This window comes from Embleya sp. NPDC056575, from assembly GCF_042793325.1.
GTDB lineage: Bacteria > Actinomycetota > Actinomycetes > Streptomycetales > Streptomycetaceae > Embleya.
On record NZ_JBHTVA010000034.1, the window covers coordinates 57672 to 115342 of the forward strand.

A 57671-nucleotide genomic window follows, 5' to 3' on the forward strand; every position below is an offset into this window, starting at 1 on the left:
TCGACGAGGGCGTGCACGCCATTGAAGTGGTCGGGGTGTGCGTGGGTGACGAAGACGCCCAGGAGCGGCTTGCCGAGTGCGTCGACCTTGGCGACGAGTGCGGCGATCTCGGAGTTGAGGAGGTTGGTGTCGACGACCACGACGCCTTCGTCGGTCTCCACCAGGTAGGAGTTGACGAGCAGGCCGGCTTCCGAGGCCGTATGCGTGTGGATGGTCAGGCCGTGGGTGTCACGGGACATGGTGGATCTCCAGAGGACGACGCGTCGGGACGAAGGGCGTTTCGCAGCGCGGCCGTCGCGCGAGCCTCCGGGCGTGCCGGTGTGTTCCGCGTTCGCCGCTCGGACAGGACGTCGACGGGGATCGAGATCACGTTCCCCGGCTGCGCAACGAACCTAACTCCCCACGGACCGGGCATCCTTGGACCCGATGCGCCGCCCGGCGGACGGAACACGCCAACCGATCGGGGGAGTCGCGACCCGGTGCCGCTCACTCGCCGGTGACCACGCGGGCCACCTCCTTCGCGCGGTCCTTGACGAAGTAGTGGCCCGCGCCGTCGATCACGTGCAGGGTCACGTCGTGGGCGTAGCGCTCCCAGGCGCGGTAACGCGTCGCGTAGCCGTCGGTGAGCGGGTCGTCGGTGCCCATCACCGCCCGGACCGGAGTGCGCAGCCGCTCTCGGTCGGTGGCGCCCTCGCGATGGAACCGCATGGCCTCGGCCATGTCGTGGCGTACGACGGTCAGGACACGGTGACGATCCGTGTCGTCCAGGGCTCCGGAGAAGCCGCCCAGCGCGTGCAGTGTGCCGTAGAGCCGCTCGTCCGCCACGTCCGCCGGCAGGTCGTCGGCCGCGTCGCCCGGTGGGATCGCGGCTCCCAGGACGATCGCCGAGGGGGCGGCGCCGCGGTCCTCGAGGTGGCGGGCCACGCGGACCGCGAGGAGCGTGCCCGCGCAGTGCCCGTAGAGCGTGTACGGGCCGTGCACCGTCCGCACGATCTCCTTCGCCAGCAGCTCGGCGGTCTCGGCCCAGGGCCGCAGTGGCTCGTCGGGGCACACGGGGTCGTGTCCGGGCAGTTCGACGGCCCACAGATCGGCGCTTTCGGGAAGCTCCCGGGCGAGGGCCCGATAGGCGGTGGCGTTGCCGCCGCCGTACGGGACGCAGACGACGGTGTGCTCGGGGACCGTCCCGTCCTCACGCTCGGGGGTCAGGCGGTGCAACAGCCCGGACGCGCCCGTCGTCGAGACCAGGCGTGCGGCCAGTCGACGGGGGGTGGGGTTCTTGAAGACCTCGACCACGGGCAGCCCCCGGCCGATCGCACGGGCCAGCGCGACCGCCTTGAACGAGTCTCCCCCGGCGTCGAAGAAGTCGTCGTCGATGCCCACGCCGTCCTGGTCGAGGTCCAGGACGCGGCTCCACGCCCGGACGACGTGCAGTTCCAGCGCCCCGGAGGGCCCGGCGGCGGCGGGGCCCGACAGGACGCGCGTGGGCTCGGGCAGGGCCGCGTGGTCGAGTTTGCCGTTGCCGGTCAGCGGGATGCGGTCCAGCGACACGAAGGCGGCGGGGACCATGTGGTCGGGCAATGCCCCGCGCAACTCGGCGCGCAGCACGGCCGGTTCGGGCAGGGCCTCGGAGCCGGCCCGCACCACGTACGCGATCAGCGCCTTGTCCCCCGCCGCGTCGACGCGCACGGCGACCCGTGCGTCGGCCACGTCGGCACGCGCGAGGAGCGCCGCCTCGACCTCGCCGGGTTCGATCCGGAACCCGCGCAGCTTGATCTGGTCGTCGGAGCGCCCGACGTACTCCAGCCGTCCCGACCGCGTCCAGCGGGCCAGGTCGCCGGAGCGGTAGAGGCGGCTGCCGCGCGGCCCGTACGGGTCGGCGACGAACCGCGCCGCCGTCAGCCCCGGACGGTTCACATAGCCGCGGGAGAGCTGGTCTCCGCCGATGTACAGCTCCCCCACGACCCCGGCGGGGACGGCACGCAGTGTCCCGTCGAGCAGGCGCACGTCCAGTCCGGGCAGACCGGTGCCGATCACGCTGCCCGCGCCGCCGTGCGCGGGCGCGGGGTCGAGCGGGCCGTGGGTGACGTGCACGGTGGTCTCCGTGATGCCGTACATGTTCACCAACCGTGGGGCGTCGGCGGGGTGCCGCTCGTACCATTCGACCAGCCGCGCCGGATCCAATGCCTCGCCACCGAACACCACCGTGCGCAGGGCCGATCGGCGACCGGGCTCGGGATTCTCCCGGTCCGCGCGGATGAGCTGATAAAACGCCGACGGCGTCTGATTGAGCACCGTCACCCCCTCGCGCACGAGCAGCGCGAGGAAGTCGTCCGGCGACCGGACGATGTCCTCCGGGACCGTCACGAGGCGCCCGCCGTGGAGCAGCGGCCCCCACAGTTCCCATACCGAGAAGTCGAAGGCGGGCGAGTGGAACATCGTCCACACGTCGTCGGCGCCGAAGTCGAACAGGTCCCGGGTGCGGGTCATCAGGGCAAGGACGTTGCGGTGGGTGACCAGGACGCCCTTGGGGCGGCCCGTGGAGCCCGAGGTGTAAATGACGTAGGCCGCGTCGTCGGGCCGGTGGGTGCCGCGCTCGTCCGCGTCGAGGTCGTGGCCCGGCAACGCGGCGAGCGCCGCGTCGGGGCCGGGTCCGCCGATGACCACGCGGGGCGGCCCGGACGGCAATCGCTCGGCGAACGAGGCGTCGGTGACGACGAGTTCGGGGCCCGCGTCGGTGAGGGTGTACACGCTGCGGTCGACGGGGTGGCCCGGGTCGATCGGCAGGTAGGCGGCGCCGGTCTTCAGGACCGCGACCAGCGCGACGATCAGTTCGGCCGAGCGGGGCAGCGCCACGGCCACCAGTCGGCCGGGCCCCGCGCCGCGTCCGCGCAGCAGGCGGGCCAGGCGGTTGGCGGCGGTGTTCAGCTCCGCGTAGTCGAGCGTTCGTGCTCCCCCGGTGACCGCGGGCCGCCGCGGGTGCGCCGCCGCCGTCGCCTCGAAGGCCCGCGCGAGGGTCAGGTCGGGAACGGGGTCGCCGGGGCCGCCCGCCCGCGACCAGGCGCTCAGGCGCAGTCGCTCCCGTGGTTCCAGTACGTCCACCGCGCCGACGCGCCGCGTGGGATCGGCCACGAGTTGTTCCACGACCCGCACGAAACGCTCGGCGAGGCGTTCGGCGGTGTCCCGGTCGAACAGGTCCGTGGCGTATTCGAGGTGGCCGACGATGCCCTGGCCGGCCGCGTCGGCGAAAAGGTTGAAGCACAGGTCGAATTTGGCGACGCGGCTGCGCAGCGGCTCCAGGCCCACCCGCAGCCCGGGCAGGACGAGGTTCTCCCGAGTGAAGTTCTGCCAGGCCAGCATCACTTGCACCAGGGGCGAATAGGACGTCGAGCGCTCGGGGTTGAGGACGTCCACCAGGCGTTCGAAGGGCAGGTCCTGATGGTCGTAGGCGTCCAGCGACTTGCCGCGCACCTGATCGAGCAGGTCCAGGAAGGCGGGGTTGCCCCCCAACCGGGCACGCAGGACCCAGGTGTTGACGAAGAAGCCGATCAGGTCGGCGAGGTTGTCGTCGGTGCGGTTGGCGATCGGGGAGCCGATGGCGATGTCGTCACCGGAGCCCAGCGCGTGCAGCAGGACGGCGAGCGCGGATTGGCACACCATGGACACGGTGGCCCCGCGGCCGCGGGCCAGTTCCTCGACGGCGGCGGCCGTGCGCGGGTCGATGGCGAACTCCACGACGTCGCCCCGGTGGCTCGCGACGAGCGGGCGCGGGCGGTCGGTGGGCAGTTGCAGCGGCTGCGGCAGGCCCGCGAGTTCCGCCTTCCAGTAGTCGATCTGTGTGGTCAGGAGGCTGTCGGGGTCGTCGGCAGAGCCGAGCAGTTCGCGCTGCCACAGCGTGTAGTCGACGTACTGTACGGGCAGTTCGCGTTGGCGCGGTGCCTCGCCGCGCAGGCGGGCGGTGTAGGCGGCGGACAGGTCCCGGGCCAACGGCGCGAGGGACTCTCCGTCGGCGGCGATGTGATGAATCATCAGCAGGAGGACGTGCTCCTCGGCGGCGAGGCGCACGAGCGTGGCGTGCATCGGGATCCGCGTGGCCAAGTCGACGGGGCGTGACGCCGCCGAGGCCGACACCTCGTCCAGGTCCCGAGGCGCGACGTCGACGACGGGCAGGTCGATGGTCGCCTCCCCGGCGTCCAGGACGTACTGGTGCGGCTCGCCCGCGGCGTCCTCGGGGAACAGGGTGCGCAGGCTCTCGTGGCGCCGCACCACGTCGCGAAGTGCCTCGGCGAGCGCGGTCGCGTCGAGCCGGCCGGTCAGGCGCAGCGGGAACGGTGTGTGGTAGGTGCCCGATCCGCCCTCGAACTTGTCCAGGAACCACAGGCGGCGCTGCGCGAAGGAGAGCGGAACCGGCTTGGGGCGCGGTGCGCCGGGCCGCAGCGGGGCACGCCTGCGGGGGTCGTGCGGCAGGTGTTCCACGAGTTCGACGACCTTGGGGGCCGCGAACAGCACGCGCAGCGACAACTCGATGCCGAGCACGGAGCGCACCCTGCCGGCCAGGCGTGTGGCCAGCAGGGAGTGGCCGCCCAGGTCGAAGAAGTCGTCGTCGATGCCGACCCGGTCCAGGCCGAGCACCTCGGCGAACAGTCCGCACAACAACTCCTCCAGCGGGGTGCGCGGGGCCCGTCCGGTGGCTGTCGGCGCGAAGTCGGGGACGGGCAGGGCTCGCCGGTCCAGCTTTCCGTGGGGTGTCAGGGGCAGTGCGGCGACGGCGATCACGGCGGCGGGGATCAGGTGGGCGGGCAGTCGCTCGCCGAGCCGGCCGCGGAGCGAGCCGACGAGAGCGCCGACGCGGGACGCGGCGGACGGGTCGGTGGCCAGTTCCCGATCGGGGCGGGCGGTGGACGCGGGGCACAGGGCGACGGGCCCGTGGTCGCGCGGGAGGAGTACGACGTCGAAGCGTTCGGCGCCTGTCGCGGACCCGGTGAGCCGCGCGGTCGGGATGCGCTCGGCCGCCCAGGCGAGCACGTCGTGCGGGTCCAGGGCTTCGCCGGTGGCGTCCGGGTGCCCGGCGACGGGGCCGGGCGGGCTCCCGGCCGTGGGACCGGTCAGGCCCAGCTCCGCCGCCAGTGCCGCCTCGCCGCCGAGCCGGGCGTTGGGGATGCCCGTGACGACCAGCGCACCCTCGCCTTCGCGCGTGCGCCACAGCCGGTCCAGGTCGTTCAGGTCCACCGCCCCCGGGCCCCACGGCACGCGCGGAACGTCGTCGAGAGCGACGGCGTCGGCGGGCGGATCCGGGCGCAGGACGACGTCGTAGCGGTGTCGGGTGAGTTCGTTGTGGACCCGGCCGGGCTTGAGCGCGACGTCCACGCTCGCGACACCGTGCCGTCGGGCCCAGCGGGTGAACCACTCGGGGTCCAGGGCCAGTTCCGGTTCCAGCAGGATCGCGCGCCGGATCGCGGTGCGGGCCGACGCCGGGGAGTCGTCCGGACGCCGGGCGCGCTGCGTACCGGCGCGGAACAGCCACAGCGTGGCCGCGTCGCGCACGTCGCCGACGAAGAGCCGTCCGCCGGGCGCGAGCAGCGGCAGGGCCTGGGTGAGCACTCGGTCCAGGTAGTCGGCGTCGGGGAAGTACTGCGCGACGGAGTTGAGTACGACGACGTCGAAGCGGCCGTGCGGCAGGCCCGTCACGTCGTCGGCCGCCTGGTGGCGCAGCGTGCACCGGTCGGCGTACCCGGCCTGTTCGACCTCGCCGGCGAGCCGTTCGATGGCCTCGGCGGACAGGTCGGTGCCCCAGTACTCGTCGACGCGCCCGACGATCGCCGACATCAACAGGCCGGAACCCACCCCGAGTTCGAGCACGCGGCGCGGTTCGTCCCCGGTGATGCGGTCCACCGTCGCGGCCCGCCACTCCCGCATGTCGGACGGCGGGATCGGCCGGCCGGTGTAGCTGGACTCCCAGCCGGAGAAGTCCTCCCCCCACGGGGCGCGCGCCTTGGCGTAGACCCGGTCGTAGATCTGCTCCCAGCCGTGGATCCGCTGTGCCCGGTCGATGGCGGGGGGAAGGTCGGCGCCGGGTACCACGTACCCGACCAGGCGACGCTCGCCGGTGCGGTCCGCGACGATCGTCACGGCGGACTGCGCGACGCCGGGGTGGGCGCTCAGCGCGGCCTCGACCTCCCCCGGTTCGACGCGGAAGCCGTTGATCTTCACCTGGGAGTCGGCGCGGCCGCGGAAGTCGAGCCGCCCGTCGGGGGTACGCACGACGATGTCGCCGGTACGGTACATGCGCTCCCCTGGGGGCCCGAACGGGCAGGCCACGAAGGACCGGGCGGACCGGGCGGCGCGCCCGAGGTAGCCGCGGGCCAGGCCGGCGCCCGCGAGATACAGCTCGCCGGGGACCGAGTGCGGGACGGGCCGCAGGGCCGTGTCCAGGACGTAGGCGCGGGTGTTGCTTCGCGGCCGGCCGATGGGCAGCCGGTCGGGCACATCTGCGGCGGCGGGGATGGGGTGGTAGATGGAGAAGCTGGTGGTCTCGGTGGGTCCGTACGCGTTGAAGATCCGGATGCCGGGGCAGGCGGCGGCGACCCGGGCCACGGCGGTCGGTGACACCACGTCGCCGCCGACCAGGATCTCGCGCAGGCCCGCGAAGCTCTCCGGCTCGCTTTCGGCCACGACCTTGAACAGCCCGGCGGTGAAGCACGCGAGCGTCACTTCCCGCGCGGCGACGAGAGCGGCGAGCGTGGTGGTGTCCAGGGGGCCCGGCGGGGCGAGGACGAGGGTGCCGCCGCGCAGCAGCGGGGTCCACAGCTCGTAGGTCGAGGCGTCGAAGGCTTGCGCGCAGTGCATGAGGATCCGCTCGTGCGCGCCGTTCGCGAAGCGGCGGTCCAGGGCGAGGCTCGCCACGGCGCGGTGCGTGACGGCGACGCCTTTCGGGGTGCCGGTGGAGCCGGATGTGTACATCACGTACGCCAGTTGGTCGGGGTGGTGCCGCCGCCGCGGGGCACGATCGGCGGAGCGCGCGATCTCCTGTTCGACGGCGGGCTCGTCGATGATCAGGAACGGGCTGATGTCCGACGGGAGTTCCGCGGCGAGCCGGGTGTCGGTGAGGACGAGGGCGGGGGCGGCGTCGCGCAGCATGAACGTGAGCCGTTCGGCCGGGTAGTCCGGGTCGAGGGGCACATAGGCGCCCCCGGCCTTCAGGATCGCGAGCGTGGCGACGATCAGGTCGGCCGAACGCGGCAGCGCCAGCCCGACCGGCGTGTCCCGGTCCACCCCTCGTGCGGCGACGACCCGGGCGAGCCGGTTGGCGCGGGTCTGCAACTCCGCGTAGGTGAGCTGTCGTTCGCCGTCGACGACGGCGACCGCGTCCGGGGTCTCGGCGGCGCGTTCGGCGAACAGCTCGTCGAGGGAGGTCTCCGGCAGTGCCGTCGCGGTGTCGTTCCAGTCGGTCAGGAGTCGGTCGCGGACGGCGTCGGTGACGATGTCGATCGTGCCGACCGGCGTGTCGAGGTCTTCGGTGAGACGGTGCAGGATCCTCGCGTACGCGGCGACGATGTCGGCCGCGCGCTCGCGGTCGAAGAGGTGCTTTTGGTATTGGACGGCCACTTGCAGGTGCGGTTCGGCGAGGGCGACGACCGCCATCGGGTAGTGGACGCCGCTGAGCGGGCTCAGGCCGGTGATCCGCATCCCGGCGGCCGATGTCGCCTCGCTGATGGCCGCGCTGTCGACGGGGAAGGACTCCAGGACGACCATCGTGTCGAACAGGGTGCTCAGGCCGAGGTCCTGCTGGATGTCGAGGAGCCCGTGGTGCTGGTGGTCCAGCAGGGCGCCCTGTCGGCGGTGCAGTCCGGTCAGGATGTCGCGCGGCGTGCGGCCGGGGGCGCAGTCGACGCGCACCGGAAGCGTGTTGATGAACAGGCCCACCATCGAGTCGATCTCGGGAAGCTCGGGCGGCCTTCCGGAGACGGAGGTGCCGAAGACCACGTCCTGACGCCCGGTCAGCCCGGCCAGGAGTACCGCCCAGGCGCCATGGAGCAGCGTGCCGGCCGTGACCCCCAGTTCGGCCGCCGTCCGGGCGAGGTCACGCGCGGCCTGCGGCGACAGGGGCACCTCGATCAGCCCGATCCCCGCGCTGTGCCCGTCCGCGGGCGCGTCGGGGACCAGCAGGGTCGGTTCCTCGATCCCGGCCAGTTCCGCGGCCCAGGCGTCGGCCGCCGCCCGCCGGTCCTGCCGCGCGAGCCAGGACAGGAAGTCGCGGTAGCCGCGCACCGGGGGCGGCGCCGTACCGTCGCCCGCTGCCGCGTACAGCCGCGGCAGTTCCTTCATCAGGAGTGGCACGGACCAGCCGTCGAACAGTATGTGATGGGCCGTCAGGACCAGTTCCCAGCGGTCCGCCGCCAGCTCGACCAGGGAGAGGCGCAGCAGCGGTGGCGTCGCCGGATCGAAGTACGTGCCGTGGTCGGCGGCCAGGAACCGCTTCAGCTCCTCGTCCCGGCGTGGCGTGTCCAATGTGCTCAAGTCCAGGTGATGCCAGGGCAGTTCCACCCGTCGCGGCACCACTTGGCGCCACTGCCCCGACCTGTTCGCGGCGTACGCCGCGCCGAGGTTGGGATACCGGTCGAGCAGGGCCTGCCCGGCCGCGCGCATGCGTTCCGGGTCCACCTCGCCGGACAGGTGGAAGGTGAGTTGCATGTGGTACGCGTCGAAGGAGGCGCTGCCGGTGAGCATGGTGTGGAACAGCAGACCGGACTGCATCGGAGTCAACGGCCAGACGTCGATCAGCCTTCCGTATCGCGCCTGCAAGGCGTCCAGTTCGCCCTGGTCGATGTCCACGAGCGGGGTGTCGGACGGGGTCGACCCGCCCGCGTCGGGGCGGCTGCCGTGGTCGGCGAGTGCTTCCAGCGCCGTGCGCCACAGGTCCGTGACGTCCTGTACATCACGGTGGGACAGCAGTGTCTCGGGGTAGCCGATCCCGGCCTTGAGGCACGGACCCTCGGGTGATGCGTCGACGTACGCGGTGATGTCCAACGAGGCGAGCGCGGGCATGTCCGGGTCGGGCCCGGGGGTGAGGTCCGTGGTGCCCGCGCTCGGCGTGAAGCCGAGGCCGTCGGAGGTGTTCCCGGCCACGGCGGGCGAGTTCACGTAGGTGAAGGCGATCTGCCCGGTGGGGTGTCGGCGCAGGGCTTCGCCGGTCTCGGGGTTGAGGTGACGCAGCAGGCCGTATCCGATGCCGTTGTCCGGGATGCCCGCGAGTTGTTCCTTGACGGCCTTGACGGCGGCTCCGGCGGCCGGCCCGCCCGCGAGCGCTTCGTCCACGTCGATCCCGTGCACGTCGAGGCGGACGGGGAACACGCTGGTGAGCCGGCCCACGGTGCGGGACGGATCGGCGCCCGGCACGGTCGACTCCTCCCGGCCGTGGCCCGCGACCCGCAGCAGGAGCGAGGTCTCGGCGATGCCTCGCCGCTTGCGCCACCGAGCCAGTGCCAGCGCGAGCGCGGTGAGCAGGCCGACGTCGACACCGCTGCGGAACGCGGTGGGCAGGGTGGTGAGCAGCGCCCGCGTGCGGGGTGCGGACAGTTCCAGGTGTATGTGGCGGACTGTGGACCTCACGTCGAGGGCCGGGTCGAAGGGGCGCGGGCCCAGGTCGGGGTCGGGTCCCGTGACCACGCTTCGCCACAGGGCGAGTTCGCGGGTGCGCCGGGGCGAAGCCGCCTCCTCGGTGAGGGCGTGCGCCCAGCGGCGTACCGAGGTGGCGACCTCGGCGAGGCGCGGCGTGCGGCCGTCGCGGACCTGCTGCCAGGCGGCGGCCAGGTCCGGGAGCAGGATGCGCCAGGAGGCGTCGTCGACGACGAGGTGGTGCAGGACGACGCTCAGCCGGCCGGCGATCGACGGGCCCGCGTCGAACCACACGAACCGGGCCATCACCCCGGCCGCCGGGGCCAACCGGTCGGCGGCTTCGTCCAGTTCCGTGCGCGCCCGGTCGGACCAGTCCTCACCCCAAGCGCCGTCGACAAGGACCCGGCGGATGAGCCCCGCCGCATCGACCGCGCCGGGCGGGGCCACGTCGAGCCCCGGCCCCGCTTCGCCGTTCACCAGGGTCGAGCGCAGCACGTCGTGCCGGTCGACGATGGCGGCCAGCGTCGCGACCAGACCGGCCTGGTCGATCCCGACGGGCAGATCGACGGTCGTCGTCGTGGCGAACCGGCCGTGCGCACCACCCGCTTGCAGCATGTGGTGGGCCACCGGGAGAAGCGGCGCGAAGCCGACACCTCCACCCGCCGACTCGGCGAGTACCGGCGTGTGCCGCACGTCGTCGGCCGCCCGGGCGAGTTCGGCCACGGTGCGGCATTCGAAGATCTGCCTGGGTGTGACTTCGACGCCCTGTGCCCTGGCTCGTGAAACGACCTGGATCGAGCGGATGCTGTCGCCGCCGACGGCGAAGAAGTCGTCCTCGACGCCGACCCGTTCCAGGCCGAGTACGTCCGCGTACACCCCGGCGAGCACTTTCTCCGCGGGAGTACCCGGGGCTCGGTAGGCGCCGACGGTGAACTCCGGCTCGGGCAGGGCCCTGTGGTCCAGCTTGCCGTTCGGGGTCAGCGGGACCCGGTCGATCAGCACGAACACCGACGGCACCATGAACTCGGGCAGTCTGGCCGCCACGAATCGGCGCAGCTCCCGCGGCGACACCGTCCCCACCAGGTCCAGGTCCAACTCGCCGAGGCCGGCCGCGGCGCCGAGGCCGGACGAGCCGACGCCGTCACCGACGGGCACCGCGTAGCCCACCAACTGCGGCTCGCCGGTGCGGTTGGCACCGACGACGACCACGGCCTGTGCGACACCCGGGTGTGCGGTCAGGGCGGCCTCGACCTCGCCGGGCTCGACCCGGATGCCGCGGATCTTGACCTGGGCGTCGGTGCGGCCGAGGTAGTCCAGTTGCCCATCGGCGTTCCGGCGGGCAAGGTCGCCGGTACGGTACATGCGCCCACCGGGCGGCCCGTAGGGATCGGGGACGAAGCGCTCGGCGGTCGGGCCGGGACGGTCGCGGTAACCCCGCGCGACGTTGCCCGCCACGTACAACTCGCCCGGCAGGCCCGGCGGTACGGGCGCCAGACCGGGGCCCAGTACGTAGGCGCGCATATTGCCCAGCGGCACACCGATCGGCGCGGTCACCGCTTCGGGCCGGTCCTCGCCGACCGTGTGGGTGGTGGCGTAGAAGGACTCGGTCTGGCCGTACGCGTTGACCACGCGTACGCCGGGAATGGCCTCGCGCACGCGCCGTACCAGCGCGGCCGGCAGTGCCTCGCCCGCCAGAACGACGACATCGGCCCGCAGACCGTCGCCACACCGGTCCAACAGCGCGGCCATGACGGACGGAACCGTGCTGATCACACCACCCCGCCAACCGCCGCGCTCGGCGATCGTCGGCACGTCCGGGACGACCTCGACCGTGCCACCGGCGGCCAGGGTGGTGATCACCTCGAAGACGGAGACGTCGAAGCCGATGGAGGTTCCCGCGAGAGTACGGGTGCCCTTGTCGATACCGACCTCGTCCTTCAGGCGCAGCACGCCGTTGACGATGTCGCGGTGGGTGAGCGTCACGCCCTTGGGCGTTCCGGTGGAGCCGGACGTGTACATCACGTACGCGGCGTTCGCGGGCCGTACCGGCGCCGGGACCGGGTCCGGCTCCGGGACCGCGCTCGTGAAGTCGACGTCATCGACCAGCAGAAGCGGGGTCCCGGTCCGCGGGAGGGCGGGAGCCGTGTCCGCGTCGGTGAGCACGAGTGCGGGGCGCGCGTCGGCCAGGATCAGGCCCGAACGCGCGCCGGGATACCTGGGATCGATCGGCAGGTAGGCGGCACCCGACTTGAGTACGGCCAGCATGCCCACGATCAGCTCGATCGAGCGTGGCAGCGCCAGCCCCACCAGGGTCTCCGGGCCGATGCCCCGGCCGGTCAGCTCCCGGGCGAGCCGGTCCGAGCGCGCCTCCAGCTCGGCGTAGCTCACTCGCCGGTCCTCGAAGACCACCGCGACCGCGTCCGGATCCGCCGCCGCCCGTGCCAACAGTTCCGGAACGCTCACCTCGGGCAGCTCGACCGCCGTGTCGTCGGCGATGCCCGGTGCCTGTTCGCGCGCACCGGGCCCCAGCAGGTCCAACGAGCCGATCGCGGCGTGCGGGTTTTGTGCCGTGCCGTTGATGCAGGCGACCAGGGTGTCGGCGAAACGACGCACGTCCTCCGCGCTGTACAACGTGCTGTTGGCGTCCACCCGGATGTGCAGGCCGTTCCTGGCGTGGCCGTCGTAGTAGACGGCGAGGTGCAGGTCGTCGAAGGCGCCCCAGGAGAAACCGGTTTGCGCGTGCGCGGTCGCACCCGCGTAGTCGACCTCCGGTGTGACGAAGGGGAGGATGCTGAGGGTGACTCCGAAGGGGCTGGCGACCGACCCCACGTCGGCTCTCCCGGCCGCTGAACGGATGTCGGAGACCTGGTGAGCGGAGTGCCGCCCGATCTGCCACAGCTCGCGGGAGACCGTGTGCGCGAAGTCTCGGAACGGCGTGGCCAGCGGGGCGTGCGCGCGGAAGGGCACAGTGGTCGACTGCGAGCCGTAGAAGTCCCTCGCGGCCTTCGTGCGGCCGAGGGCCATCATGGAGAAGGTGAAGTCCCGGCGCCCGCCGACGTGCCGGAAGTACACGGTGGCCGCGGCGGTCAGGAAGGCGGGCATCCGCACGTCGATGGAGGCGGCGGCCTCGAACCACGCGTCCGTGTCCCGTGTCGGCACCGCCAGTGTGTGGTGCAGCACCGTGGGGCGGCCGGCGCTGCGTTGCCCCGGCAGCCGTAGCGGTTCGGGGGCCTCGTCCAGACGCGTTCGCCAGAATTCGGCGTCCTTGGCGAACTGGGGAGAGTTCCGGTAGCGGAGGTCTTCCAGGCGGATCAGCTCCGGTCCGCCGTGGGAGCGCTCCGGTATCGGCACATCGTGCTTCAGGGCCCGGTAGCACTCCGCCACGCGGAGCGGCAGGAGCCGGGTCAACGTGTAGCCGTCGGCGACGGTGTGATGGGCGGCGAGGAACACCAGGTGACGCGACTTCGACACGCGGACGACCCCGGCCCGGAACAGGAGGTCGTGTTCCAGATCGAACGGCTCTCGCTCGATGGCCTCGGCCCATGCGTGGGCCGCCGGTTCGGGGTCGGCGGCGGCGCTCGCGTCGTGGAACGACGGCGTCCAGGTGTCCGTGTCGCCCTCGCGGAGCACTTGCCGCAGCTCGTTCCCGAACTGCCGGAAGTTCACCCGTGCGGCGCTGTACTCGTGGAAGACGACGCGCAGCGCGGCGCGCAACAGCTCCAGGTCGACATCTCCCGCGATGAGCCATCTGCACGCGGGGATGTTCGGCACATCCGGCGTGATCTTCTGAGCCAGCCACAGGCTCTCCTGCGCTTGTGAAACGCCAATGGAACGCACCGGATTCGGCCCCCTCGTAAAGACGCGTCGGAATGACTCCCCGAATTCGGAATCTTCCGTTCCGGAACTCGGCTCCACCGACCGGCCGATCCCCTGGGAACATGATGCGAGAAAGCGAATTCGGCGCAACTTCGCACGCGTCGCAAGCACGGCTTTCACCGTGGAATCCTTTGTCCTGTCACAGGACAGATCCGGAAAAGCGGATGCGGTCCGTCCGCATCATCTCCGGCGGGCGCAATCGCCGGCACGTCTCGAACCATTGATTCCCCGGATGGGCGTCCCGGATCCTGTCACGGTGCATACTCCGGCGCCCTTGGTGTGCACCCCGGTCCCGCCAAGATCCCACCCCGTCGAAAAGGAGGTCGAATTGAACGGCATGACCGGCCGGAGCGGGTATCCGAGCCCTGACATCTGGTTCAACTGGAACACCATGGTCGTCGACGCCGCCCCGCACCCTGCGGCGTACTCCGGAACGTTCTTCGACGAAACCCTCCGCGATGGAGTGCAGGCGCCCCACATCAGAAATCCTTCGCCGGCCGAGAAACGGGCCCTGGTCGATCACATGGCTCGCGCCGGGGTGCGATCCGCCGACCTGGGTTTCCCCGGGGCCGACCCGGAGGCACTTCGTGAATGCGTGGCTCTGGCCCGGCACATCATCTCTTCCGGACACCCGATCGTCCCGGGCTACGCCGGCCGCACCCACCCCGCGGACATCGCCGCGATCCGGGAGATCGCGGCGCGGGCCGAGACCGCGGTGGACGCCTACGTCTTCGTCGGTGTGAGCCCCATCCGGCAGTACGTCGAGGACTGGAGCATCGCCGGCATCCAACGCAACATCGTCGATTCGGCCGCGGCCTGCGTCGACGGCGAGGTCGACTTCGTCCTGGTTCTGGAGGACGCGGTGCGGTGCACCCCCGAGGTTCTCGGGCAGGTCTACGACGCCGCGATCGATTCCGGAGTGACCCGGCTGACCCTGTGCGACACCGTCGGAGCGGCCCGCCCGGAGGGTACGGCCGCGCTGCTCCACTGGACCTTCCGGTACTTCCGGAACCGGCAACGAACCGTCGACCTGGAGTGGCACGGTCACAACGACCGGGGGCTCGCCCTCGCCAACTCCCTGACGGCGCTGGCCCTGGGCTGCACCCGGGTGCACGGCACCATCCTGGGAATCGGAGAGCGCGCGGGGAACGCCTCCCTGGACCAGCTCATCGTCAACAGCCATCTCGACGGGCACGGAACGTACGACCTGAAGGCGCTCAGGCAGTACGGCGAGTACGCGGCGGACGTGCTCGACGTGGACATCCCGCAGAACTACCCCGCGCTGGGCCGGGACGTCTTCAAGACCAGCGCCGGTGTGCACGCCTCCGCGATCCTCAAGGCGCACCTGAAGGGCGACACACTCGTCAAGGACAGCGTGTACTCCAGCGTCCCGGCCGGTTACCTGGGCCGCGAACAGGAAGTGCTGATCGATCGGGCGTCGGGCACCAACAACGTCCGCTACTGGCTGACCGTCCACGGCTACGACAGCACCGACGCCTCCCTTCTCAAGAAGATCCTGGACGGCTCCAGGACCCATCCCGGTCCCCTCACCGACGAACAGATAGGGCGGATCATTGCGACAGCGGAGTGACCCCCGGGAGGACGGATCCAAGGAGCGCCGGATCCGCCCGCGCGGCAACGTCCTCGTCCTGACCCAGGACACCGACGTCGTGGCCGCCCAGTTGTCGGGCGGTGCGACGCCCGGCGTCGCCGAACTTCTGCGCGCGCCGCTCATGGACAACGTCTCCACCGACGAGATCATCCCGGGCTGGTGCTGTTACTGGTACGACGAGAAGCTCGGTGACTACGCCTACCTGGGACTGCGGGACAAGAAGGTCGCCGAGGGCGCCCTGAAGTCCTTCGCGCCCCGGATCATCGTCAGTGGCGAGGCGAAGGGCTGCGGCTCCTCCCGAGAACACGCCGTCTACGCCGAGAAGTACGCCGGCGTCGAAGTCGTCTTCGCCCGGTCCTTCGAGCGCATCTACGAGCAGAATTGCCGCAACGTCGGCATCGTCACCTGCACCGACTTCGACCTGTTGAAGGCGCTCCTCGACGGCGAGGAACCCCCGCTCGCGGCGTTCACCCGACGTGCCAACGCCATCGAGCGCGCCATCGTCGACCTCGGGGGCCTGTTCGGCTTCAATCGCCGAGGCTGCGGCCACGCCCCCGACTTCGCGCCCGCCCGCCCGCTGAACGTCGTGGAGAAGATCCTTCAGCGTGCCCTGTCACCGCGCAATCCGCTCCCCGGGAACGCCTCGGTGCGCGTCGGCGAGTCGTACTTCGTCACGACGGACGTCCGGTTCTCGCACGAGTACGTCACCCCCATGGCCGCGGGCATGTTCACGCGAGAGTTCGGACCGCACGCGCGGCTCGAACAGCCCGACACCTGTTACTTCTTCCAGGACCACCTCTCCCTGGCCGCCCCCGTCCTACAACGCCGGGAGAACGGCGACCGGCTCATCGCCCGGGTCGAGGATCTGGGGGTCCGGCAACGGGAGTTCGCGGAACTCGGCGGCGGACACTTCGTCGGGCCCCGCGAGGGGGGCGGCAGCCGGGCGATCTGTCACAACCACATCCTGGAGCACGTCGCCCGCCCGGGGGACGTGATCATCGGCACGGACAGCCACACCTGCACGGCCGGCGCCGTCGGCGCGCTGGCCTTCGGGGTGGGCGCCACCGACATCGCCAACGCCTGGTACAACCGCGAGACCCTGGTGAAGGTGCCGGCCGTCGTCCGGGTCGAACTCGACGGCGCGCTGCGCCCGGGCGTCTGCGCCAAGGACGTCATGCTGGGCCTGCTGGTCCACCCCGGAATCGAGGGGAGGCGGACCCTGGGCAAGGTTTTGTTGTTCACCGGCTCCGGCGTGGGGTCCATCGGCGTGGACGAACGCGCCACCCTGTGCAACATGGCGGTGGAGGCGGGGGGCATGACCGCGTTGTTCGAAGCCGACGACGTCACCCACGCCCATCTGGCCCGCCGCGATCCGGCGACTCCCGCCACCGCCGCACCGTCCTCGGACCCCGGCGCCCGGTTCGATTCCACCGTCACCGTGGACCTGGGCTCGATCCAGCCCATGGTGGCCCTGCCGGGAGACCCGCGCAACGCCGTCCCGCTCGCCTCGGTGCGCGAGGAGGTCCGCGTCGACAAGGTGTACGGCGGTTCCTGCACCGGCGGCAAGGCCGAGGACATGGACATGTACGCCGCCGTCTTCAGGATCGCCCGCGACCAGGGACGATCGGTACCCGCCGAGGTCCGGGCGTACATCCAGGTCGGCAGCGAGGCCGTACTCGAGCACGCCGCCGAACGCGGTTATCTCGACCTCTTCGAGCAGGTCGGCGTCACCGTCCTGCCGCCCTCCTGCGGCGCCTGCATCAACGCCGGTCCGGGAGTCTCGGAGCGGCCCGACGAAATCACCGTCAGCGCGCAGAACCGCAACTTCCCCGGACGGTCCGGACCCGGGCAGGTCTACCTGGCCTCCCCGTACGTGGTCGCGGCGAGCGCCATCGCGGGACGGCTCAGCTCCGTGGAGGACATGCTCGCCACCGGAGCGCGGACATGAAGATCGCGGTGATTCCCGGGGACGGAATCGGCGGCGAAGTCGTCCCGGCCGTGCTGCCCGCGCTCGAACTCCTCAGCGACCATTTCGGGTTGGACCTCTCGTACCGCGTCTTCGACTGGGGCGCCGAGCGGTGGCTGGCCGAGCGGGTCGGTCTGCCGGCCGACGCGCTCGACCTGCTCGCCTCCGACTACCCCGCCATCCTCCTCGGCGCCCTGGGCGACCCCAGGATCCCCGACATGGCACACGGTCGCGACATTCTGCTGGGCCTTCGTCGCGGCCTCGACCTCTACGTCAACTACCGACCCTTCACCCCTCGCGGCAGCGACCGGGCGATCGCCCTGTTCCGGGAGAACACGCAGGGCCTGTACGCCGGAGTCGGCGGCACCGTCTCGCACGGGAGACTCCCGGCCGTGGCGATCGACGAATGCGTGTACACCCGGGAGACCGTGGAGAAGTTCCTCCGCTACTGCCTGCGCACCCTGAGCGAGAGCGGTCGCGAGCGGGTCACCCTGGTGCACAAGAGCAACGCCGTCCCCCACACGGGTCGCCTCTGGCAGGGGGTCTTCCGAGCCGAACTCGCCGGTTTTCCAGCGCTGGTGGGCAGTGAGGAGTACGTCGACTCCTTCTGCTACCACCTGGTGCGCGACCCCTCGCCCTACGAGGGCATCGTCGCCTCGAACCTCTTCGGCGACATCGTCAGCGACATCGGCGCGGCCCTGATGGGCGGACTCGGGCTGGCCGCGAGCGCGAGCGTGTGCCCGGAGACCGGCTGTGCCCTGTTCGAGCCGGTACACGGAAGCGCGCCCGACATCGCGGGTCGGGGCATCGCCAATCCCTATGCCGCGGCTACGGCGGTCGCCCTCATGCTCGACCATCTCGGCCACCCCCGGGCGGCGGCGCCGCTGCGCCGGGCGCTGGCCGCCGCGGCGCGGACCGACTCCGCCACCCCGGACCTGGGCGGTCACGGCACCACCGGCACATTCATGGCGGACGTCATGACCCGGCTGGAGAAGGCTCTCGCCGACGACGGGACCGAGCCCCGGGCCATCCACCGATGCGAAAGCAGTGCGATGCCTGCGCCAGGCCGTACTGCAACGTCGTGAAAAAGCCCGGAACCCGAAACTCGATCACGCGGGCGTCCCCTTCGGCGAAACCGAAGGGGACTTCGCGTGGCCGCGTGGCATTCGATCGCACGCTACGCGCCGATGCGCGTGGTGCTCCAGCCGCTCCAATTACCGTTGGTATAGCGGTGGTCGTAGTAGCGCCTGCCGTTCATACCGATACAGGTGACGTTGAAGGCCCAGCCGTTGACGTCCCAGACGTCCATGGAGCTGTTGCCGGGGCTGGTGCAGTAGCCGTTGTCCAGGTGCTTCCACCCGCTCAGGCCGGAGTCGGAGCCCCACTGGGTGTAAGTGCCGTGGTTGGTGCCGATGACGAAGGCTTGCCAATGCCCGTTGGGCAATTTGATCTTCACATCGCTGTTGCAGTAGAACGAGCCGCCCCACGGGGCGCCGTAGTGACACCACGGGTCGCTCGAGCTGGTACCGACGTCGCCCGGGTCCGACGCGTCGGCGGACGCAGGGGACGCTCCGACCAGTGAAATCGCCGACAGGGCGAGGCCGGAAGCCACGATGCCCCCCATTTTGCGTAGCTGCAATGCCATGGAAACTCCCTGATTGCCGGGCGACTCGAGATTCGGGTCGCCGTACGCCGTACGGTCCGTCCGCCGGAATTTCGCCCGGCGACATCGCCATCGTGGCGCCGGGTCGCCGCCCACGTCATTCGCACAGCGCGCCTCGTCGTAGGCATGGAGCGCACTCCGGGTCGCCGGCGATCGTCGTCCGCGCGTACTCGGCGAGCACGGCCGAGGCTTGGGCGTGTCCGTCGGGGAAGACGCCGGGCGGGCGCTGTGGCGCCCCGAGGCATGCGGAACCCGGCCGGCTCCCTCTACATCGGTGGGGCCGCGACCGAGCGGGGACTGACGGAGATCGACGTCGCCGCCCAGAGCTGCGGCACCGTGTGTTCGATATTGCGCACCCGCATGTGTTGCCGAGCAATCCGAGCATTTTGTGCCGGCACGCCGGACGGCGTGATGGAAACCGTGCCGGGCGGGTTCGCCGCCACGTGCCCACTCGGGCTCTGCGGCGGGGGCAGAGCGGCGCCGGTGTCGGCGGTGGCCTGGATGGGCGCCGACCGGGAACGGGCCTGTGGGCGCCGTCGGTTCATGGTGACTCCCCTGGTCGGCGGGGGTGGCGCGGCCCGGCCGGGAGCACGATGGTGGTGGGGGCCGGTCGGGCGGGGCCCCGGATGGCGGCGATGATCCCGGCCGCCCAGTGGCGGGGGTGATCGTGGCCGAGGGCCGCGTCCAGTCGCATCATGCGGGCGCGGCGCTCCCGTCGGGGCATGCGCAGCGCCCGGCGCAGGACCCGCACCAGGTCCGCCGGTGAGTGCGGGTCCGTCAGGAGGGCGCCGCAGGCCAGTTCCTCGGCCGCGCCGGCGTGGCGGGAGAGAACCAGGACCCCGGATCCGTGCGCGGCGGACTGCGCCGCGGCGAATTCCTTGGCGGTGAGGTTCATTCCGTCCTGGAGCGAGGTCACCCAGAACACGTCCGCGGCGAGGTAGTGGTCCACGATCTCGTCGAAGGGCAGGTTTCGCGGGTGGTACTCGATCGGTTGCCACGTCGTGTTGCCGAACCTGTCGTTGATGTCGGCGATGCGGTGTTCGAGCGCGGCCCGGGTCGCGTCGTGGACGACGATGCCGGGCTCCGGTGGGGGGCAAACGAGTCGAAAGCGCAGGCGGCCCCGCAGGTCCGGGTCACAGGCGAGGAGTGCGCCGACGGCGTCGACCTTGCGCTCGGGGGCCTTGGCGTAGTCCAGGCGCTCGACCGCGAGGACCACGTGGCCCGCGGCGGACGGCGAGCGGGGTGCTCTGGCCCGGACCCGGGCGTCGATCGCGTCGCGGTCGACACCCAACGGGTGCACGCCCACGCTCGGCGTGATCCGGGTCCTGCCCAGTGTGGCCCGGAAGTTGGCGGCGAAACGCGCGGTTTGGAATCCGGCCCAGTCCAGCGTCGTCAGGGAGGCGCGCACCTCCGCCGCGACGGGCAGCGCGGCGAAGACCGACACCGGGGGAAACGGTGTGTGGTGGAACAGGCCCGTGCGCAGATCGGGTCGCAGGGCGCGCAGGAGTCCCGGCACGAGCCACAGATTGTAGTCGTGCAGCCAGACGGTGCCCCGTTCCGCGGCGCGGTCGGCGATGTGTTCGGCGAAGCGGCGGTTCACGGTGCGGTATCGGTCCCAGGCCGCGTCGTCGAAGCGGATGCGTTCGGGTTGCGACATCAGCGCCGGCCACAGTGTCTCCTTGCAGGCACGGTGGAAGTACGCCGACCACGTCGAGGCGTCGAACGGCTCCAGGGACAGCACGGGGCCGGGGGCCCTCGGCTCCGGATCGGGCGGCGTCTGTTCGGCCACCGACCCGGTCACCGACCCGGCCACCCACAGGGCCGAAACGTCTCGGGCGTCCGCGTGTTCGGTGCCCAGGACCGCGCACAGTGTCGGCAGGATCCCGTTCGGACTGGCCGGGGGCCGCCACCCGGCCGACGTCCATTCCCGGGGTGGGCGGTGATAGCCCACGACCACCGCGTGCCCGGGCTCCGTCCAGCCCAGGTTCGCGAGTCCGGCGAGGATGCCGGCAGCGCCGTGCCGCTCGGCGCGGTACACCTTCTCGTCGCCGGCGAGCGCCCGCTCCAGGCCGGGCTCGGAGCCGGCGACCACCACGCCGTGCGCGCCGATCTCGAACATCGACAGGTCGTTGAGCGAGTCGCCGGCCACCAGGATGTCGTCCCATGCCCAGCCGTGCCGCCGTGCCAGCGCCCGTACCGCGGCGCCCTTGCCCGCTCCGGGTGGCAGGACGTCGAAGTAGCGATCGGCCGAGTACGCCCACGAGCAGCCCAGCGCGGCCACCGCGCGCGTGAGTTCCCCGGTCAGGGCTTCGGGGGGCAGGTGAAACGAACACCGTCCCTGTTGGGCCACTTCCTCCTGGTACGCCAGGGCGGGGAAACCCGAGAGCGCCGCACGGACGCGGGCCGCACCGGGCCAGCCCTCGCGTAATCGGGACTGCAGGTCCGCCACCGGGCTCAGGTCCGTGCCGTCGGCCACGGTGGCCCCGACATCGGCGACGATCCACCGCGGCCTGGGCACGAGCGGATCGTCGAGCACCCGACGCACCGAGGACAGTGCGCGGCCGGTCGCGAACACCACGGTGATCTCGGGATGACGCGACAGGACCCGGCGCAGCCGAAGGCGCTCGGTGTCCGTCCCGCCCAACAACGTGCCGTCCAGATCGGTGACCAGGACCCTCATCGGCGCTCCCCCACTCGATACGGACGCCACGAGATACCCCGTGTACGAACCGCGCGACTCCGCCGGCCGGGAAGCCGAGTGCGCCCCGCGGCTCGGGAGCGCGCTCGGGCGACGGCGGTGCGAACGCCGACACGCGTAGAACGAAGAACACTGTAGGGAGTCGGCGACCGCCGGGGCGATACCCGGGCTGTCGTGCTCAGTTCGACGTCACGGGTTCGACCATCGCGAGCCACGCGGACAGTTCGCCGACCGTGACGGCCCCGCCCGATCCGGGCGAGGTGGCGGCCGCCGATCCGCAGGCCACCGCCGCGGCCAGGCACCGGGTCGCGTCCCAGTCGGCGAGCAGGCCGTGGACGAATCCGGCGTTGAAACAATCGCCGGAGCCGGTGGTGTCCACGACCCGAACCGGCACCGCGGGAACGGCGAACCGACGCCCGTCCCGCCGGACGACCGCGCCCTGTCCACCACGCTTCATCACGACCGTGGGGACCAGTGCACCGAGAGCCGCGGCCGCGTCGTCGGCCGTGGCGGCCCCCGTGAGCCGTAGCGCCTCGTCCACGTTGGGCGCGAAGACGTCCACCTGCGCCAGGACGTCGCGCACGGTCGGCGTCTCCAGCGTGACCGGGACGTCCTGGCAGTCCATGAAGACCGACGCGCCCGTCGCGCGTACCGCGCCCAGTGTCGCCGCCACGCCCGGGCCGTGGCGCAGTTCGGGCAGGACCAGGATCCGCGGCCGGTACGCACGGACCAACTCGTCCACCGGGCGGGGCGTCAACGGGTCCCGGAAGCTGACCATGGCCCGGTCCGCGGCGTACGACAGCGCGACCGTGACGCTGCGCAGCGGCCGGGCGTGGTGGCGGAATCCGGACTCGTCCAACCCCGCCGCTCGGGCCCCGGCCAGGACGTGCCCGCTGAACTCGTCGTCGCCGAAGTCGGTGGCCCACACCACGTCGTTGCCCAGCCTGTGCAGCGCCAATGCCGGGTTGAAGGCGCCGCCGGGCAACATTGCGAAGCCGCCGGCGAACGTCTCGCGTCCCACTGCCGCCTCACCCGGCAGATCGCGGAAGATCAGGTCGGCGAAGTACGCTCCGGCGACCAGGACTTCACGACTTTCCTCGGAGATGCCCACGCCCGCATCATCTCGCCCCGAGAGATTGCTTGTATATACGATTATCAGACAAATGGCCTATCGGAATGAAATTGCCGCGATGCTCCTTTGTCAATTCAACGTTGTGCGATGTCATATTCGTGCCAGATCGCCCCGCTCGTCTCATCACGGGAAGGCACCACATGGGCAGATTCAGGTACGGAATCGCGGCGGCGGCCATCGCACCGGCCGCCTTGGGATTGTGTGCGATCGCGGGAGGTACCGCTCACGCGGAAGCAGGCCAGGACACCATCAACATGTACAAACAGGAGAAAACCCAGTGGTGTTGGGTCGCCTCCGGCCTGACCATCGCCAAGTTCCAGGGGTTCGGCTCCACGCAGACGGACTTCTGCACCCGCGCACAGCCCTACTACGGCTGTAACAACCAACCCGCCACACTCGACGACATGGCCAGGGGCTGGAGCAGCCTGGGCATGACCCACCCCGGCACGGGCCTGAACAGCGCCGCCACGTTCAACCAGGTGTACACCGAGGTCAAGGCGGCCCGGCCGATCGGTGCCCGCATCGGGTGGACCTCCGGTGGTGGCCACATGAACGTGGTCTACGGCTTCGACACGTCGCGCAACACGATCGCCGTGGCCGACCCATGGCCGGACACCGCCACGTACACGTGGTGGAACTACGCCGACTACGTGAGCAACAGCTCGTCGAAGTGGACGCACTCCCGCATCGGCATCTCCGGCTAAGGCAGGCGACATGCGCGACACCAGCGGCACCACAACGTCCGGCAAACGAACCGGCTTTCGCTTCTCCCGTCTGTCCGTCGTCCTCGCATCGAGCGCGTCCGTCCTGTTGTCCGTCGCCGGCTCGGCCCACGCGGCCCCGGCCAAGGACCCGCTCCCGGCCGACATCCCCGACTACCAGGCCGCCCTCGACACGGTGAGGTCCACCGCCGTCCGCGACTCGGTCTGCCGCTTCCTGAGCACTCCGATCCCCGCCGGCACCGCCGGGACGGTGCAGGCCATCCCCGAAACGGCCGAACCGTGCCAGGGCCTCCCGGCCTTCACCGTCAAGGACCCGGTGGCACTGAACGAGATCACTGCCGGATTCGTCGCGGGCACCGCCCCGCCCCTGCCCACCGAGGCCGTCAAACCGACGAACCTGCTCTCCTCGCTGAGCACCACCGTCAACGGGCGCACCGCCACCGTCATGCTCGCCCCCACCCAGGGCGGCGGCTGGCACCTGGCGGCCATCCGCGACGGCGACGGCGACGCCACCTACGCCGGCAAGGCAACCGTCGGCACCCTCGTCTTCACCGAACCGCAACTCCGCGGCTGGTATCAGCTCAGGCTCGACACCGTCGAACCGCTCAACGATCAGGCCCGGCAGGGGCTGGACGGCCGGGCGTCGGTGTCGCTCGGCGACTACCAGAAGCTGGTCAAGGCCCGCTACGCCGACAAACTGCCCGGCTCGGAGTACGACACGAAGGGGTACTCCAGCGGCTACAGCCCCCGGCACACCACGGACGAAGTGTCGTCCTCCACCCCGCTGCTGGCCGGGTCCGGGGCAGCGCTCGCCCTCGCGGGCGGAGCCGTCGTCCTCCACCGGCGCCGACGGGCCGACACCGGCTGAACCCGACCCCGCTCACCCCTCCCCCACTCCCGGCACCTCGGGGTGGACGCCGTCGTGGCCGGGGGTCGGGGGTGGGATGAGGTCGTGCCGGATCCCCGGCTCACCGTCTTCGAACTCCGGCTGGCACTGCGGGAGTTGCCGCAACAGGCTCACCACGAGGGCACCGGGGCCGCACCGCCCGGACAACCGCCGGGCGGTGGCCCGCTCCCTCTCACGCAACGGAACATCGCGAAGTCACCGGCCGCGAGCGCCACTTCCCGGCCGTCCTGGCTCGGCACGCATGCTCCGGAGAACGGGAGGCCCAGGGCGTATCACTCGTGTGGGCCGTCGAAGCGGGACCTCAGGGCGCGTCGATCAGCACCCGGCCGTCGGCCGGGGTGTACGCGGCGGCACGGCCACCATAGGCGACCTCGACCCGGGACCGTTCGGCCGCGTCGGGAACGGGGTTCCTACAGGCGACCCCCGCGCTGGAGCCCGACATCAGCTTGGAGCACGGACCCGGTTTGTTGTCCGGGAGGCCCAGGTTGTGGCCGATCTCGTGGGCGGCGATGCGGGTCTTGTCGTAACCCTGGTCGACCGCCTGGCTGCCGAGTTCCACCCACGCCTGGCCACCCGGGCGGACCGGACCCAGGCTCGCCTGCGGCCAACCGTTGGTGGCGGTGATCCGAATCTGGGCACGGGTACCGGGCGGCGCCTTGATCAGCTTCACGTTGGTGACGTTCGCGTTCCAGGAAGCGACTCCGGCGGTGATGGCCGCTTCCCAACCACCGGCTCGGGAGTCGTCGTAGTAGAGGGTCGTCGCCGCCGAAGCGCTGTTCGGGGCGCCGGCGTTGGACGGCGCGGCCGCGGCTTGCTCCGCAGGCGCCATGACCATGGTGACGACCGCGGCGGTCCCGACCGCCGCGAACCACTTGGAGGGGGGCATATGCGTCCTTCCGCTCGACTTGTCCGTGGCGGGTGGAGCACAGGTCCCGGGGGTGTCGGCGACCTGTCGACTCGTTGCGTCGTTGGGAGTATGTGCGTGCTCGTGGATTCGCAGGCATACCAGTCGGCCATAACATCGACACACGGAAGCCGAGACGCGGCTCGGTGGGATGGACGGCGGGGCGCCCGGCTCCGCCGGGTTCGTCGGCAACGGCTCGGTGTACTACGCGTACGCCCCGCTCGCCCCGCGCGGCGCATGGACGGGCGGCCGGCATCGCTGCCGTTCGAAGCTCCCGGTGATTATCACCGTCTCATTCGTCAATGCCCATTGAATCCCAAATAACCATTCGTTTGAGTGAATTGGGATGTCCATATGCCCGGCGCCCCGGTACTCGGTGCTACTAATTGCCTGCGCTCGCGCCGAGGCGAGACGACGAGAAAGCCTCTCTCGATCGCGCACGACAACGCATGACCTTATAGCGAGAACGGAACCAGCCTCATGGCAATCGCATTCCGCAAGACGCTCGCCATCACCGCGCTGACCCTGACCGCCTCCCTCCTGCCCGTGGGCGGGGCTGGGGCCTCCGACACCGCCGCCGCCGACCCCGCTCCGCGCACACCCGGCCTCTACTGCCTCGCCAACGCCTGGGGCACTCCGAACATCTCCACGAAGCCGTGCGACACCGCCGACCGCGGCCAGCACTGGACCGTGTCGGGCCAACAGATCTCCCTCACCGAAGCGCGTGCCTACTGTCTGGCCAACGCGTGGAACACCCCGGACGTCGCCACCAAAGCGTGCGCCCCCAAGGACCAGGGACAGTACTGGAGCGTCTCGGGCCAACAGATCGCACTCACCTTCGCCCCCGGCTACTGCCTCGCCAACGCCTGGGGCACTCCGAACATCTCCACGAAGCCGTGTGACACCGCGGACCGCGGCCAGCACTGGGTGATCTTCAACGACCAGATCAGCCTCGCACTCGCCTGACGTCACAACCACCGTGCCCGACTCGTCGTCATCGCCCACCGGACCGGCCTTGTGAAGCCCGGAGCGTGAGCCTCCCGGTCGCGGCCGGCCCCGCTGGGCCCGGCCGCGACCTTTCTCGGAGGCCGGCTATCCCAGTCCGGCGTTGAGGGCCGCGGCGAGTTCGCCGTTGTCGGTGTCACCGCTCAGTTCCCAGAAGAAGGCGCCGCCCAGCTTCTGTTCCTTGGCCCACTTCGTCTTGACGGCGAGGCTGGCCGGCGTGTCGTAGCCCCACCATTCGTTGCCGCAGTGGCCGTACGAGGTGCCGCCGGCCAGCCCGGTGGCGGGGCAACGAACCTTGAGCGCGCGGTAGCTGCCGTCACCCGACGCCGGCGCGGTCGCGGTGCCGCCCGGTTCGCTCTGGGTGACGCCCGTCCAGCCGTGGCCGTAGAAGGGAACGCCGAGCAGCAGCTTCTTCGCGGGTACGCCCTTGCTCCGGAGCTTGGCGATGGCGTCGGCCGAGTTGAAGTTCGGCACGGGGATACCCGGGTACGACGTCAGCGGCGAGTGCGGGGCGGTCGGGCCCTGCGCCATCCACGGACCGAAGAAGTCGTACGTCATGACGTTGTACCAGTCCACGGCCCCCGAGGCGCCGCCGTAGTCGGCGACGTCGAGCTTGCCGCCCGGGGCGGCGTCGGCCGTGATGGCGGCGCTGACCAGGTTCCCGGCGCCGAAGCGGGCACGGGTGGCGTCCAGCAGGGTCTTGATCGACCCGAAGCCGCTCGCGTCACAGGTCAGGCCGCACGCGTTCGGGTATTCCCAGTCGAGGTCGATGCCGTCGAACACGTCGGCCCAACGCGGATCTTCGACCACGCTGTGGCACGACTCGGCGAACGCGGTCGGGTTCTGCGCGGCCTGGGTGAAACCGCCGGACCAGGTCCAGCCGCCGAACGAGTAGAGGACCTTGATGTTCGGGTACTTCTTCTTCAGCTCGCGCAGCTGGTTGAAGTGGCCCTTCAGCGGCTGCTCGGCGGTGTCGGCGACACCGTCGACGCTGTCGGCGGCGGTGTATGGCCTCTGGTAGTCGGCCCAGGGATCGCCGACCACACACTTGCCGTCCACGACGTTGCCGAACGCGTAGTTGATGTGGGTGATGTTGCGAGCCGTGCCGGACGTGTCGATGTTCTTGGCCAGGTAGGGGCCCCAGTTGGTGAAGTAGCCCAGCTTGACCTTCGCTTCGCCGGTGGTGCGCACCTTCGCGGGGGCGCTTGCGGGACCGACCTGGTCCCTCGTGTCGCGCGCGACGACGGTGTAGGTGTAGCCGGTTCCGGTGTTGAGGCCGCGGTCGACGTAGGACGTGTGCCGAACGGTGGCGACCTTGACGCCGTCGCGCAGCACGTCGTAGTTCCGCACGCCCCGGTCGTCCCTGGCCGCGCGCCAGGAGAGCCTGACCGACGTATCGGTGATGTGGCTCGCGTGGGGCCTGCCCGGCGCGGTCGGCGGCCGGTCCCGACCCCGGTCGAAGACCTGGTCGGACGTCTCCGAGCCGCCGGTGCCCTCGGCGTGGGCCGGTCCGGTCAGGCCGACCAGGGCGCCCAGGGGCAACAGCAGGGCCGTGAGCAGAGCGATGAGCATACGACCGCGCCTGGTGCCCGGCCGATCGGGGTCTCGCGTGTGCGTGACGGGTCGTGCGGTGCCTGTGCTCAAGGGAACTCCTCGAACTCGGTCCGAACGTACGGGGATTGCGTCGCCACGCGGGCGTGTCGAGAGCTACGACACACCTCGTCGCGGCTGCCCGAGCCTAGGAAGGGTCCGAACCACCGGTCAATGGTCTGTACCAGATTGGTCTGGACCAGAGTCGCTCGTGTTCGACGAACCTCGGCGGCTCGAACGACTCTGATCCGAGCGCGCCGGAGCCGACCACCGCTCACGGAGCGGTCACGGGCGCCGGTGCGGGCAGTGGCCGGGCTTCCGAACGACCACGGGGATCCGGCACGCTTTTCGGTAGCCGTCGGGTACGGGCTCGGCGGAGGCGATCAAGGAGGACGACTCCATGTCCCGGAAGGCATATCCCGGCTTACGTCCGCTGCGGGTCCTGCGCCTGTCGGTCGCCGCCGTGCTGCTCGCGGCGGTGGCGCTGGTCGGGCCCGGCGGCGCGGCGCGCGCGCACGCGGGCGGCGGTGTGTACCGGCTGAAGCTGTGGTGGATGTGGCAGCGCGGGGACAACTTCACCGCCGCCACCCCGGTCGACGACCAAAGCGCCGCGCCCGGCTACCTGCTCATCCGATACGAGCCGTGGGTCTACGCGGACCCGGAAGCCGGCACGGTCCCGCTCCAGCTCTACTGGCACGCCGGCCGCGAGGACAACGCCAGTGTGGCCGACATCAACAGCCTCGACGCGGTAGCCGCCGCCGGGTACACCTACATCCGCACACAGGGCTGGCTCTACCCGACCCCGGGCCCCGGCAGGGTGCCGCTGTACCTGTACTGGCACGCGGGTCGCCAGGACTTTCTGACCGTGGCCACTCAGGCAAGCATCGACTCCGCGATCTCGGCGGGCTACGTCCTCCAGCGCATCGAGGGCTACGTGATGTCGAACCCCTAGGGAGGTGTCGGCTTCACCCGATCGTGATCGGCGCGGGTGCGGGTGCGGGTGCGGGAAGGGGCCATCGGGTGCCGGTGTCCGGGTCGCGGCGGTCGTCGGCGCCGTCGACCCTGCCATTGCTTCGGTCGACGTGGCCGTCGACGCGGCCGTCGAGTCCGGCGCGGCGGGCGGCCATTGCCTACGTCGCGTGGCTCGTTCGGGGTCGGCGGCGTCGGGTGGGGCCCTGTCCGGTGCCGTTGAGGGTCGCGAGTCGGGCGAGAGGTGTTCCCTGGTTCCACAGTCCGAAGAAGTCACGGTGGACGGCGAGGATGCCGTTGTCCACGGCGAATGCCGTGGACTGCTTGCTGAAGGTGCTGGTGGTGACGAGGACGGCGACGTCGGCGCCGAAGTGGGTCTTGGCGCCGAGGAGATCGCGGACCTCCTTGGGAACGATTCTGCGGGTGGGCGCGTAGCGTTTGCACTGGACGACCGCGGAGCGCCCGTCGGGCAGCCGGCACAGTACGTCGGCGCCGTTGTCCCCGGAACCGCCGACCCGACGCACCTGCGTGCAGCCGTCGCGGCGGCACAGTTCGGCCACGAGTTCCTCGAACTGCGGGCCGGTGAGCGCGTCCACTTCCGCCAGGGTCCGCCGCCGCCCCGCGGCCACGGCGTCCTGGTGGCGCCACCGCTCGTCCTCGACCCGCGCGGCGTGGTGGGCGCACCACAGCCACCATCCCGCCCCCGCCGACGCGGCGGCCACCGTCACCCCGAGCGCCGCCCACCCGCCCCCGACGACGAACACGACCGTCACCAGGATCGCCGTCGCCGCGATCACCGCCGTCCGTGCACCCGTCGCTCGCGGTGCCCCGGATGTCGATCCACGCCCCTGCGGCTGCGTCATGGCGATCCCCCGTCGTCGAAAACACCCGAGTCCACTCTGGCGGATGATCCGCGGGAAAATCCGCCGGCTTCCGAAACCGGGCCGGAACCGCCGGCACCCCGGAGGCAGTTCGGGGCCGTGATCACCCTCGATGCCCCCGGCCACCGCACCCCGCCTGCCACGCGGGGTCAACGAGGTGCGGTGGTGTCCGACGGACCGCAACCGCGGACGTCTGCGTGGGCGGACGTCAGGGCTTGGGCAGGGTGCAGCCCGGCAGGCTCAGGTCGACCTTGTTGCCGATGCCCATGCAGGGCACGATGATGTACGTCTCCTGCGCGTAGTTGATGCCCTGATGGATGGTCACGTTGCCGTTCTCGTCGACCTCACAGGGGTTGTTCACCGTGCAGGTGGCGCCATCCTCGTTGCCGGTGTTGTTGACGGCGACGACCTTGCCCGTCGTCGTGTCCACCACCGGGGAGCCGGACGTACCGCCGATGGTGTTGCAGGACGACGTGTAGCGCACCGAGTCCCGCCAGGTCCAGTCGCCCTCCTTCAGGCGATACACGAAGCCGTCCACGTTGCAGCTGTAGATCCGCTTCCAATACCCGGAAACCACCTTGATCGCCGAACCGGCCACCGGGTGGCGGTCGTTGAGGGTCAGCGCGCTGATCCCATACGACCTTTGGATCTGCGCGTAGGTCTGGGTGAGTTCGTAGATCGAGATGTCCGTGTCGGTCATCGTGGCGTACGAGACCTTGTGGGCCCGTAGGGTGGCGACCCTGGAACCGGAGGCGCCGAGCAGCGAGAAGGTGCGGGACGACGGCTGGTCGGTGATGACCTCCCCGGCACCGGGGAATCCGGTCTCGAGGCAGTGGCCGTTGGAGAGGACGAGCGCGGGGTCGCCCGGCTGCGAGTTCGGCATCCGGATCACGGATCCCGAACAGTTGCTCAGCGCCACCGTACCGGCGAAGTTGACCGCCTTGACGGTGGCCGGCGGGGCGCCGACGGCGGGTGCCGTGCCCGCGACCGCGAACAGCAGGGCACAGACGACGCCGAGTGCGCCGGCGAGGGACTTCTTCATGTGAGGTTCCCCTTTTGAGGGTGGGGATGATGAAGGAGCGCAATGGTGTGGTGCATGCGCATTGTTGAGGCTTCGACACCCAAGTGACAAGTAAACAAAGTGAGTTGGGTATTTCTTTGCGCGCGCCGACCATCGCCCCGCACCCGGGGTCGACCGTGGAGTCGAAGTCGTCGATGCCCTCCCGTTGCCCGGCCCGGACCGGCGGTTGGGGTGGGCCGGTTCATCCTGCGGGTATTCGGTGGCGGTTGGGACGGAGGGCCGCCCACGCGGGGCCGACGGAGGCGGTCAGGGCGGCCGTGAGGCATGTGGCGATGACACCGCCGACGAGCGGCCACGGCACGACCAAGGGGACCGAGGCGCCGCCGAGATCGCTCAGCGCCGAACGCAGGCTCAGCAGCGACGGCACGGCGACGACCGCGCCGAGTGCCGTGCCTATGGTCACGACGATGGCCGACTCGGCGGCGATGGCGCACAGCGCCTGGCGGACGGTCGCGCCGGAAAGACGCAGGACGCGCAGATCGGGCAGCCGATCGGCGGTGGCCATCATCAGGGTGTTCGCGATCGCGATGGCCGTGTAGCCGACGGAGACCACCACGAGCAGCACGGTGAAGATCCACACGAGGCGTTGCTCCTCGGCGTCGGCCGACGAGGCGTAGGCGGCGACGCTCACCTCCTTGCCGCCCAGCGGCGCCGGCGCGGGATCGGAGCCGGTGCGAAAGACGGCCGCCGTCAGGGCCGAGGGATCGTGGGCGCGGACGATCCCGCGCGGAAGCAGGACGTCGTAGGGCGTCGACCGGTCGGCCAGCACGGCGACCACGCGCATCGTCTCGATGGTGCCGTCGCGGAAGGTCACCCGCGCGTCGCCACCGTGTCGCCACCCCAGACGCGCGGCGGCGCTCTCGGACACCGCCATCGTGGTGGGGCCGCGCAACTCGGCGAAGGAGCCCTGTCGAGCCTCGACCCGGTCGCCGATGGCGGCGAATTCGTCGGTGCCCACACCCGCCGCCTCGACGACCGCGCCCTTGTCGCCGTAGACCGTCGTGGGTGTCAGAGGGGTGCCCGCCACCTCGGCCACCGCGGCGTCCGTCAGGCCCGGGGTGTCATCGGGCACGATCACGCGCTCGGCTCGCACCGACGCCGTGCGCCGCGCCTCGTAGGACTGCGCGGTGGTCGCCACCATGCCCGTGATCAGCACCGCCAGGCCGACCGTCGCGAGCACCGGCGCCGCGGTGGCGGCGGTGCGGCGCACGGCCGTCAGCATGCCCTCGCGTACGAGCAACCCGATCGCCCCGGCGCCTCGCGACAACGGCCACGTCAGCACCCGCACCACGGGAGGCACCACCGCCGGGGCGAGCATGGTCAGCCCGACGATGAGGGCCATCGGCGGATACAGCCCGAAATCCGCGAGCGCTCGGGGGTCGGCCGTCGCCGTGACCGCCGCCGAGACGACGCCGAGGGCCACGAACAACAGCCCACCGACGACGCGCCCGCGCGACATCGGCCGGTTGTCCACGTCGGCCTCGCGCAGGGCCTCCAAGGGCGCGATCCGCGCGGCGCGACGGGACGCCGACCACACTCCCGCCATGGCCACGAGCATGCCCAGCGCGAACGCGCCGGCCAGGGGCGACACGCCGACCTCGGCCGTGAAGCCCTCGGGCTCGAACCCGAGATCGACCAGGACGGCGGCGAACGCGGGTGACAGGGCTCCGCCGAGCACGACCCCGAGCCCGGCCGCGAGCGCGGCGACGGCGCCGGCCTCCGCGAACAGCGCGCGCCGAACCTGCTTCGGGGTGGCGCCGATGGTGCGCAGCAGGGCGAACTCGCGTCGGCGCCCCGCGACCGAGAGGGCGAACGTGGACGCCACGACGAACACGGTCGTGAACGCGGCCAGAGCCGCCATGGCGGACAGCACCTGAAGGCCCACCCACCGGGTGAACGCGGCGTGGCCCGGTTCCAGTTCGGCGCGGTCGGAGCCGGTGAGCACCCGCCCCTCCGCGCCCACCACCGCCCGCACCGCCGCCGGGTCGAGCGTCGCGCCGGCGCCGGCGAGCAGACCCAACACGCGTACACCGCCCGCGAGTCGATCCGCGTGGCCGTCCGTCAGGTAGATGCCGGGGCCGTCGACGAGACCCGACACCGTGTAGGGCGCGGGTCCGGACGCGGTGAGCACGGTGACCGTGTCGCCGGGGCGCGGCCCGAGCCGGCGGTCGAGCACCACCTCGTGGTCGGTTGCGGGTGGCCGCCCCACGAGCGGCGCGTGGGCCGCGAGCGCGGCGCTCGACCAACCGTGCCCCAACGGATCGTCGAACCGGGGATCGCCCGCGGGGTGCCCGCCGATCACCACCTGGGCGTAGAACGAGCGGTCCACCACGACGCGCCCGACTCCGGGCACGGCCGCGAGACGATCCGCGAGCCGCCGCGCCCGTTCCGCCGACCACGGGGGGCCGTCGTCGAACGGCGGCGCCGGCTGCCGGGCCTCACCGCTGCGCACGAGCACCGGCGCGGCCGCGAACCGCTCCGGGGTTTCGGGGCCCGAGGACAGCAGCACCACGCCCGTCGTCGCGAGGATCGTCACGCCCAGCCCGAGGCCCACGAAGGAGCCGAGGAAGGAGACCCACCGGGCCCGCATGCCGGCGAGGGTCAGCACAACTCCTCCAGCCACGCCATGCGGGCCGCGATGGTCTCGGCGGAGATGCCGGCCCCGTCCGCGCCGCGATGGATCTCGTCGGCCACGCGGCCGTCGGTGAGCAGTACCACTCGATCCGCGAAGGCGGCGGCGGTCGGGTCGTGCGTGACCATCACCACCGTCCGACCGCGCGCGTCGACGGCGTCGCGCAGCAGGCGCAGGACCTCGCGCGATGCCTTCGAGTCGAGCGCGCCGGTCGGCTCGTCGGCGAACACCACCGCGGGCCGGGTGACCAACGCGCGGGCGATGGCGACGCGTTGTCGCTGCCCGCCGGACAACTCGGCCGGTCGATGGCGGGCCCGATCCGCGAGCCCCACCTCGGCCAGGGCCGCCGCGACACGCGCCGGGTCGGGGCGGCGCCCGGCGAGGCGCAGCGGCAGGGCGACGTTCTGCTCGGCGGTGAGCGCGGAGACGAGATTGAAGGACTGGAAGACGAAGCCGACGCGCGAGCGCCGAAACAGGGTCGACTCGTGCTCGTCGAGGGCGCGCACGTCGACGCCGTCGACCCGGATCTCGCCGCCGTCGGCGCGGTCGATGCCGGCCGCGCATTGCAACAGCGTGGACTTGCCCGAGCCGGAGGCGCCCATCACCGCCGTCAGCGTGCCGCGCGGGAAGTCGTGGGTGACGCCGTCGAGCGCGGTGATCCGCTGGGCGCCCGCGTGGTGCGTCTTCGTCACGCGGAGCAGGCGCACGGCCGGGCCCGTCGGTGTGGATGTCGCCGTGGATGTCGCTGTGGTCATGCCTCCAGGAAACCGTCGGCGAACGACCGGCACATTGGTGCCAGGGCGAGAGCGGAACTAGCCCTGGCACTACCGACGCGGCCGTCGCACGCCGGTTAACGTCGTCGTATGTTCGCGCAAGCCTCGTGGGACTCGATCGGTCGGCGACCGGTGCGTTTCCTGGTGTCTCCGGTGCCGTGGCGGGCCCTGTCCTATCTCGGGGCGAGTTGGGTCGTCGGGGCGGTCGTGGTGGTGACCGTGACGTCGGTCGTGGCCGTCGGCGTCGCGACGTGGGAGACATCGGTCGGCCCGGTGTTCACCGCGTCGCTGGGGCTCGTGGCGCTCGCGGGCATGGCGTTCGCCGCCGCGCCGTTCGAGCGGTGGCGGCTGCGGCTCATCGGCACTCCTCTGGAGGCGCCGGAGCGGTCGGGCGATGTGCGGGCGCGGCTGCGCGAGCCCGCCGGGCGGCGCGAACTCGGCTACGCGCTGGTGTCGTTGCTCGCGCTGTGGTGGGTGGATCTGGGCATCGCGTCGGTGGCGTTGGTGATTCCGGGGCTGTTGGTCTCGGCGCCGCTACAGCCCACGGCGCCGTTGTGGATGGCGGCGGTGTTGCCGTTGGTGGGGGTCGTACTGCTGCCCGTCGCGCTGTTCCTGATCGCGGCGTGGGCGGGCGTGCGGGCGACGATGACGCGTGCCGTGCTCGCTCCTCGCGAGGCGGAGTTGATCGAGGTCGTGCGATCCAGGGCGCGTCTGGTCGACGCGTTCGAGACGGAGCGCCGGCGGATCGAGCGCGATCTGCACGACGGCGCGCAGCAACGCCTGGTCGCGTTGAGCATGAAGTTGGGCCTGGCCTCGCTCGACCTGCCGCCCGGGTCGCCCGCCGCCCGTCAGGTCCGGGAGGCACACGAGATGGCTCGGGCGGCGCTGACCGACCTGCGTGAGCTGATCCGCGGCGTGCACCCGCAAGTGCTCACCGAACGGGGACTGTCGGCCGCCGTCCGCGATGTCGCGGGGCGCTCGCCGGTCCCGGTCGACGTCGATGTCGAGCTGGCCGGGCGATTGCCCGCGGCGGTGGAGGTAACCGCCTATTTCGTGGTGTGCGAGGCGTTGACCAACGTGGCCAAGCACAGCGGTGCGCAACGGTGCGCGATCCGCGGGCGGGTGGCCGACGGGCTGCTGGCGTTGGAGGTGCGTGACGGCGGTGCGGGCGGTGCCGATCCGGAGGCGGGCACCGGGCTGACGGGTCTGGTCGATCGACTCGCGGTTCTCGACGGCAGAATGTTGTTGTCCAGCCCGATGGGTGGCCCGACCCTGCTGCGAGTGGAGATCCCGTGTCCGGCCTCAAAGTAGTGCTCGCGGAGGACGCCGTGTTGTTGCGCGAGGGGCTGGTGGGCCTGCTCGAGCGCTTCGGCCACGAAGTGGCTGCGGCGGTGGGCGACGGTCCTTCGCTGATCGCGGCCACGCGCGAGCATCGACCCGATGTGGTGATCGCCGACGTGCGCATGCCACCGGACTTCACCGACGAAGGGCTGCGCGCCGCACGCGAACTCCAGGCGGCAATCCCGTCGTTGGCCGTTCTGGTGCTGAGCCAGTATGTCGAGCAGACCTTCGCGGAGGAGCTTTTCGACGCGCGTGGCACCTCGGGCATGGGTTACCTGTTGAAGGAACGCATCGGCGATGTCGAGGAGTTCGCCGACGCTCTGACGCGCGTCGCCAGGGGCGGAACCGTGGTCGACCCCGAGGTGGTCCGCCAACTCCTGGCGCGTCGGCGCGATCCGCTGCGGCGCCTGACTGCGCGCGAGCGCGAGGTCCTCGCCCACATGGCCGAGGGACGCTCCAATGCCGCCGTCGCGCGCGCGTTGGTGGTGACGGAGGCCGCCGTGGCCAAACACATCGCGAGCATCCTGACCAAACTCGACCTCCCCCCGGCGCCCGACGACCACCGCCGAGTCCTGGCCGTCCTGGCCTACCTACGCGGCTGAAGCCACGCCACCCGCGTCCGACGCGGCCGGCACGAATTCCGGAAAGACCGTCGCCGACGGGATCGAGTTCGGCCGCATCGATGCCCGAGCCCTGCGCGCGCCGCACGCGAACCCCGCGGCGGCCGGGCCGTGGTCGCGCGCGCTCAGCGGCGGTACGCCGCCGTCGCGATCGCGACGAAGGAGCGGATCAACGGGTTGCTGTCGCCCTCGTTCCACACCGCGACCACCCGGCTCGGCGCCATGTCGACCAGCGGAACCACGCTCAGGTTCTCGGGGAGCACGTTCTCCACCAGGCCGTGTCCCAGCGGAGCCAGACCGACGGTGCTGTTCCAGAGCACGGCCTGCACACATTCCTGGACGACGCGCACCACCGGACCCTCGCGCGCCTCGCCGCCGTTCCAGTACGACTGCCAGATCGGATCGGTGCCCGGTGGGAACCGGAACCAGCGGCGGTCGGCCAGATCGGCGATCTCCAGACGGTCGCGTCGGGTCAGCGGATCGTCGGCGCGCAGTACCGCACCGACCGGATCCGCGCGCAACTCGCGCAGCGTCAAGGCCGTCTCGTCGAACGGCGCACGCGTCAGGGCCACATCGACCAGCCCGGCACGCAGCCCACAGGTCGGATCGGTCAGATCCGCGTCGCGGACACGGATGTCGACACCGGGATGACTGCGGCGGAAGGCGGTGGCCAGCCTGATGATGCCGGGATCGCTACTGTCCCCCAGGATGCCCACGGTGATCCCCGCCAGGCCGGCCGCCGTCGCCACGCGCACGCGCAGGAGGTCGGCCTGCCCGAGCAGGGCCCGCGCCTCGTCGAGCAGTATCGCCCCCACCGGCGTGAGTGTGACCCCGCCGGGCGAGCGGGCGAACAGCGCGGCCCCGACCTCGATCTCCAACCGCTTGATCGCCCGACTCAGCGGCGGCTGGCTCATGTGCAGCCGAGCCGCGGCCCGGCCGAAGTGGAGTTCTTCGGCGACCGCCACGAAGTAGCGCAGGGTACGTAGCTCCACGCTGCAACGATACCCGTACGGTATCGGCGCGCCGGAATGGGTCTTGGACAGCGGCCGAGCCCCGGCGGTGCACTTGGAGCATGTCCTACGAGAGCACATCCGCTGAAGCGAAATCCGGTGAACCCCAGGCCGCCCACCCCGGTGTCTCGGTGGTCGGCCCCGACGACGGCGAGGTGATCGTCATGGCCACCACACGCATGCGAGTCCTCGAGGACGGCAGCCACACGGAGCACCGGCTCGGGGTCACCGAATCCGTCCTCGCCCCGCACACCTCGGGGCCGCCGCAACACCGCCATGCCCTGCACGACGAGGGCTTCTACATCGTCTCGGGCACGCTGGTGTTCACCATCGGGGACACGCGGCACGAGGCGACCGCGGGCACACTCGTGGTCGTCCCGCGCGGAGCCCCGCACACCTTCGCCAACCCGACCGACCAACCCGCCGTCCTGCTCAGCATGTTCACCCCCGACCTCTACGTGCAGTACTTCCGAGACCTCCAGGCGCTGACCGCGGACGGCGGACCGCCGGCGCCACGGGCCGGCCTGGAGACGATGAGCCGCTACGCCACCGTGGCCACCACCGACTTCGCCTGAAGCCGGTGGCGCGGCCCCGCACCACCGGCCGCCCCGGAGCCGGCGGGTCACCCCCATGTGGTGGCCCCGAACGGAGATCATGAACATCGCCTATTGGATCGTTGCCGGCCTGCTCGCCTCCTTCTACCTCTACGCGGGTGGGCTCAAAATGGTCCGCGGCCCCGACCAGCTCCGGCCGATGATGGCCTGGGTGGACCGGATACCACTGCCCGCCGTCAGGGCACTGGGAACGGTCGAAGTACTGGGCGCGGTCGGCCTGCTCCTCCCGCCGGCAACCGGCATCGCCCCCTGGTCGGCCCTGGCCGCGGCCGTCGGGTTCACCCTCCTGCAAACAGGGGCGATCGCCGTCCACCTGACCGGCGAAGACCGCCGGATCATTCTCAACATCGGGCTTGTCACCGCTGCCGCCGCGACCGTCTGGCTCGCCACCGCTCAGTTGTGATCGAGCGCAATCCCCGCCCGTCCGAGACCACTTCGCCGGGCGGGGGTTGCAACCATCGGGGACCGAGGACACGTAGGCGGGCCGGACGCCGTGCGGGGACGGGGACGTTCGCCCATTGTGGTGAATCCTGGCGAGCGGCGGAGGGGTTGTCGTGCCGATGGGGGGAGGAAGTCCTCGCCACGGTGCGCGATTCCGCGCGCCGGTCCCACGACGAACGCGGGGTACGCAGTGACAAGTGCCGACCGTACGAGTCTCGACCGCCGGAGCGCGTTGCGCCTGACCTCGGCCGCCGCGGTCGGCACGGGCCTGGCCGTCGGGGCCGGGGGTGCCGCCGGAGCCGCACCGTCCCGGGCCGGGAAGTTCACCCTGACCGGCAAGCGGTCGGGCGCGAACATCCCGAACATCCTGACACCGGGCGCCGGATACTTCGTGCACTACGACCTGACCGACGCCGACGGTAGGGCGGCGGGCACGGAAAGCGCGTTCACCGTCCCCGTGACGGTCGGGCCGGACGGCTCCTTCGTCGTCTCGAACCTGGTCCTGAGCCTGAACGGCGGCCTGATCACCGCCGCTTCCGGATTCCCGCGCCCGCTGCCGTCGGTCACCGAAATCGCACTGGCCTACACGCCGTGGTCACACGTCTTCGCGGTCACCGGCGGCACCGGCACCTACATCGCCGCCACCGGCACGATCACGATCGAACACCCGACCAGGGACGACGACCGCCTGACGATCGACCTGACCTGACCTGACCCGACCCGAACTCGGCCGCGGCCGCGGCCGCATGGCGGATGCTCGCCGTCCTGCCGCCCTACGTCGGGATCGTCGCGGCCACGGAATGGGCAACGGCCGCCGGCGCGGTCGTCGCGGCGAACTCCGGCGGTTCGGGGACGACCGTCACCGGTCTCGCGAACCGCCGGACGTTCGGCGTGGCCGTCGGGGGCTTCCCGACTACGCGATGGGGAAATCGAAATAGGTGTCCGGGTAGGGCTCGTCCTTCAGCGTGTAGTGCCACCATTCACAGTCGTACGCGCTGAACCCGGCGGCCTCCATGATGGAGCGGAGGTATTGCCGGTTGGTCGTTTCGACCGGCGTGATCCCCCGTGCTCCATGGTGCGAGATCGGGTCCATCAGGTCGTGGTGGCCGCCCATCGGAGCCAGATCGCCGGTATCCAGGTGGTAGAGCGTCAGGTCGACGGTACTGCCGCGACTGTGGCCCGACTTGGCGGCGACATACCCCTTTTCGAACATCTCGGCTCTGTCGATATTCGGATAGTGTCGCGCCTTCGTCCGACCGTCCTCCGCCTGGGTCGACCAGCTCACGAATCGGTCGACCGCGCGCTGGGGACGGTAACCGTCCCACAGAAGCAGGTCGAACCCGACCGACGCGGCCTCTTCCCGCGCTCTTTTCAGCGCCGCGCACAAGGCCCTCGTGCCGACGATGCGATTGGCCGGATACCCGTCCACCGGCTTGCCGACGAAGTTGTCCCAGGTGGCGTACTTGGCGTCCCACCGCACCCCGGGGATCAGTTCGTCGACGAAGGCGAAGTCGTCGTTCATCGATTCTTTCCTTCGATCGCCAACGACACCAGCCGATCGATCACTTCGGACAACGGGAATCCGGCGGCTGCCATCATGCGCGGATAACGGCTGTACGAGGTGAGCCCGGGGAGGGTGTTGACCTCGTTGAGGACCACGTTTCCGGTCGGCGTGAGGAACATGTCCACGCGGGCCAGCCCCCTGCATCCGAGGGCGCGATAGATGGCCTTGGCCGTTTCCTGGACGCGAGCGCGCGACTTGGCCGGGATGTCGGCGGGCACGATCGGTGTCGAATTGTCGGAGCCTCTTTCGGGCGCCGCCTCCTGGTGGATCTTGAAGAATCCGTGCGACAGCGCGATACGGTCCACTTCGCCGGTGATCAATTCCGGGTCGTTGCCCAATATCGCGCAGCCGACCTCGCTGCCGACGACGGCCTCTTCGATCAGGATCTTCGAGTCGTATCCACGTGCCGCGGCAATCGCATCGGCCAGCTCTTCCGGCCGGGACACCTTGCCGACCCCGAACGACGATCCGGAACGGGCCGGCTTCACGAACGCGGGGTAGGAAATCCCGTCGGCGTCGACCTTCTCGTCCGCCGTGACGGTGATGAAATTCGGCGTGTCGATTCCCGCGCCCGCGGCGATGGCGTAGGCAAGGGATTTGTCCATGCACAGCGCGGAGCTTTGGACGTCGCAACCCGCATAGGGTATTCCGGAGAGCTCCAGCAGACCCTGCGGCGCGCCGTCTTCGCCGAGCCTGCCGTGCAGCACGGGCAACACGACATCCAGGCGGATCGTCTCGTAGCGACCCGACTCCAGGAGAAGCAGTCCGTGCACGCTCGGGTCCGGTGCCAGTACGACCGGACGGCAATTGCCGTCCGCCCAGTCCGTATCGGGACCGTCACACAGTTTCCAGGCGCCGTCCTTCGTGATCCCGATCCAGAAGGGCAGATACTTTTCCGGGTCCATGTTGCGCGCGACCAGCTGCGCCGATTTGACGGAGATGGGGTGCTCTTCGCAGCTGCCCCCGAATATGATCCCGATTCTTGTCTCAGCCACGCTGATCTCCGCTCTCGAATTTCAGGCAGTTGACGATGGAGTTTTCGACCGTGTCCCGGAGGGCGTGATCCGTGTAATAGGCGGTATGCGGGCTGACCAGTGCGTTCGGAAGCTCGTGCAGCCGCAGCAACGACTTGCTTTCGACACTCTTGTCCCGGCGGTCGGCGTAGAAGATTCCTTCCTCTCCTTCGAGGACGTCCAGCGCCGCGCCGCCCAATTCGCCGCGCTCCAGCGCCGCGATCAGGGCCTCGGTTTCGATCAGTGCGCCGCGTCCGGTGTTGACGATGAAGGCACCGTTCCTCATGCGCCCGATGCGTCGGCCGTCGATGAGGTGGTGGGTGTCCGCGGTGAGCGGAGTATGCAGCGTCACGATGTCGCTCACGCGCAGCAGTTCGTCGAGGTCGACATAATCCGCCGCGAGTCTGGGGGTGGTGTCGTGGGCCACTATCCGACAGCCGAAGCCCCGCAATCTGTCCACGACGGCCGCGCCGATGCGCCCCGTTCCCACCACCCCGACGGTCAGGTCACGCAACTCCTTCCCACGCACGTCGTTGAGTGAGTAGTCGTGCGCGTCCGCACGGCGGATGATGGATCGGGCATTTCGCAATGCCATCAGGATGAGCATCAGCGTGTAGTCGGCCACACTGTCGGGAGAATAGAAGACGTTGCCGACCGTGATCCCGACGCTCTCCGCGTATTTCACATCGATGTGGTCGTATCCGATGCTTCGTGTGGAGATATACGCCACGCCGACCCGGCTGAGCGCGAGGAGGGTGGCGTCGGCGATGCGCGTCTTGTGGCCGACGCTGATGCAGCGGTTCCCCGAGGCCAGCTCGATATTGGCCTCGGATGGCGCTGCCGCGGTGATGGTCGGCACGATGTCGAAGCGGGGTGACATTTCCCGGAACAAAGCGGCCTCGTCCCGCTCACAACCATAGATCGTGATTCCCGTGGTTCGGGAAACGGAGGAGGAAGCCGAGGACGAGGACGCCGCGGATCCGGTGCGACGGGCCTCGGTTCCTGTCGGATCGCGATAACTCATGCCACCCAGTAAAGGCGGCGTGGCGTTGTCGGAACGTATGCGGGTTTCGATATGCCGACGCTATGTTACCCACGGGTATTTCTGTGGGAACGGCAAATCCGGGTGGTTCGGCGCGAACGCGGCGTCATCGCCCGCGACGCCTCATGTACAGGTCGAAGGCCCGGTAGACCATCGGTCGCAGGGGCAGGTCCCACTCGCCGACGTACCGCACCGCCCGACCGCCGGTGCCGACCTTGAACCGGATCAGGCCCACGTGCGGATCGTCGGCATCGAGGGTGGGAGTGATGCCGCGCAGGTCGTAGACGTCGCAGCCGGCCGCCAGCGAGTCGCGGATCATCGCCCACTGGCACGCGTTGGAACCGCGCACCTCGCGCTTGGCGGTGGAGGACGCGCCGTACGAGTACCACGCGTGCGCACCGACGCGGACCAGGATGGTCGCGGCGACCGGGTCGCCCTCGTGCCGAGCCACGTAGAGCCTGATCCGCTCCGGATCCTCCGCGCTCATCGCCGCGAACATGCTCTCGAAGTAGCGCAACGGCCGCGGAATGAAGCGGTCGCGTTCGGCGGTGTGCACGTAGAGGTCGTGGAACGCCGCCAGGTCCGTGTCGATCGTGACCTCGACGCCCTCCTTCTCGGCCTTCCTGATGTTGCGACGCCAGAGCTGGTTCATGCCCCCGAGCACGTCGTCCTCGGTCCTGCCGGCCAGCGGAATCTCGTACTTGAACTGCGGCTGACCGAGCCCGAACCCGTCCTCCGGGCTCTGCGGCAACCATCCGGCGTCCCGGAGCCGGCCGCTCACATGGGCGCCGACCGGGTCGGGCGAGCGACCGGGGATGTCGGTGAGCCGCCGGATGCCCGGATCGGCGGCGCCCTCCTTGACCTGTTCCGCGCTCCAGGTGTCCACGCGCACCGGCGGGCACAGCCGGATCGCGAACGCCCCGCGCGCCTTGAGGTGGGCCGCCAGCGGGTCGAGCCAGGCGTCGATGTCACCGGTCCAGTCGATGGTCGGCCCCTCGGGCAGATAGGCGAGCGTGTACCGCTCCAGCCGCGGCACCGGACGGTGCAGCACGAGCCCGGCGCCGACCAGCCGCGGACCGTCGTACCAGCCGACCGATTCGCTGCGCCACTCGGTCTTGACGCGGCCCCACGCCGGAGTCTGGAGGAAGCTGACCGAGCGCCGCGCCCGCACGAACGCCAGGTGCTCGTTCGCACCGATCGAGGCGACGGTCAAACGTGCTCCCGCGGCCGGGGAGTCGCGGCGGGGTGCGGTTCGGCTCATCGGTGCATCGCCCCCGCGTCGGCCCGGTCGGACGGGGAGGTACACGGCGGTGTCGGCTCACGGTAGGACATCGCGCCAGTGAAGGCGACGTGCCGTTGCCGGTACGTATGCGCTTTTCGATAGGCCGACGATATGCGGCGCCTCGTAGCATCGGGGCATGCGTGTGCTGATCGTCGAGGACGAGCCCTACATGGCCGAGGCCATCCGCGACGGCCTGCGCCTGGAGGCGATCGCGGCCGACATCGCCGGAGACGGCGACGCCGCCCTGGAGTTGCTGAGCATCAACAGCTACCACATCGCCATCCTCGACCGGGACATCCCCGGGCCTTCCGGCGACGAGATCGCCACCCGCATCATCGCCTCCGGCAGCGGCATGCCCATCCTCATGCTCACCGCCGCCGACCGCATCGACGACAAGATCACCGGGTTCGAACTCGGCGCCGACGACTACCTGACGAAGCCGTTCGAGCTGCGCGAACTCGTGCTCAGGCTCAGGGCCCTGGACCGCAGACGGGCACACAGCCGGCCCCCGGTGCGCGAGCTCGCGGGTGTGCGACTGGACCCCTTTCGTCGGGAGGTCTACCGCGACGGGCGCTATGTGGCGCTGACGAGGAAGCAGTTCGCCGTGCTCGAGGTCCTCGTCGCCGCCGAGGGCGGGGTCGTCAGCGCCGAGGAACTCCTGGCGCGGGCATGGGACGAGAACGCCGACCCGTTCACCAACGCGGTACGCATCACGGTCTCGGCCCTGCGCAAACGGCTCGGCGAACCCTGGATCATCCTCACCGTACCCGGCGTCGGCTATCGCATCGATACCCAACCGGAGCACGCTCGCGAGGGCCACGACCGTGCATAGGGCGTCCGTACAACCCCTGGGCAAGGCGCCTCCGCCGGCCGTGCACAGCACACCCGAGCAGCCGCCGGAGCGGGCTCCCGGGCTGAGCGCCCGCCTCAAACTCACCCTCAGCTACGCCGGCTTCCTCATGCTGGCCGGCTTCCTGCTGCTCATCGTGCTGTGGTGGTCCATCTGGCGTTATGTGCCCTACAAGCCGATCAGGGACAGCGACGGTATGGTCCCCCGGCACGGTCGCATGATCTTTCTGCGCACCTTCATGCCGGTCGCGACCACGATCATGAGCTTCCTGTTGGTGTTCGGTCTGGTGGGCGGATGGATTCTCGCCGGCCGCATGCTCGCCCCGCTCACCCGCATCACGGACGCCACGCGCAAGGCCGCCGACGGGTCGCTCTCCCACCGGATCCGGTTGCCGGGCCGCAAGGACGAGTTCCGCGAACTCGCCGACACCTTCGACGCGATGCTCGCCCGGCTCGAGGAACACGTCGCCGAACAGCGAAGATTCGCCGCCAACGCCTCGCACGAACTGCGCACCCCGCTGGCGATCTCGCAAACGCTGCTCGACGTGGCCCGCAACAATCCGACCCACGACCACGGCGAACTCGTCGCCCGCCTGCACGCCGTCAACGCCCGGGCGATCGAACTCACCGAGGCGCTGCTCGTGCTCAGCCGCACCGACCAGGGCTCCGTCACCCGCGAACCCGTCGACCTGTCGCTCCTGGTCGAGGAAGCCGCCGAAACACTGCTCCCGCTCGCCGAGAAACGCGGTGTCACCATCGATGCCTCCGGCGAGATCACCCCCACCGTCGGGTCGCCGGCACTCCTGCTCCAGATGACGACGAACCTCGTCCACAACGCCATCGTGCACAACCTGCCCGAACAGGGCGTCGTGTGGGTCGAGACCGCGGTGCGCGCGAACACCGTGGTGCTCACGGTCGAGAACAGCGGCGAGGTGCTTTCCGCACAGCTGGTCTCCACCCTCACCGAACCGTTCCAGCGCGGGACCGAACGCATCCGCAACGACCACGCGGGCGTCGGCCTGGGGCTGGCGATCGTCAAGAGCATCGTCCGGGTACACGACGGATCCCTCGTCATCACCCCACGCCCCTGGGGCGGACTGCGCATCACCGTCGAGCTGCCCACCGGGACGCGCGTGTCCGTCCCGAGGGCACGGCATGCGGGCGCGACACCGTGAGCGGGCCCGCCGAGGCCGCCGTCCCCGCGGTGTACGTGAAAGAGTGCGAATCGCACGCGTAGGTGGCCGGTCGGGGCGACGACGCGACGATCGGAAGGAGCCGCCTCGACTCCGCCGGGCCGTCGGAAAGGTGCCGGCGCGTGCCGTCGTCCGTCACCCATCGCCCCGCCCCCGGCCCCGAATCCGGGCGTCTTCCGTCGAACATCGCCGACCCCCCGCCAGGGAGCCCACCATGACCGCGACCCGCCGGCTCATCTCGCCCCGCCGCTGGGCCCCTCCCCCGGCCCCGGCCGACCGTGGACGCACACACGTCACCGGCCGCTTCGTCGTCGGCCGCCGCATCGCGACCGGCGGTCACGGTCCCGAGGACGTGATCTTCGACGAGCGGGGCCGATTGCTCGCCGGCCTCGACGACGGCACCGTCGTGCGCATCGATCCCGCCACCGGCGCCCGCACGGTGCTCGGGAACACCGGAGGCCGTCCGCTGGGGCTCGAACCCTCCGCCGACGGCGGCGTCCTGGTGTGCGACCACGATCGGGGGCTGCTGCGCGTGTCCGCCGACGGATCGGTCGAAGTGCTCGTCGACACGGTCGAGGACCGGCCGCTCACCTTCGCGAGCAACGTGGTGGAAGGCCCGGACGGGACCGTCTGGTTCACGGTGTCCACGCGCCGCTGGGACCTGGAACACCACCTCGGCGACTTCCTGGAGCACTCCTGTACCGGCCTGCTCGTCCGCCGCGACCGCGACGGCACCGTCACCGTGCTCCGCGACGACCTCAAGTTCGCCAACGGCCTCGTCCTCGCGCCGGATGCCTCCCACCTGCTCGTGGCCGAGACCAGCGGCTACCGGGTGAGCCGCTACCGACTCACCGGCCCGAACGCCGGCGGCATGGAGCCCTTCGTCGACAACCTCCCCGGCCTGCCCGACAACATGAGCCTGGGCCGGGACGGACTGGTGTGGGTGTCGATCGTGGCACCCCGAAACGCGCTGCTGGACCGGTTGTTGCCGCTGCCGGGCTTCCTTCGGCTGCTGGTGTGGAACCTCCCCGAGGCGATCCGCCCCGAGGCCGCCCCCATCGCCTGGGTGATGGCGTTCGACCTCGACGGCCGCCTCGTGCACGACTTGCGCACGGACGACGGTTCGTACGCCTTCGTGACCGGCGTCGCCGAACACGACGGAACACTGGTCGCGGGCAGCCTGCGCCAGGACGACATCGTCGTCCTGGCCCGCACACCCCCGGCCGGGTGACGAGCCACCGAAGGACGGACGGAACACGCGGACACCGGGCCGGCCCTCGGGGCAACCGCCGCGAATCGGCCGCCGCTTGGCGCCGAGTCCCGGAAACCTCCCAGATCCGTGGGATTTCGCTGCCCGGGCACAACGGCGAGGATGACGACAGCGCGTTTCGAACCGGGTGCGGTCGGTGGCCGGCCACCCCCACCGGTTCGGTGGATCGCGCCGTCCAAGCACGTCCCGATCCGTCGGGACGCGGCGCCACTCGCACTCCGCACGAGATGGGACGAACACGCAGATGAGACGCAGCGTAACGATTCTCCGCGAACGAACCGACCCGGCGCCCGCTTCCAGGGGTCGCGCCGGACTGGTTCGCCTGGTCGCGATCGGCGCACTCTCCCTCGGCACCCTGGGCGTGGGCGTCGCGTCGGCCTCCGCCGCCGTCGAGGCTCCGGCCGGCACCGACCCCAACGTCGCCGCCGCCTACCGGTGCGATGTCGTGTACACCACCGCCTACTACTCCTGGATCACCACCGGCCACAGCCACATCGACTCCATGCTGCACGCCGAGCGGAGCTACACGGCCTGCGACGCCCAGCGCCGGGTGTACCTCGTCCGTCCCGGCGATCTCCGTCCCGACAAGCCGATCGTCATCGACCCGAGCCTGCTCACCCCGGTCCGACCGTAGCCGCACCACCGGTACCGATCCTCCCACCAGAAAAGCGAGTTGATCCCATGAAGATCCGTAGCATCGCCACCGCCATCGCCGGCGCGGCCGTCCTGGCCCCGGTGCTCGTACTGACCGCCGGCTCCGCGGCACACGCGAACCCGCCCTACGCGCACTCCAAGCTGGAGCGGTGCACCATCGACTGGAACAACAACTACTGGTCCGGCGGCGAGGCCTTCGCCCGCGGCCAGTGGAAGGCGTGCATGGCCGGGTAACCCTCTCCCCAGGGCGCCGGTCGCGGCCCACCGTGGGTTGCGGGCGGCGCTCGTCGGGGGTGGTCCGCGGTCGGTGGAGAAATCTGTGCACGGAGCGGCACGTGTTGCCCCGGAGGAGCGGCCCTCGCACCGGGTCCGCTCCGTAGGGTGGGGATCGGAAGCCGCACCCGTCGGTCGAGAGGCCGCGGGCATGCCGAAGCAGGAGTCTCCGTGGACCACGAACCCCAACCCGGACGGGAACCGGTCGTGCTCGAACCCTTGGTGCGCGCGTTCGTGGACGAGCACCGGCGCGTGGCCTCGACCGGGAAGGACGGAGGGCGCTCGACCGCGCGGCCCGACGATCGCCTCCCGGGACGGCACCCGGAGACGTCCGGCCTCACGTCCGACATCCCGTCCGGCACCCACGCCGCGGACCCCGACGTCGAGGAGGCGAGGCTGACGGTACCCGTCGCGCGTGACGATCGTCAGGTCGTCCGCGTCCTGCGCCCCGTCGACGCCGACGAGCCACTGCCGGTGATCCTGTATGTACCCGGCCCGTCCCGGACGCGGACCGACGCTCCCCCGCAGCGGGCGTTCGAGCGCGACCTCGTGCTCGGCGCGGATGCCGCGGTCGTCGTCCTCGACCCGCCGCACCCCCACGACGAGCGCCATCCCGCCGCGGTGGAGCGTCTGCACACGATTGCCTCGTGGCTCTTCGAACACGGCGCGGACGCGGGACTCGACCCGCGTCGCGTCGCCGCCGTCGGCGTGTCCACCGGGGCGAACCTGGTGGCCGGCCTGACCCTGGCCACCAAGCGCCACGGCGGTGCGCCGTTGCTTCAGCAGGTGCTGATCTGCCCGACCACCGACGCGTCCGCCTCGGCCTCGACGTCGTGGTATGCCGAGTTCGTGGACGGCTACGTGCCCGGTTCCGGGCTCAGCGACGAGAGCACCGTGTCACCGCTGTGCGCCGGTGTCGACGAACTGGCGGACCTGCCTCCCGCACTGATCCTCGTCGCGGAGGCCGACGTCCTGCGCGACGAGGGCGAAGCGTACGCCGCCAGGCTGCGAACCGCCGGTGTCCCCGTGGTCTCGCTGCGCTACCACGGGACGATTCACGCCTTCGTCGCCCTCGACGCGCTGCGTGACAGCCACGCCTCCCGGGCGGCGCGCGTCCAGGTCGTCGACACGCTGCACGTCGCCTTGCACGCCTGGCGCGGTTGACCGGCCCGACGACGGAATCGGCCCGCTCGTGTCGACGCGATGTCGGGCGTAGGTCGATCGACCCGACCCCGCGCGTGAGTCAGTTGACCTAACGTCACCCGTGGACACCGCGTCACGATCATCGAGCGGCCGGTCCAGCGCCGTACGACGGCGACTTGGGCGGAGTGACGATGCGGTCTGTCATGGTGACGGAACCCTCGCGGGCCGAGGCGACGTCCGGGTCGTCGGCCGACCGCTCCGCACTGCGGGCCCGCACGGTATGCCTCCTGGACGGGGACGCACTCCCCGATCTCGGGGGTGCGGCGAACGCGGACGCCCGCGCGGACACGATCGTGGTCGTGATCCCGATCTCCGGATCGATCGCCGTGTCCACCGACGACCGCGACGACGTTCTCTCGACGGGCGCCCTCCTCGTCGTCGACGGCCGGCGCCCGTCGACGTTCGCCTCCGCGGGAGCCAGCGAACTGGCACTCGTGGCGTTCGCCCGGGGACTGCTGACCGAGCCGGACCCGGCCATCGGGCGAGCGGCCGGACGTGTCCTCGACGCCGAGCGCGGCACCGCCGCCCTCGTCTCGTCCGCCCTGGTGTCCCTGTGCCGAACCTCGGGGTCCGACGTACCGCTCGACCGGATGAGCCATCACGTGGCGGACCTCGTCTCGACGCTGATCGCGGAACTCGCCGAGAACCCGCGGCCGGCTCGTGCCGACGAACTGATGGCCGACATCCGCTGGTACGTCAACTGCCACCTCGGCGACCCGGGGCTGAGCCCCGAGAGCATCGCGGCGGCGCACTACGTATCCGTCCGCTATCTGCACAAGCTCTTCGAGGGGGAAGGCGTCACCCTCGCCCGCTGGATCCAACGGCGTCGTCTGCACGAGTGCCGCCGGGAACTCGGGCGTACCGGCCGGAACACGGTGAAGGTCGCCACCGTCGCCCAGCGCTGGGGCTTCGCCAATCCGGCGCATTTCAGCCGGGCCTTTCGCACCGCCTTCGGTGTCTCCCCCCGGGACTGGCGCGAGTCGCGCACCACGGGGCACGAGGCCGAGGCGGGGAGCGACAGGTGAGCGTCACCGACCGGGCGTCGTTGCCACGTGTGGTCCGCACGAACAGGCTCGGCTACCTCCGGGTCGCGACGATCGAGGCGGACCCGGGCACGCCGCACACGGTTCGCACGCGCTTCGCGGACCGGGCCGACCCGTACCTCGGCGTCGGGCTCCAGGAACTCGGCACCTCCAGGGTGGCCCAGGACGGACACGGATCGCTCGTGCGCCCGGGCGAACTCTTCGTCGTCGACACGGACAGGACGTTCACCCTCGAACCCGAGAGCCACGTGCGCGTGCACGCGTTCCGTGTGCCCCGCCGGGCCGTGGCCATCGCCGACCGTGACCTGCGCGCCGTCACCGCGCGGGCCATCGTCCCGGGCACCGGGGTCTCCGCCGTGGTCAAGGCCGTGCTGACCTCGCTGGCGTGTTCGCCGGATCCCTTCGCACCGGCGGTGGGCGAGAGAGTGGCGGGCAACGTCACGGAGCTGCTGGCGAGCCTGATCACCGAGCTGGCTCCGTCGGCGACGCCCGCGCCGTCCTCGGTGTCGGGCGAACTCACGCTTCGTATACGGGAGTACATCGACGCGAACCTCGGCGATCCCGACCTCACTCCGGAGCGCGTCGCGCGGGCGCAGCGCATCTCGCCGCGCTACCTCCATCGGGTGTTCGAGTCCGAGGACACCACCGTGGGCAGGCTGATCCAGCGCCGCCGTCTGGAGGAGTGCGCTCGCGAACTCGCCAGGCGCGGACGCAGCAGCCCCACCGTGGCGGCGGTCGCCCAACGTTGGGGCTTCGTCAGCCCGGCCCACTTCAGCCGGGCCTTCCGCGCTACGTACGGCGTCTCCCCGACGGAGTGGCGCGACCGGGGGCGGGGACCGCACCCGGCGCTCCCCGCCCGTCAACCATCCTGACGACGGCCATGGGGTCCGGGTCCCGGTCGGCGAAGTGCCACCGCGGCCGCCGGCTCGCGGCGGATACGACCGTAACCTGGTGCCCGAGAGCCGACGCGCCCGTGCGTAAGCGACGGGCGCGCCCCGAACGATCGCGGCCCGGTGAGGAGGCGGTGTGGACATCCTGCTGGAAGCCACGTTCGACGACGAACGCGACGCCCGTGAGCGCCTCGAAGCCGCGTTTCGCCGATCCCTCGGGCCGGTCGGGGTCACGGTTCCGCGCGGGCGTCGGGTCGAAGCCGTCTTCACCGGCACCCGGATCGGATACGCACGCGTCCTCACCGTCGCGTCGAGCGGCCTGGGGTTCGGCCGCGGCACCCGAATGACGCACCGTCACCCACTCGGGGCGGTGACCGTCGCCCTCCAGCGTCAGGGCGTCGCGTCCGTCGCGCAGGACGGCCGTGACACCGTGCTCCGGGGCGGTCAGGCCGCCCTCGTCGACATGCGCCGTCCCTTCGCCGTCCGCCAGTTCGACGACTTCACGATGAACCTCGTGCGGTTGCCGCACGACGTCGTCGCCCGGCTCGGCGGAGCGTTGGAAGACGCGACGGGTCGGGTGATCGCGCCCGGATCGGGTGTCGGCGGGATCTTCGTCGACTTCGTCGCACGGCTCGCCGACGTCTGCGTCCAGGTCTCCGCCGGGATCGGCGAGCGTCTCGCCGGCCACACCGCGGAACTGCTGGCGACCGTCCTCGAAGAGGGGTGCCGGGCCGACGTCGCACGAACCGATGCCGCACGCCCACGGGTACACCTCGTCGACCAGGTCCTCGGCTACATCGACGCCCACCTCGGCGACCCCGGACTGTCCCCGGAGGCCATCGCGGCACAGCAGCACATCACGGTGGACCACCTCCACCGACTCTTCGACGGGCAGGGCGCCTCGCTCGGCCGGATCATCCAGCGGCGGCGTGTCGACGCGTGCGTGCGCGAACTCGACCGGGGTGCCGCCGTGCGCCCGCGACTCACCGAGGTGGCGCGTCACTGGGGGTTCGCCGACACGGCGCACTTCACGCAGGCGTTCGCGGCCGTGCACGGCACACCGTTCGAAACGCGCCGCGCCCGGCCGCTCGCGACGGGGTAGCTCCGCGACGCGGACGGGACGCACACGTTCTCGGGCCGGGTCGATCCGATCCGGTGGGGCGGAGCAACCCGGTGGGGCGGGGTACTACAGTGGACCGGCGACGGAGCGGTTGGGATCGGGGACTCCTCCGATGCTCGTGCGGAGCCTCGGCGCCGCCCCTACGGGGTGGTGCGCCCGGGGGACGCCCGTCGCGTCGACGCGGGCGGGCACCGTACCGCGTGATCGTGGGCCGCCTGCGGTCGGCCGCACACCACCGTCCCGGCCGGCCGAGGGCGCGAAACGATGACTAGGGAGACGGGCAGTGGACGGCCGGGAGCGAAGCGCCCACGACCTCGTGGGTCGCGAGCGCGAGAAGGCGCTGCTCGCCCGGAGTCTGCACGAGGTCCGGGTCGACCGCAGAGGCACCGGGGTCCTGCTGCGCGGAGACGCCGGCATCGGCAAGACCGCCCTGCTCGCGTGGGCGGAGACCCAGGCCCGGCAGATCGGCTTCACCGTGTTGCGTGCCGTCGGGTCCGAGGCGGAACAGGGACTGGCCTTCGGGGCACTGCACCAGGTCCTGTGGCCTCTCCTCGACGGCGGCGACGACATACCGGAGCACGCCGACGACCTGTACCGGGCGCTGGGACTGCGCGAAGGCATGCCGCCCGGCGGTTTCGCGGTGGGCGCGGCGGCCCTGCGGATGCTCGCCGACGCCGCTCGTTCGGGGCCGCTCGTCCTCCTGCTCGACGACCTGCAGTGGGTGGACGCGTCCAGCGCGACGGTGTTCGCGTTCCTGCGTCGGCGCGTCACCGACCTGCCGGTGCTCATCGTGGGCGCCGTGCGTTCCGAGGCGGACGCGGACGCCGACGCGCACGACGGTTGGCCGGCCGACCCCGTCGAGGTGGGCGCGCTGCCCCACGCGGATGCGGGAGAGCTGTTGCGGCGACGCTACCCGGCCATGGTCGCCACGGCGGCGAACCGGGTGCTGGACGCCGCCGACGGCAATCCGCTCGCCGTGGTCGAACTGCCGCTCCAGCTCGAGGAGGGCCACGTCGACGGGCTCCTTCCGATGCCCGAGATGTTGCCCCTGGGTCGACGCCTGGAACGCCTGTTCGCCGGCCGGATCGACTCGCTGCCACCCGACGCCCTCCGTGTCCTGCTGCTCAGCGCGCTGTGCGACGGCACCGCGGCGGGCAACACCGGCGCATGGCTGCGCGCCGTATCGGGCGACGACGCGGAACGCACGCTCGCGCACATCGAGGCGAGCGGTCTGGCCCGACTCGACGAGTCGAAGGCGCTGGTCTTTCGCCACCCGCTGGTGCGCAGCGCGGTGATCGCCGCCGCCCCGGGCCACGACCTGCGTGCGGCACACCGGACAATCGCCGAAACGCTGCTGCCCGACGATCCGCGGCGCCTGGTGCACGAGGCCGCCGCGGCACTTCTCCCGGACGAGGACCTGGCCGCGCGCCTCGAACACGCGGGTCGCCGGCTCGCGCGCCGAGGCGGAGACGCCGAAGGCGCGCTGCTCCTGGACCGCGCCGCCGCACTGAGCCTGGCGCCCGACCGGCGGGCCCGACGGTTGACGTGGGCCGCCGTCATGGCCGCGCGCGGAGGCCGACTGTGCCACACGGCGCAGCTCGTCGACGAGCTGAAGCAGGGACCGGTCCCCGCCGACATCGCCCCGCTGTTCGGCTACGCGGTGGTGTACGTCGATCAAAGTCACCGCATCGACTTCGAGTCGTCCTTCACGCTGCTGCCCGAGGTGCTGCGGGCGTTGGCGCAACCTGGCGCGGACTCGTTCGGTGGCCTGGCCGAGCAGGTGTGTTTCAAGCTGCTGCTCGCCACGTCCCTCACGAACGACCCGCGGGGATGGGAGGCCCTCGACCGCCGGCTCGCGATGGCGTCGCCCCTGGGTCGGCTGTGCTACCGCGCGTGGGTGGACCCGCCCCGTACCGCGCACGGCGTGGCCGAGGAACTGCGGCAGCTGCTGACGGACATGAGCGACGAGCAGGCCGCGGGGGACGGCTGGCTCGCCCTGTGGACGGCGTCCGCGGTCGACGCCGCCGACGCGGACCTGCGGCGTCGGTTCACCGGCCGGCACGGCTACGCCACCCAGGGCTCGCTCGCGAAGGCCGAGCGCTATCAGGACTTCCTGCGCGGGAACTGGGACACGGCCGAGCTGTGCCTGCGGGAGGCGGAGGCGGCCGACGACGTCGGCTATCGCAACAACGCGTTGTTGTTCCGCTTCTACTACGCGCATTTCCTCGCGGGTCGAGGCGCCGAGGCGGAGCTGCGCGAGGTCGACCGGTGGATCCGGCCCGTCGCGGCGACCGCGCGGATGCGCTTCGTCCTGGACAACCTCACCCGTCTCCGCGGCCTGGCCGCGTTGGGTCACGGCCGGTACGAGGAGGCGTACGCGCATCTGACCGAACTCACCGAGCCGGGTGTGCTGCCGCGCGGCATGCCGTGGTTCCATCTCGTCTTCTTCGACTTCGTCGAGGCGGCGGTACGCACCGGCCGGCTCGCGGAGGCGCGTGCGCACGTGGCGGCCGGCGAAGCCGCCCGGATGGACAAGATCTCCGACCACCACGCCTTCCTGCTCGCCGCGGCCGCCGCGTCGACCGCGCCGGACCAGGTCGCGGACGCGCGCTTTCGGGACGCGTACGCGGTGCCCGGTGCCGCGCAGTGGGTATTCGACATGGCGCGTCTGCGCCTCGCGCACGGCTCGTGGCTGCGTCGTCGGCACCGCGCCGAGGCCCGGGAGGTGCTGCGCGAGGCCCATCACACGTTCCGTCGGCTCCGCGCCGACTCGTGGCGGGAACTGGCCGAACAGGAACTGCGTGCCGCCGGCGACCCGGTCGGCGCGGTCCAGGGCTCGAACATCCCGCTGAGCGCGCAGGAACTGCGCATCGCGCGACTGGCCGCGCAGGGACTGTCCAACAAGGACATCGGACAGCGGCTGCAACTCTCGCCGCGCACGGTCTCGGCTCACCTGTACCGGATTTTCCCCAAGCTCGGGATCACCTCCCGGGCGGCCATCGGCCGGGCGCTGGGAAGCGAGGCCTGAGGCACCGGCGCACCACCGCCCGCGGTTTGCGTGCGTTGTGAGGTCGAACCCGGTGCACGGACGGTCAATCTCCGGCGTCTTCGCGGTTCTAGCGTGAGGATCGACGGCCCCGCAGATCTCCGTGTCTGGTCCGGAGGGGTCGGAACCTCACATGGAACCCAGGAGTTTCGCATGTCCGACGTTGTGGAGCCGGTACGGCCGGTGCTGGAGCCGGCGGCCGCCGCGTTCGCCGAAGCGACCGCCAATCCGCCCTACCTGTTCGACCTGCCGCCCGCCGAGGGGCGCAAGACCGTCGACGAGGTGCAGTCCGGCGAGATCGACAAGCCGCGGATCGACGAGGAATGGATCACCGTCTCCGGCGGCCCGACGGGCAGCGTGCGCGCCCGCGTCGTGCGCCCCGCCGGGGTGCAGGGGATCCTGCCGGTGATCCTCTACATCCACGGCGCGGGCTGGGTGTTCGGCAACGCCCACACCCACGACCGCCTCGTACGCGAACTCGCCGTCGGCGCGAACGCCGCCGTGGTCTTCCCCGAATACGACCTCTCCCCCGAGGCCCGCTACCCGGTCGCCATCGAGCAGAACTACGCGGTCGCGCAATGGATCGTGCGGCAGGGCGGGTCCAAGAACCTGGACGGCTCGCGGCTGGCCGTCGCCGGCGACTCCGTCGGCGGCAACATGACCGCCGCGCTGACCCTGATGGCCAAGGAACGCGGCGACGTCCCGCTCGTGCAGCAGGTGTTGTTCTACCCGGTCACCGACGCGAACTTCGACACCCCGTCGTACCACCGGTTCGCCGAGGGCTACTTCCTGCGCCGCGACGGCATGCAGTGGTTCTGGGACCAGTACACGACCGATCCCGCGCAGCGCGCGCAGATCACCGCCTCCCCGCTGCGGGCCGGCATCGACCAGCTCACCGGTCTGCCGCCGGCCCTGGTCATCACCGGCGAGGCCGACGTGCTGCGCGACGAAGGCGAGGCGTACGCCAACAAGCTGCGCGAAGCCGGCGTCCCCGTCACCGCCGTCCGCTTCCAGGGCATCATCCACGACTTCGTCATGCTCAACGCCCTCCGCGGGACGCACGCCGCCCAGGCGGCCATCACGCTGGCCGCCGGCACCTTGCGCACGGCGCTGCACAGCGGCTGACCCCGCGCTCGACGTCGACCTCCGACAACCTCCGCCGGCCCCCGACAACAGGGAGAACAACCCGAACATGACCACGAATCCCACCCCCACAGCCGTGCTCGTGCACGGGGCCTTCGCGGACGCCGCCAGTTGGACCGGGGTCATCGCGGAACTGCAAAACCACGGCATCCCGGTGCTCGCGCCACCGAACCCGCTGCGCGGCCTGGCGTCGGACGCCGCGTACATCGCGTCCGTGGTTGCTCGGATCGACGGTCCGGTGGTGCTCGTCGGCCACTCCTACGGCGGTGCGGTCATCTCCGTGGCAGGCGCTGCGGACAACGTCGTCGGGCTGGTGTACGTAGCGGCCTACGTCACCGAAGAGGGCGAGAGCCTGGGCGAGTTGCAGGGCCGCTTCCCCCTGTCGCCGCTCGTCGACAACCTGAAGGAGGCGACGTACCCCACGGAGGGGGCGGAGCCCGCCGTCGAAGTCACCATCGAGGCCGCGGCGTTCCCGGACATCTTCGCCGCCGACGTCCCGGCCGCCACCACCAGGGTCCTCGCGGTGGCGCAGCGTCCGCTGGCCACCTCGGCATTCACGGAGACGGCCTCGGCCGCCGCGTGGAAGACCAAGCCCTCCTGGGCGCTCGTGGCCGGCGCGGACCAGGCGATCAACCCCGAGGTCCAGCGCTTCGGAGCCGAGCGGGCCGGGGCGACGATCGTCGAGATCGAGGGCGCCTCGCACGCCGTGGCCGTGTCCCGGCCCAAGGAGGTCGCCGAGCTGATCCGCGAGGCGGTACGGGCGACCGGCTGACGAGGCGACGGCCGTGCGCGGGCACTCCTCACATGGTGAGCGCCCGCGCGCGGCTGTCGGCAGCTGGTACTACGGTTCGGCGCATGCGATGCGAATACCTGCAATGGGACGACGCCGTGGCCCTGTTCGAGCGCCGGGGGTTGCCGAAGAGCACGTACGAGAACCTGCACGAGGAGGAGTACATCCTGGTGCCGGGCCCCTCCACGGTGACCGGGGAACTTCCGCTGGACGAGCACGAGCGCACGCCGTGGGCAAAGGGTGCGCCCGACGCGGCGACCGGATACATCATCGACGGCGACTTGACCGTCGACGGCGCCATAGTCGACATCGACGCCGGTGACGCGGCGCTGATCGTCCTGGGGAATCTGCGGGCAGGGGACATCTACCTGGCGGGCGACACGAAACTGATAGTCCTCGGCGACGTGACCGCCGACTCCGTCACCGGCGACATGACCGACAAACTCGTGATGATCCACGGCGACCTACGCGCGACCGTGTCGATCTTCCGCAACGAGTTCTGCCCCGATCTGATCGGCGGCACCCTGTACGGCAGGACCCTCGCCCCCGCCTACCTGGACCTCGCCGCCGAGGACATCGGCGGCCTCGTCGACCCGACCCCCGACGCCCCGCTCGCCGACCTCCTGGTCCCCGAACTCCTTATCACCGGTACACCGGAACCCGACGACTTCGCCGACATCGGCGTCCGCGGCCCCCTCCTCCGCGAACGTATCCTCGCCGGACTCCCCCTCACCAGGAGCAGCGAGCGCTGACGGCGCTCGCTCGTCCTCGCCGTGACGGGTACCGAGGGCTTCGGCCGGTCGACACGCGATCTCGACCGGCTTCCCGTCACAACGAGGGGAGTTCGGCTCGGTAGCACTCGGTCGCATAGGGCATCCGCGTCGGGCGCTCCGCGTCGAGCAACGCGCGGATCCGTGACAACAACTCCTCCCGCGCTGCGGGCTCCAGCGTGATCACGTAGCTGCGGGAGGCCACCATGTCCACGATCTCCGCGGCCGACACCGGATGACTCCAGCGGAAGTCCTGCCGCTCGACGGGTCCGAACGGCGGGCCCACGTCCTCCACTTGCCGGGCATTCGTCGGTGCCGCCGCGCAGTCGCGCAGGATGCGGTCGAGTTCCGCCACCCAAGGCACCGACACATCACGGAAGTTCCACACCAGGCCCAGTCGCCCGCCCGGGCGCAGCACCCGGGCGGCTTCCGGGACGGCTCGCTCCGGGTTCACCCAGTGCCAGGCCTGCGCACACA

General features: G+C 71.1%; 44 protein-coding genes (2 of these 44 cut by a window edge). 26 read left to right on the forward strand and 18 right to left on the reverse strand.

What is annotated here, in order from left to right:
* Together ACFRCG_RS26050 and ACFRCG_RS26055 are read right to left on the reverse strand one after the other, a co-directional pair.
* Positions 1 to 239, reverse strand: the start of a protein-coding gene (locus ACFRCG_RS26050) for an MBL fold metallo-hydrolase (RefSeq protein WP_380035578.1). The gene continues 610 nt to the left of window position 1, outside the view; only the first 239 of its 849 coding nucleotides appear in the window; the start codon lies at positions 237 to 239; its stop codon lies beyond the left edge, outside the window.
* 247 nt (positions 240 to 486) lie between these two features.
* Positions 487 to 13449 (reverse strand): amino acid adenylation domain-containing protein, encoded by a 12963-nt coding sequence (locus ACFRCG_RS26055; RefSeq protein WP_380035581.1) that lies wholly within the window; start codon positions 13447 to 13449, stop codon positions 487 to 489.
* A gap of 376 nt (positions 13450 to 13825) precedes the next feature.
* Between ACFRCG_RS26055 and ACFRCG_RS26060 the strand changes: the two genes are divergently transcribed.
* From ACFRCG_RS26060 to ACFRCG_RS26070, 3 genes are read left to right on the forward strand one after another with little or no spacing between them, the layout of a single operon-like run.
* Positions 13826 to 15079: a LeuA family protein gene (locus ACFRCG_RS26060; protein ID WP_380035702.1), complete on the forward strand. Its 1254-nt coding sequence runs from the start codon at positions 13826 to 13828 to the stop codon at positions 15077 to 15079.
* Positions 15063 to 17048, forward strand: a complete 1986-nt coding sequence (locus ACFRCG_RS26065; protein WP_380035584.1) for an aconitase family protein — start codon at positions 15063 to 15065, stop codon at positions 17046 to 17048. Before ACFRCG_RS26060 ends, ACFRCG_RS26065 begins: the two co-directional genes overlap by 17 nt.
* Positions 17045 to 18151 carry an isocitrate/isopropylmalate family dehydrogenase gene (locus tag ACFRCG_RS26070; RefSeq protein ID WP_380035587.1) on the forward strand — a complete coding sequence of 369 codons (1107 nt, stop codon included), beginning with the start codon at positions 17045 to 17047 and terminating at the stop codon, positions 18149 to 18151. Before ACFRCG_RS26065 ends, ACFRCG_RS26070 begins: the two co-directional genes overlap by 4 nt.
* A 92-nt stretch (positions 18152 to 18243) precedes the next feature.
* On the opposite strand, the gene ACFRCG_RS26075 is transcribed toward ACFRCG_RS26070, so the two are convergent.
* Positions 18244 to 18711 (reverse strand): hypothetical protein, encoded by a 468-nt coding sequence (locus tag ACFRCG_RS26075; RefSeq protein WP_380035590.1) that lies wholly within the window; start codon positions 18709 to 18711, stop codon positions 18244 to 18246.
* Between the two features lie 144 nt (positions 18712 to 18855).
* On the opposite strand from ACFRCG_RS26075, the gene ACFRCG_RS26080 reads away from it, so the two are divergent.
* Positions 18856 to 19368, forward strand: a complete 513-nt coding sequence (locus ACFRCG_RS26080) for a DUF6229 family protein (protein WP_380035593.1) — start codon at positions 18856 to 18858, stop codon at positions 19366 to 19368.
* Here ACFRCG_RS26080 and ACFRCG_RS26085 read toward each other — a convergent pair.
* Entirely contained in the window at positions 19271 to 21409 is a 2139-nt protein-coding gene (locus ACFRCG_RS26085; RefSeq protein ID WP_380035596.1) for an HAD-IIB family hydrolase, read from the reverse strand. The genes ACFRCG_RS26080 and ACFRCG_RS26085 overlap by 98 nt on opposite strands.
* Positions 21410 to 21605: 196 nt before the next feature.
* The gene (locus tag ACFRCG_RS26090; RefSeq protein WP_380035599.1) at positions 21606 to 22538 is read right to left on the reverse strand and encodes a carbohydrate kinase family protein; all 933 of its coding nucleotides are present in this window, start codon (positions 22536 to 22538) and stop codon (positions 21606 to 21608) included.
* A gap of 275 nt (positions 22539 to 22813) precedes the next feature.
* Here ACFRCG_RS26090 and ACFRCG_RS26095 point away from each other — a divergent pair, with 275 nt between their 5' ends.
* A complete protein-coding gene (locus ACFRCG_RS26095; protein WP_380035602.1) occupies positions 22814 to 23263 on the forward strand; it encodes a papain-like cysteine protease family protein in 450 nt (149 codons plus the stop codon).
* Between the two features lie 10 nt (positions 23264 to 23273).
* On the forward strand, positions 23274 to 24149 hold the full coding sequence (locus ACFRCG_RS26100) for a hypothetical protein (protein WP_380035605.1): 876 nt from the start codon (positions 23274 to 23276) through the stop codon (positions 24147 to 24149).
* 12 nt (positions 24150 to 24161) lie between these two features.
* Here ACFRCG_RS26100 and ACFRCG_RS26105 read toward each other — a convergent pair whose 3' ends face one another.
* Both ACFRCG_RS26105 and ACFRCG_RS26110 read right to left on the reverse strand, forming a co-directional pair.
* Positions 24162 to 24368 carry a hypothetical protein gene (locus tag ACFRCG_RS26105; RefSeq protein ID WP_380035608.1) on the reverse strand — a complete coding sequence of 69 codons (207 nt, stop codon included), beginning with the start codon at positions 24366 to 24368 and terminating at the stop codon, positions 24162 to 24164.
* Positions 24369 to 24489: 121 nt separating this feature from the next.
* Positions 24490 to 25074, reverse strand: coding sequence for a snapalysin family zinc-dependent metalloprotease (locus tag ACFRCG_RS26110; protein WP_380035611.1), 585 nt, complete (start codon positions 25072 to 25074; stop codon positions 24490 to 24492).
* A 498-nt stretch (positions 25075 to 25572) separates the two neighbouring features.
* Between ACFRCG_RS26110 and ACFRCG_RS26115 the strand changes: the two genes are divergently transcribed.
* Positions 25573 to 26058 carry a ricin-type beta-trefoil lectin domain protein gene (locus ACFRCG_RS26115; protein ID WP_380035614.1) on the forward strand — a complete coding sequence of 162 codons (486 nt, stop codon included), beginning with the start codon at positions 25573 to 25575 and terminating at the stop codon, positions 26056 to 26058.
* A 126-nt stretch (positions 26059 to 26184) separates the two neighbouring features.
* Here ACFRCG_RS26115 and ACFRCG_RS26120 read toward each other — a convergent pair whose 3' ends face one another.
* Positions 26185 to 27669 (reverse strand): glycosyl hydrolase family 18 protein, encoded by a 1485-nt coding sequence (locus tag ACFRCG_RS26120; protein WP_380035617.1) that lies wholly within the window; start codon positions 27667 to 27669, stop codon positions 26185 to 26187.
* Between the two features lie 418 nt (positions 27670 to 28087).
* Here ACFRCG_RS26120 and ACFRCG_RS26125 point away from each other — a divergent pair, with 418 nt between their 5' ends.
* Positions 28088 to 28639, forward strand: coding sequence for a hypothetical protein (locus ACFRCG_RS26125; protein WP_380035620.1), 552 nt, complete (start codon positions 28088 to 28090; stop codon positions 28637 to 28639).
* Between the two features lie 178 nt (positions 28640 to 28817).
* On the opposite strand, the gene ACFRCG_RS26130 is transcribed toward ACFRCG_RS26125, so the two are convergent.
* The 4 genes from ACFRCG_RS26130 to ACFRCG_RS26145 form a co-directional block, all read right to left on the reverse strand.
* Positions 28818 to 29453, reverse strand: a complete 636-nt coding sequence (locus tag ACFRCG_RS26130) for a restriction endonuclease (protein ID WP_380035623.1) — start codon at positions 29451 to 29453, stop codon at positions 28818 to 28820.
* 292 nt (positions 29454 to 29745) lie between these two features.
* A complete protein-coding gene (locus tag ACFRCG_RS26135; protein ID WP_380035626.1) occupies positions 29746 to 30579 on the reverse strand; it encodes a serine protease in 834 nt (277 codons plus the stop codon).
* Between the two features lie 220 nt (positions 30580 to 30799).
* Complete coding sequence (locus ACFRCG_RS26140) at positions 30800 to 33226, reverse strand: ABC transporter permease (protein ID WP_380035629.1); 2427 nt, start codon at positions 33224 to 33226, stop codon at positions 30800 to 30802.
* Positions 33220 to 34005, reverse strand: coding sequence for an ABC transporter ATP-binding protein (locus ACFRCG_RS26145; protein WP_380035632.1), 786 nt, complete (start codon positions 34003 to 34005; stop codon positions 33220 to 33222). Before ACFRCG_RS26145 ends, ACFRCG_RS26140 begins: the two co-directional genes overlap by 7 nt.
* A 108-nt stretch (positions 34006 to 34113) precedes the next feature.
* Between ACFRCG_RS26145 and ACFRCG_RS26150 the strand changes: the two genes are divergently transcribed.
* Complete coding sequence (locus ACFRCG_RS26150; RefSeq protein ID WP_380035635.1) at positions 34114 to 35334, forward strand: sensor histidine kinase; 1221 nt, start codon at positions 34114 to 34116, stop codon at positions 35332 to 35334.
* A complete protein-coding gene (locus tag ACFRCG_RS26155) occupies positions 35334 to 35966 on the forward strand; it encodes a response regulator (protein ID WP_380035705.1) in 633 nt (210 codons plus the stop codon). Before ACFRCG_RS26150 ends, ACFRCG_RS26155 begins: the two co-directional genes overlap by 1 nt.
* A gap of 143 nt (positions 35967 to 36109) precedes the next feature.
* On the opposite strand, the gene ACFRCG_RS26160 is transcribed toward ACFRCG_RS26155, so the two are convergent.
* Positions 36110 to 36961: a LysR family transcriptional regulator gene (locus tag ACFRCG_RS26160; protein WP_380035708.1), complete on the reverse strand. Its 852-nt coding sequence runs from the start codon at positions 36959 to 36961 to the stop codon at positions 36110 to 36112.
* Between the two features lie 95 nt (positions 36962 to 37056).
* Here ACFRCG_RS26160 and ACFRCG_RS26165 point away from each other — a divergent pair, with 95 nt between their 5' ends.
* The 3 genes from ACFRCG_RS26165 to ACFRCG_RS26175 all read left to right on the forward strand — a co-directional run bounded on the left by ACFRCG_RS26165 (position 37057) and on the right by ACFRCG_RS26175 (position 38758).
* A complete protein-coding gene (locus ACFRCG_RS26165; RefSeq protein WP_380035638.1) occupies positions 37057 to 37569 on the forward strand; it encodes a cupin domain-containing protein in 513 nt (170 codons plus the stop codon).
* Between the two features lie 79 nt (positions 37570 to 37648).
* Positions 37649 to 38011: a DoxX family protein gene (locus tag ACFRCG_RS26170; protein ID WP_380035641.1), complete on the forward strand. Its 363-nt coding sequence runs from the start codon at positions 37649 to 37651 to the stop codon at positions 38009 to 38011.
* Between the two features lie 228 nt (positions 38012 to 38239).
* The gene (locus tag ACFRCG_RS26175; protein WP_380035644.1) at positions 38240 to 38758 is read left to right on the forward strand and encodes a hypothetical protein; all 519 of its coding nucleotides are present in this window, start codon (positions 38240 to 38242) and stop codon (positions 38756 to 38758) included.
* A gap of 204 nt (positions 38759 to 38962) precedes the next feature.
* On the opposite strand, the gene vanX is transcribed toward ACFRCG_RS26175, so the two are convergent.
* From vanX to ACFRCG_RS26195, 4 genes are all read right to left on the reverse strand, one after another.
* Positions 38963 to 39571 (reverse strand): D-Ala-D-Ala dipeptidase VanX, encoded by a 609-nt coding sequence (gene vanX / locus ACFRCG_RS26180; protein ID WP_380035647.1) that lies wholly within the window; start codon positions 39569 to 39571, stop codon positions 38963 to 38965.
* Positions 39568 to 40608, reverse strand: coding sequence for a D-alanine--(R)-lactate ligase (gene vanA / locus ACFRCG_RS26185; RefSeq protein WP_380035650.1), 1041 nt, complete (start codon positions 40606 to 40608; stop codon positions 39568 to 39570). The genes vanX and vanA overlap by 4 nt, the downstream gene beginning before the upstream one ends.
* A complete protein-coding gene (locus tag ACFRCG_RS26190; protein ID WP_380035653.1) occupies positions 40601 to 41650 on the reverse strand; it encodes a D-isomer specific 2-hydroxyacid dehydrogenase family protein in 1050 nt (349 codons plus the stop codon). Before ACFRCG_RS26190 ends, vanA begins: the two co-directional genes overlap by 8 nt.
* A gap of 124 nt (positions 41651 to 41774) precedes the next feature.
* The gene (locus ACFRCG_RS26195) at positions 41775 to 42929 is read right to left on the reverse strand and encodes a lipid II:glycine glycyltransferase FemX (protein ID WP_380035655.1); all 1155 of its coding nucleotides are present in this window, start codon (positions 42927 to 42929) and stop codon (positions 41775 to 41777) included.
* 157 nt (positions 42930 to 43086) lie between these two features.
* Here ACFRCG_RS26195 and ACFRCG_RS26200 point away from each other — a divergent pair, with 157 nt between their 5' ends.
* The 13 genes from ACFRCG_RS26200 (at position 43087) to ACFRCG_RS26260 (ending at position 57176) form a co-directional block, all read left to right on the forward strand.
* Positions 43087 to 43782: a response regulator transcription factor gene (locus ACFRCG_RS26200; protein ID WP_380035657.1), complete on the forward strand. Its 696-nt coding sequence runs from the start codon at positions 43087 to 43089 to the stop codon at positions 43780 to 43782.
* A gap of 127 nt (positions 43783 to 43909) precedes the next feature.
* Complete coding sequence (locus ACFRCG_RS26205) at positions 43910 to 44974, forward strand: sensor histidine kinase (RefSeq protein ID WP_380035711.1); 1065 nt, start codon at positions 43910 to 43912, stop codon at positions 44972 to 44974.
* A gap of 232 nt (positions 44975 to 45206) precedes the next feature.
* Positions 45207 to 46223 carry an SMP-30/gluconolactonase/LRE family protein gene (locus ACFRCG_RS26210; RefSeq protein WP_380035660.1) on the forward strand — a complete coding sequence of 339 codons (1017 nt, stop codon included), beginning with the start codon at positions 45207 to 45209 and terminating at the stop codon, positions 46221 to 46223.
* A 283-nt stretch (positions 46224 to 46506) separates the two neighbouring features.
* Positions 46507 to 46896 (forward strand): hypothetical protein, encoded by a 390-nt coding sequence (locus ACFRCG_RS26215; protein WP_380035663.1) that lies wholly within the window; start codon positions 46507 to 46509, stop codon positions 46894 to 46896.
* 47 nt (positions 46897 to 46943) lie between these two features.
* Positions 46944 to 47150: a hypothetical protein gene (locus ACFRCG_RS26220; protein ID WP_380035666.1), complete on the forward strand. Its 207-nt coding sequence runs from the start codon at positions 46944 to 46946 to the stop codon at positions 47148 to 47150.
* 210 nt (positions 47151 to 47360) lie between these two features.
* Positions 47361 to 48353, forward strand: a complete 993-nt coding sequence (locus ACFRCG_RS26225) for an alpha/beta hydrolase (RefSeq protein ID WP_380035669.1) — start codon at positions 47361 to 47363, stop codon at positions 48351 to 48353.
* Positions 48354 to 48535: 182 nt separating this feature from the next.
* Positions 48536 to 49417, forward strand: a complete 882-nt coding sequence (locus ACFRCG_RS26230) for a helix-turn-helix domain-containing protein (RefSeq protein ID WP_380035671.1) — start codon at positions 48536 to 48538, stop codon at positions 49415 to 49417.
* Entirely contained in the window at positions 49414 to 50307 is an 894-nt protein-coding gene (locus ACFRCG_RS26235; protein ID WP_380035674.1) for a helix-turn-helix domain-containing protein, read from the forward strand. The genes ACFRCG_RS26230 and ACFRCG_RS26235 overlap by 4 nt, the downstream gene beginning before the upstream one ends.
* A 154-nt stretch (positions 50308 to 50461) precedes the next feature.
* On the forward strand, positions 50462 to 51427 hold the full coding sequence (locus ACFRCG_RS26240) for a helix-turn-helix domain-containing protein (protein ID WP_380035676.1): 966 nt from the start codon (positions 50462 to 50464) through the stop codon (positions 51425 to 51427).
* A 301-nt stretch (positions 51428 to 51728) separates the two neighbouring features.
* Positions 51729 to 54473: an AAA family ATPase gene (locus tag ACFRCG_RS26245; protein ID WP_380035679.1), complete on the forward strand. Its 2745-nt coding sequence runs from the start codon at positions 51729 to 51731 to the stop codon at positions 54471 to 54473.
* 171 nt (positions 54474 to 54644) lie between these two features.
* Positions 54645 to 55616, forward strand: a complete 972-nt coding sequence (locus ACFRCG_RS26250) for an alpha/beta hydrolase (protein ID WP_380035682.1) — start codon at positions 54645 to 54647, stop codon at positions 55614 to 55616.
* Positions 55617 to 55683: 67 nt separating this feature from the next.
* Positions 55684 to 56406, forward strand: coding sequence for an alpha/beta fold hydrolase (locus ACFRCG_RS26255; protein WP_380035685.1), 723 nt, complete (start codon positions 55684 to 55686; stop codon positions 56404 to 56406).
* 83 nt (positions 56407 to 56489) lie between these two features.
* The gene (locus tag ACFRCG_RS26260) at positions 56490 to 57176 is read left to right on the forward strand and encodes a hypothetical protein (RefSeq protein ID WP_380035688.1); all 687 of its coding nucleotides are present in this window, start codon (positions 56490 to 56492) and stop codon (positions 57174 to 57176) included.
* A 76-nt stretch (positions 57177 to 57252) separates the two neighbouring features.
* Here ACFRCG_RS26260 and ACFRCG_RS26265 read toward each other — a convergent pair whose 3' ends face one another.
* Positions 57253 to 57671, reverse strand: the 3' portion of a protein-coding gene (locus ACFRCG_RS26265) for a class I SAM-dependent methyltransferase (protein ID WP_380035691.1). 322 nt of this gene lie beyond the right edge of the window; 419 of the gene's 741 nt are visible here — the last part of the coding sequence; the start codon falls outside the window, past its right edge; it ends in the stop codon at positions 57253 to 57255.

Bases quoted from the DNA above. Each gene is read 5' to 3' on its own strand.
- ACFRCG_RS26060 (WP_380035702.1), top strand. From the start codon at position 13,826: ATGACCGGCCGGAGCGGGTATCCGAGCCCTGACATCTGGTTCAACTGG.
- ACFRCG_RS26070 (WP_380035587.1), top strand. From the start codon at position 17,045: ATGAAGATCGCGGTGATTCCCGGGGACGGAATCGGCGGCGAAGTCGTC.
- ACFRCG_RS26075 (WP_380035590.1), bottom strand. From the start codon at position 18,711: ATGGCATTGCAGCTACGCAAAATGGGGGGCATCGTGGCTTCCGGCCTC.
- ACFRCG_RS26080 (WP_380035593.1), top strand. From the start codon at position 18,856: ATGGAGCGCACTCCGGGTCGCCGGCGATCGTCGTCCGCGCGTACTCGG.
- ACFRCG_RS26085 (WP_380035596.1), bottom strand. From the start codon at position 21,409: ATGAGGGTCCTGGTCACCGATCTGGACGGCACGTTGTTGGGCGGGACG.
- ACFRCG_RS26095 (WP_380035602.1), top strand. From the start codon at position 22,814: ATGTACAAACAGGAGAAAACCCAGTGGTGTTGGGTCGCCTCCGGCCTG.
- ACFRCG_RS26100 (WP_380035605.1), top strand. From the start codon at position 23,274: ATGCGCGACACCAGCGGCACCACAACGTCCGGCAAACGAACCGGCTTT.
- ACFRCG_RS26110 (WP_380035611.1), bottom strand. From the start codon at position 25,074: ATGCCCCCCTCCAAGTGGTTCGCGGCGGTCGGGACCGCCGCGGTCGTC.
- ACFRCG_RS26115 (WP_380035614.1), top strand. From the start codon at position 25,573: ATGGCAATCGCATTCCGCAAGACGCTCGCCATCACCGCGCTGACCCTG.
- ACFRCG_RS26120 (WP_380035617.1), bottom strand. From the start codon at position 27,669: ATGCTCATCGCTCTGCTCACGGCCCTGCTGTTGCCCCTGGGCGCCCTG.
- ACFRCG_RS26125 (WP_380035620.1), top strand. From the start codon at position 28,088: ATGTCCCGGAAGGCATATCCCGGCTTACGTCCGCTGCGGGTCCTGCGC.
- ACFRCG_RS26135 (WP_380035626.1), bottom strand. From the start codon at position 30,579: ATGAAGAAGTCCCTCGCCGGCGCACTCGGCGTCGTCTGTGCCCTGCTG.
- ACFRCG_RS26145 (WP_380035632.1), bottom strand. From the start codon at position 34,005: ATGACCACAGCGACATCCACGGCGACATCCACACCGACGGGCCCGGCC.
- ACFRCG_RS26150 (WP_380035635.1), top strand. From the start codon at position 34,114: ATGTTCGCGCAAGCCTCGTGGGACTCGATCGGTCGGCGACCGGTGCGT.
- ACFRCG_RS26165 (WP_380035638.1), top strand. From the start codon at position 37,057: ATGTCCTACGAGAGCACATCCGCTGAAGCGAAATCCGGTGAACCCCAG.
- ACFRCG_RS26170 (WP_380035641.1), top strand. From the start codon at position 37,649: ATGAACATCGCCTATTGGATCGTTGCCGGCCTGCTCGCCTCCTTCTAC.
- vanX (WP_380035647.1), bottom strand. From the start codon at position 39,571: ATGAACGACGACTTCGCCTTCGTCGACGAACTGATCCCCGGGGTGCGG.
- ACFRCG_RS26190 (WP_380035653.1), bottom strand. From the start codon at position 41,650: ATGAGTTATCGCGATCCGACAGGAACCGAGGCCCGTCGCACCGGATCC.
- ACFRCG_RS26195 (WP_380035655.1), bottom strand. From the start codon at position 42,929: ATGAGCCGAACCGCACCCCGCCGCGACTCCCCGGCCGCGGGAGCACGT.
- ACFRCG_RS26200 (WP_380035657.1), top strand. From the start codon at position 43,087: ATGCGTGTGCTGATCGTCGAGGACGAGCCCTACATGGCCGAGGCCATC.
- ACFRCG_RS26205 (WP_380035711.1), top strand. From the start codon at position 43,910: ATGCTGGCCGGCTTCCTGCTGCTCATCGTGCTGTGGTGGTCCATCTGG.
- ACFRCG_RS26210 (WP_380035660.1), top strand. From the start codon at position 45,207: ATGACCGCGACCCGCCGGCTCATCTCGCCCCGCCGCTGGGCCCCTCCC.
- ACFRCG_RS26215 (WP_380035663.1), top strand. From the start codon at position 46,507: ATGAGACGCAGCGTAACGATTCTCCGCGAACGAACCGACCCGGCGCCC.
- ACFRCG_RS26220 (WP_380035666.1), top strand. From the start codon at position 46,944: ATGAAGATCCGTAGCATCGCCACCGCCATCGCCGGCGCGGCCGTCCTG.
- ACFRCG_RS26230 (WP_380035671.1), top strand. From the start codon at position 48,536: ATGGTGACGGAACCCTCGCGGGCCGAGGCGACGTCCGGGTCGTCGGCC.
- ACFRCG_RS26250 (WP_380035682.1), top strand. From the start codon at position 54,645: ATGTCCGACGTTGTGGAGCCGGTACGGCCGGTGCTGGAGCCGGCGGCC.
- ACFRCG_RS26255 (WP_380035685.1), top strand. From the start codon at position 55,684: ATGACCACGAATCCCACCCCCACAGCCGTGCTCGTGCACGGGGCCTTC.
- ACFRCG_RS26260 (WP_380035688.1), top strand. From the start codon at position 56,490: ATGCGATGCGAATACCTGCAATGGGACGACGCCGTGGCCCTGTTCGAG.